Below are 52,814 nucleotides of genomic sequence, written 5' to 3'. Positions count from 1 at the left end.
ATGAACTCGAGATCGTGCCTGACGATATTGACCATAGCCGTAACCCCCAAAAGCGACGCGCGAAAACCCGGCCGCGGAGAGCACTCCCCGCAGCGATGACGTAGAGAAAACTGATAGAAAGGTACTGTATCGGTACCTTTGAGACGGCATATCGCCTTGCGTAACTAGGCCATCAAGACGATAGATATTCCCCGATTTAATCATTCGTTAAGCATCAGAGTGCCTGACGCATGCCACGAACGTTAGATGGAAAGGTCGAGGAAGAATCAGCGGCCAAAGACCGGGCCGCCTCACCGACCTTGGACGCATCCGAATACGGACCAAGGTCTGTAGTCTTTCTCGACGGCCTGCGACGGCGCTGGGCCGCGCAGAGCCTTGAACGGCGCTTCACCATCGCCGCATCGCTCGTCGTCGGCCTGTCGATGCTCACGCTGGGATACTGGGTCGAGCGCCGCATCCGCACGGGCTGGGAGCAGGGCATGGCCGAGATCGGCGCCCATTATCTCCAGGCCTTCCTCGCCCCCCATGTCCTCGAACTGGAGCACTCCGATGCGCTGTCGGAGGACAGCAAAGACGCGATCAGGGCTCAGGTCACCGACAGCCGCCTCGGGCAGCGCGTCACGATGATCAAGATCTGGAACCGAACGGGAAAGCTGATCTACAGCACCGGCAAGGCCCGGGAAGACGTGCAGCTTCAGCCGTTACGGCTCGAGCGGCTGCTGAGAGGACAGGTCGTCGTATCCCCGCATGGCGACAGCCATGGCGACGGAGACTCCGGTCCACGTTCTCTGGAAACCTATGCACCGATCTACAAGCCGGGCACGAACACGATCCTCGGCTTCGGCGAGTTTTACGAAATCAGCCATTCGCTCGATCGCGAAATCCAGCAGCTGCGCTACGCGACATGGTTCCTGATCCTGAACGTCGCGATCATCATCGGCTTCCTGCTCTACCTGACAATCCGCCGCGCCGGCCGCATCATCAACTCGCAGCAATCGGAGCTGGAGGCCAACCTTGCACGCGCGTCTGCCCTGGCCAGACGCAACAACATGCTCCGGCGCGCAGCGGATCGGGCGCGGCTCGACGCAGCCGTCTCGAACGAGATCTATCTCGCCCGCATCGGCGCGGACCTGCATGACGGCCCGATCCAGATGCTGAGCCTGCTGATGCTGCGCCTGCCCGACGAGCCGCCAGAGCTTCGGGCGCAGCTCGAACGATTGACCCAGCAGACATTGGCCGAACTGCGCAATCTTTCCGCCGGCCTGGTCCTGCCGGAGATCCGCGACCTTTCCCCCTCGGACACGATCGAGGCGGCGATCAAGCGGCACGAGCAGCAGACCGGCACCGATGTCGCGCGCGATCTGGCCAGCCTGCCGGACCAGATGCCCGAGGCGATCCGCTTCTGCGCCTTTCGCGTCATCCAGGAGGCGCTGATGAACGCCTACAAGCATGCGCAGGGCCGCGGCCAGCACGTCGCAACCCGCTTCGCTGCGGAAACGCTGGAGATCACCGTCTCGGATGACGGGCCGGAGGGGAGTGAGGCCGCGCGACCGGACGCGCCCCAGCAACGCCCGCGATTGGGACTACGGGGGTTGGAGACCCGCGTGAAAGCCTTGCGCGGCAGCCTGACGATCGCGCAGCAATCCCAGGGCGGATTGCGGCTCAAGATGACCCTGCCGGTGCGCCGCCGCTCCCTGAGAACGAAGGTATGATAAAGCCGTAGTCGCTGCCGGGCTGCCTCAGCGGCCGGCCGAGGAGAAATCCGTCGGCTTGAGCTTCTGCGCGGCGATGACGACTTCGAGCCGGTTGCGAGCCCGGAGCTTCGACATCAGGTTGGTCATGTAGCTCTTGACCGTCTTCTCGCTCAGATCGAGGCTGCGGGCGATCTCGCGGTTCTGCTTGCCGCAGAGCAGCAGGCGAACGATCTGCTCCTCGCGGACACTCAGCTTCGTGCTGACGACCGCTTTCTTCTCCATCGCCTTGCTGTTCAGGGCGCCGATGACCTTCGCGGCGAAGGAAGGCGTGATATAGACCTCGCCGCGCAAGGCGGCCTCGACCGCATCGACCAGTTCGCCGGCGCTGCTTCCCTTCAGCACATAGCCGGCCGCTCCGGCGCTCAGCGCCCTGACGGCATGTTCCGTCTCCGTCGAGGCAGTGAAGACCACCACCCGGCAGGCAGGCGCAATGTCGTGCAATTCGACGATGGCCGCGAAGACGTCGCCGGGCATGTTCAGATCGACGATCAGGATATCGCAGGCACGCCGGGCGGGAATGGCCATGACGTCCGAGGCGCTGACGCCCATCTCGACCACTTGATAATTGTCGTGGCGTGACAGAACGGAAGCTATGCCTTCCGCGAGAAGCGGATGGTCATCGACGATCGCGATTGCAATTCGGGAAGCCGGTTGCCCCTGCATCCCGTCATATTCTTACAGATTAGAAAAGCAGTAAAGAGATCAATCCGAGCAGAGTTAATCGGTGGCGCCCGAATTTCAGCCACGATGTCTCACGGTTCCGTGATGCCAGCTGCATTCGCCAGATGCCGGCTGACCGACCTCTATCCGACCAGGCCCGGCAAACGTTTCGCCAGCGGACCTCCGGGCAAATCTACCCTAACGTAAGATAGAGAAGATGGCTGCGACAAACGAGAAGCCCTCCGGCCCGGCGGCTTCCCAAGGCAACATCAGCGCCGTCGCCTTGCCGCAGCGTCAGACGGCTCGATCGGAAGCAAAAAACCTTGGGGCGAGGATCAAGTCGTATCGCGACAAGAGGACGGAACGGAGCGTCCGCCCCTACGCGTTTTCCCACGCGCAGCCACGAGGGGAGTAGCTGAGTTTCTTCGATGTCTTGAAGGATGGTGGTGGGGGAAGCAGGACTCGAACCTGCGAAGGCATAGCCAGCGGATTTACAGTCCGCCCCCTTTGCCGCTCGGGACATTCCCCCGCCTGCGCCCTTGATCGGCTCTGTGAGCCCAGGGCCACCGATATGTCACTTTCGCGACGACCGGTAGGCGCGGCCGGACTTATGGTGACCGGGCCGCGCCCTGTCAACGGCAAAAAGACCGATCATGTGAATTCGTTGTGAAGGCCCGGCGAGACGCCCGAAAAATCGGTCATTCCGGGGCGAGCAGATGGTCGAGCACGAAGCTCACGCGCGCCGCGACACTCACGCGGGGCAATGCGACAAGCGTGTAGCCATAGCGGGGATAGGCTGCGGCGATCGCCGCACAGGTCCGCTCCGCCTCGGCGAAATCCTGCTTTCGTTCGGCATCCTGCGTGAAGATCTCGCGCCAGGGCGGGGCGATGAAGACCGTCCGGCGGTAGAGCAGTTGCTGCGCAGCCCGCTCGACATGATCGGGAATCGGCAGGCCGCAGAGCGCCAGATACCCCGCGATGTCGGGAATGCCGCGATCGAAGAACACCTTGCCCTGGCCTGCACGCGCCTCGGCATGACCACGCAGGTCGGATGACAACATCAGCTCGGCGAACAGCGCCGGGTCGACCCAGGGCAAACCCCTGCCGCCGATCGCCTGCTGGTCGCGGATGATCGCCCGCCCGGCCTCGGGCCATACGGCATGGCCAAGGCCGGCCAAGGCCTCGATCAGGCTCGTCTTGCCCGCGCCCGGGCCACCGGTGATGACGATCAGCCGATCCGTGTCCTGTGGCATCTTAGCTCCTTTTCTCATGGGATATGTCGGCAAAGGATGGTTCGCGCTGGCCAAGCGCGCGATGTCGTGGCACGGCAATCCGGCAATCACTGGAGAGAGCGATGGCTCCGCCGTTCCGCCCGAAACATGCCAGGCCCGCCGGGGGCAGACAGGGCGCCCGCCGCAACGACGGGCCGCCGCCGCACCGGCCGGGCGATATCGACGAGGCCGTGCTCTACGGCGTGCATCCGGTCGTCGAGGCGCTGAAGAATCCGCAGCGGCGCCATCGGCGCCTGCTCGCGACGGAGAATGGCCTGCGCCGCCTGCAGGAGCAAATCGACCCGCTGCCGCTTGAGGCCGAGATCGTGCGCCCCTCCGAGATCGACCGCCTGCTCACCCCCGATTCGGTGCATCAGGGCCTTTATCTCGTCTGCGATCCCCTGCCCTCGCCCGATCTCGACAGCCTGCCGGACGACGCCGTCGTGCTGGCGCTCGATCAGGTCACCGATCCGCATAATGTCGGCGCCATCCTGCGCTCGGCCGCCGCCTTCGCCGCCGCGGCCGTGATCGTCACGATCCGGCACTCCCCGGCCGCAACCGGCGTGCTCGCCAAATCCGCCTCCGGCGCGCTGGAACATGTGCCGCTGATCTCCGTGCGCAATCTCGGCGATGCCCTGGAGACGCTGGGCAAGCGCGGCTTCCTGCGTGTCGGTTTCGATTCGGATGGCGACGTCTCGCTGGACGATGTCGCGTTGCGCCGCCCGCTCGTGATGGTGATGGGCGCCGAGGGCAAGGGCCTGCGCCAGCGCTCGCGCGAGCTCTGCGACCATGTTGCGCGGCTCGAAGTGCCCGGCACGATCACCAGCCTCAACGTCTCCAACGCGACCGCGATCGCGCTCTACGCGGCCAGCCGGCGCCGCTGAACGCCCGGTTCAAGGCGCCGGAAAAAGCAGCGTTTTCTGCGCTTTCCGGCCCGCGGAACCACACCCGCCGTTAGTCTCATAGACGAACGGTGCAAGACCAAGTGCCTGATTGCCCCTGCGACAATCCGCGCGCAATCCTCTGAAGCGAGCTGGAGTGACGGGACTCACCCGCCTTCCGGCCGCGCGGCCACCGTCACTGAGAACGTGAACCGCGCGAAACGAGTTGCCGGGCTCAAGCCCGGCTTCAGGGCTTCATCAGGGGAGACAAACGCCATGAGCATGGCATCGCAAGCATCGGGGACGAGGGCCGCGCCCCGCCCGATGACCAAGGAGGAAAAGAAGGTCATTCTGGCCTCGTCGCTCGGCACAGTGTTCGAGTGGTACGATTTTTATCTCTACGGCTCGCTCGCCGTCATGATCGGCGCGCATTTCTTCTCGGCCTTCGATGCCAACACCCGCGCGATCTTCGCGCTGCTGGCCTTCGCCGCAGGCTTCCTCGTCCGCCCCTTCGGCGCGCTGTTCTTCGGCCGCCTCGGTGACCTCATCGGCCGCAAGTACACCTTCCTCGTCACCATCGTGATCATGGGCGCCTCGACCTTCCTGGTCGGCCTGCTGCCCAGCTACAGCTCCATCGGCTGGATCGCCCCGGTCATCCTGATCGTGCTGCGCATGCTCCAGGGCCTCGCGCTCGGCGGCGAGTATGGCGGTGCGGCGGTCTATGTCGCCGAGCACGCGCCTGTCGGCCGTCGCGGCTTCTACACCTCGTGGATCCAGACCACGGCGACGCTCGGCCTGCTGCTGTCGCTGATCGTCATCCTGGTCATCCGCGTCAACATGGGCGAGGCCGAGTTCGCCGCCTGGGGCTGGCGCATTCCCTTCCTGCTCTCGATCTTCCTGCTCGGCATCTCGGTCTGGATTCGCCTCCAGATGCAGGAATCGCCGGCCTTCAAGAAGATGAAGGAAGAGGGCACCGGCTCGAAGGCGCCGCTCTCCGAGGCCTTCGGCCAGTGGAAGAACGCCAAGATCGCGCTGATCGCCCTGTTCGGCCTCACCATGGGCCAGGCGGTCGTCTGGTACACCGGACAGTTCTACGCACTGTTCTTCATCCAGAGCATCCTCAAGGTGGACCTCTACTCGGCGAACGTGCTGATCGCCTGGGCACTGATCATCGGCACCGGCGGCTTCATCTTCTTCGGCTCGCTTTCGGACAAGATCGGCCGCAAGCCGATCATCCTCGCCGGCTGCCTGATCGCCGCCCTGACCTACTTCCCGCTGTTCGGCGCGCTGACCAAGGCGGCCAACCCCGGCCTCGCCGCGGCCCATGAGAACGTCAAGGTCCAGGTCGTCGCCGATCCCGCCACCTGCGGCTCGGTCTTCGATCCGGTCGGCGTGCGCACCTTCACCCAGCCTTGCGACATCGCCCGCCGCACGCTTGCGACGCAGGCCATCGTCTATACCCAGACCCCGGCCCCGGCGGGTACTGCCGCCAAGGTCGTGGTCAACGGCAAGGACGTCGCCATCGACGCCTCGTTCGCTGCGAACATCGCCAAGGAAGCCATCGCCGCCGGCTACCCGGCCGCCGGCGACGCCCGCATCGTCAAGACCGGCTTCTTCGCCGCGCTCTTCGGTGGCCAGTCGCTGACGGTCATCGCGATCCTGACGGTACTGATAATCTACGTCACGATGGTCTACGGACCGATCGCGGCGGCGCTGGTCGAACTCTTCCCGACCCGCATCCGCTACACCGGCATGTCGCTGCCCTATCATATCGGCAACGGCTGGTTCGGTGGCCTGCTGCCCGCCACGTCCTTCGCCATGGTGGCCGGCACGGGCGACATCTTCTACGGTCTCTGGTACCCGATCGTCTTTGCCCTCGCGACCTTCGTGATCGGCTTGCTGCTGGTTCCCGAGACCAAGGATCGTGACATCATGACCTATGAGAACTGAGCTGCAGCAGCCAGTCTGACGAACGAGCCCCGGCCTCACGGCCGGGGCTTTTCGTTGAGCGGAACAGTTTGCCGCCGCGACGCCGAGATGCTTGCCCTCGCAGCCATCGGCTGGTAACCGCTACGCCCATCGTCGGAAGAATTTCCGCCCGGCGAAACCCGGCCCCAGGGCCGGATGCGATGGCGCCGGCGTAGCACAGCGGTAGTGCAGCGGTTTTGTAAACCGAAGGTCGGGAGTTCGATCCTCTCCGCCGGCACCACACTCCCTTCGCGGATTCAGCGATCCCCTACCCGCCGCGGGGGACTTCTCCTGCAAGCTATGGTGCAGGCTTCGGCGACGGCATCGAGATCACCTTGCCGTCCGGCATGATGATGTCGCCGGGCTTCTGCCCGGGCGCGCATTCGCCGAGGCGCGTCGCCTCGACGACGAGCTTGCGCTCCACCGGGCCGGACTGGCCGGGCATGCCGCTGATCTTCGTCGTGCCTTCGGTCCGGACGGATGTCTGGAAATCGCCGGTGATGACGCTGCTGCCGGAAGCCTTGATCTGGCCGACGGCGCATTCCGTCTCGACGGCATAGCCGGTGGCCGTCTTGGTCACCAGCATCTTGGAACAGGCGCCCGAGGCCAGCCCCCCGACGATCGACTGGTCGGTCCCGGCCCCCACGCATTGCTTGGCGATGGTCTCGCCCTCGCTGCCCTTCGATTTCGTTTCCCACAGGCCGGGCTTGCGCTGGGGCAGTTGCTGCGCCAAGGCGGGCATGGCGACGAGAGCGCCGAGTGCGGCGATCAACACGAATTTCATGGCGATGTCTTCCCATGTGAATCGGTGGGCCGAGACAAGACGGGCGCCAAGGCCAGAATGAGGCAGGAACGGCGCAGGCCGGACCAGCCGCCCGCCCCTTGACAGATCGGCCGCTCCGGGAACGTTTGGCGGGCCGGGCGGTTATCCGCCGGGTCAAGCTTCGGGAGGCTTCGATGAAAGCCCTTGTCCTTACGCTCGCCATTCTGTTCGGCGCCGGAACGGCGGATGCCCAGACGCGCCCCTCGACCGTCTCGCGCCCCTGCGCGGCGAGCCAGCGCGATGTACAGGCCAACGGTGCCATCGTGCTGGGAACCGGCGGCTATACCTTCGATCGCTTCGTGCGCGACCGCAGCTTCTGCCAGATCGACGAGGGGCTCGATCCAGCCTTCGTTGTCAGCCGGGACAGCCAGTCCTGCTTCATCGGCTATCGCTGCAAGACCCAGTCACGCTGGTTCGACGATTGAGCCTGCCGGCAGGCGGAACCCGCGACCACGCCACACGTTTTCTTCGGTGGGGCGAAACCCGGATTCTGCCACGGAGGTTCGCATGCGTCGCCTTCTCCTCATAGCGGCTTCGGCCGCGCCGCTGCTGCTCGCCGGCGTCTTGCCGGCAGCGGCCCAGCCGCATTTCGGTGGCCCCGGCTTTCGACATGGCGGCTTCCACCCGCACGGCATCGGCATGAGGCCGGTCGGAATACGGCCGGCCTTCCCCGGCTATCGGCCGGGCTTCCGGCCCGGCTGGCACGGCGGCTATTATCCGCACCGGCACTATTCCTATTGGGGGGCGGCCTCCGGCATCGCCGCCGCGGCGACGCTCGGAGCACTCGCGACCTATCCGGCCTATCCCGCCTATGAGACCTCCCCCGCTTATGAGGCCTATCCGGCCTATGAGGTCGTGCCCGCGGCCGAAGGCGGGATGTGCAGCACGCCAGTCAAGACCTGCAATCTCTACGAGCCCGCCCCGCTCGGGATCGGCTGTTCCTGCCGCGTGCCGGGCGGCCATGCCCGGGGCTTCGTCGTCGGGCCTTGAGGCCTCCCACCGGCCGGCAGCTGCATTCCATGGCTGGCCGGCAGGCGCGATCATGGGTTAGATGGGGCATCGCGGTGCCAGCTTGCGGCGCACCGCCCTGATGATCTTTGCACGGACCGGAATGGACGACCGGACACAACTTCTCGCGCTCGCAGCCCGGTGCGAGGCTTCCAGCAAGCCGAACCGCGAGCTCGATGCCGATATCTACGAGGCGCTCGGCTACGTCGTCAGGCGCAAGCCGGCGCAACTGGTCAACCGGCGCACGCCGGCCGGCGGCATCTACCAGCACGGCTCGTTCTGGAAGACGCTGGGCACCGTCAGCGCCGATATCGACATCGCCGTCTCGCTGCTGCGGCAGAAGGCCCCCGGTTGGAGCTGGAGCCTGCAATGCCTCGCGAGCGAGGAGACGCTCGCCTTCCAGGCGCTTGTCGCCGATTGCTCCGGCCAGGGCGTCATGGGCTCGCTCGCGCTCTGCGCCGCGATGCTGCGTGCATTGGCAAGGCGCGAGCCCGCCGCCGCCCCGGATTCGGGCCTCACGGAAACTTGACCTTCGGGCAAGTCCTTGCGGTTGAAAGCAGGGCCGCCGTCGCTAGTCTGCCTGCGACCCGAGGGGAGACCAGACCATGCAGGACACAGATTTCTCGCGCCGCGCTGCCCTAGTCGGCGCCGGCGCGCTCGTTGCCGCTGCGACACTCGATCTGCCCGGCATCGGCCCGGCCCAGGCACAAGGAGTTCCCGTGAATCAGGCTCCCGGTTTCTATCGCTACAAGATCGGCGACATCACGCTGACCGCGATCAATGACGGCTTCGGCAAGCGCCCGCTCGAAGGCTTCGTCCGCAATGCCGAGCTCGCCGACGTCAAGAAGGCGATGGCAGGGGCCTTCCTGCCGCAGGATGCGCTCAACATCACCTTCACCACGCTGGCGATCCAGCATGGCGGCAAGCTCACCCTGATCGATACCGGCAACGGCGATTCCGGCGCGCCGACCTCCGGCACCTGGATGGCGAATTTCAAGGCGGCGGGCTTCGATCCGAAAGACGTCTCCAGCGTCGTGTTCAGCCATTTCCACGGCGACCACATCAATGGCTTCCGCCTGAAGGACGGCACGGCCGTGTTCCCCAATGCCGAGGTCATGGTCCCGGCGGCCGAATGGGCCTTCTGGATGGACGACGCGAAGATGAACGCCGCGCCCGATGCCATGAAGGGCGCCTTCGCCGGCGTGCGCCGCGTCTTCGGTCCGGTCGCCAAGGATGTGAAGCAGTTCGAGCCCGGCAAGGAGCTTCTGCCCGGCCTGACCCCGGTCGCCGCCCCCGGCCATACGCCGGGCCATACGGTGTTCGCGCTGAGCTCCGGCAACGGCAAGCTGATGATCATGTCCGACACGACCAATCACCCCGCCCTCTTCGTGCGCAATCCCGACTGGTCGGCCGTGTTCGACATGGACGGCCCGCAGGCCGCCGCGACGCGGCGCAAGCTCCTCGACATGGTCTCGGCCGAGCGCATGCAGGTCGCCTTCTATCACGCGCCCTTCCCGGCGACCGGCTTCATCGCCAAGGACGGCAACGGCTTCGAGATGGTGCCCGTGCAGTGGAGCACCGCGATCTGAGCTCCGTCCCCATATCACTTCGCATCGAGGCCGGGCGAAAGCCCGGCCTTTTTCTTGGACGATCGGCCTCGCGGCCGGCGGCCCGGTCATGGTAAGCCTGCCCCGATACCGCAGGGCCTGCCGTTTCAGGACACGCTATGACCGAACGATTCGGCGCGATCTCCTTCGTCGCCAGCGATACCCCTGAGGCGCAGGCGGCGCTCGACAAGCTCGTCGAGCGCTATGGCAATGCCGATCCTGCGGAGGCCGATGTCGTGGTCGCGCTCGGCGGCGACGGCCTGATGCTGCAGACGCTCCATCGCTTCCTCGGCACCGGCAAGCCAATCTACGGCATGAATCGCGGCTCGGTCGGCTTCCTGATGAACGAGTTCAAGGAGCGCGGCTTGACCAAAAGGCTGGACGCCGCCCAACGCAGCATCGTGCATCCGCTCTCGATGCAGGCCACCGATCGCAACGGCGCTACCGTGCAGGCCAAGGCGATCAACGAGGTCTCGCTGCTGCGCCGCTCCTATCAGGCGGCGAAGCTGCGCATCTCGGTCGATGGCCAGGTGCGTCTGTCCGAGCTGATCGCCGACGGCCTCCTGCTGGCGACACCCGCCGGCTCCACCGCCTATAACCTCTCGGCCAACGGCCCGATCCTGCCGCTCGACGCGCCGCTGCTGGCCCTGACGCCGATCTCCGCCTTCCGGCCGCGGCGCTGGCGCGGTGCCCTGCTGCCGGACCATGCCAAGGTCTTCATCGAGGTACTGGAAGCCGAGAAGCGCCCCGTCAGTGCCGTCGCCGATCACACTCAGATCGACGAGGTCACCTCGGTTTCGATCGAGATCGACCGCAGCGTCGACCTCGTCATGATGCACGATCCCGGCCACAGCCTGGACGAGCGCATCCTGCGGGAGCAGTTCGGGTACTGAGCCTGTTCAGGCTGCGTCGCGGAGATCGCTCTCGGCGAGTTCGATCAGGAAGGACGGATCGGCCTCGACGAGCAGCGCGAGCGCCGCATCGTCCGCCAGCGAATCCGCGAGACCGCGCGCCTCTTCGCGGGCGGCCTCCGCATCGAGGCGGCGCAGCAGAGCCATCAGCGCATCGGCTTCCGGCCCCTCTGCCCCCTCGCAAGCGATCAGCACCGTGCGCAGCAGGCCGCGATCCATGCCGTGCCGAACCGGCGGCCGATCGAAACCACGCGCATTGAGCGCCATGATCGCCGCCGAGAAAGCCGGCTCCAGCGATGCCGGCAAGCCCGCCTTGCGGCAGAGCGCCTTGAGCCCGGCGCCGCGCCTGTCACGCAGCAGGGCAGCGACACGCTCCTCCGGCAGGCCGGACAGCACGACGAAGGCCGCTTCCGCCAGCGCCGGCTCGCCGCTGAGCAGCGAACGCAGCATCAGCCCGGGCGTCAGCCGCCCGGTGATCCTGAGCACCTCGACGATCGCCGGCGCATCGCTGGCCTCGCCGCCCGCCGCGAGCGCGACGGCGACCCGCTCGGTCGATTCACGCGCCAGGCGAGCGCTGCGCTCGGCCGTCAGCCAGCCGCAGCCAGTGACGAAGCTGGCCAGCGTGTCGGAAACCCGGGCCGCGATCGTCTGCCGCAGGCCACCCGGCAGGTCGACACGCTCGAGCAGCGCCTCGCGCAGCGCGCCGCTATCGCCATGGCGCTCGATCATGCGCTCCAGCGAGAAATCGGGGATCTCGGCGGTGCGGTTGCCCGCGAGCGTGACGAGTGCCTCTTCGCAGCCGACCTCGGCCAGCGCCGCGCAGACGCCGATGGGCAAGCAGCGGCGCATGGCGATGGCCTTCTGGGCGAGCGTATCGCCGACTGCAGCGGCATCGACGAGGTCGGCCTCGGTCAGCACCGGCGAATGCGCCAGGACGAGCGCCGCGACATCGCTCTGCTCGGCGATCAGGCCAAGGGCGAGATTGCGCGGCGTGCGCATCGAGGGCGCCATTTCCTCAGCAATGGCGCGCCGCACCAGAGGCGACGGATCGTCGATCAATGCGATCAGCGCCGTCTCGGCCTCATGACGGTCCTCGTCGGACATGCCGGAACGCAGATAGGCGCCCGCCAGTGCGGCGGCGCCGCTGGCGCGCGCCTCGGCCGGCGCCGTCCGGGCCCAGAGCAGGAAGCGCCGAACGATCATGTTCCGCTCCGGTGGATCATGAAGGAAGACAGGTCGAGCGGCCCGCTGCGACGCTTGCCGGCCGGCTGCGCGGCCGCGACATCGGGCTGGGACAGATCGCTCGGACGCGACGGCGGCAGTGGCGCGCTGACCGCCTTGGCCGGAGCAGCGACGGCCGATCCGCTCGCCACGGGGCTCGCATCGGTAAGCGTGCCTTCGCTCTGGCCGGGCCGCGGGAAATAGCGCTCGCCACCTTCGAGCGAGGCCATGCGCGTGCCGTTGCGAGGCGGCGTTGTCCAGAGATTGGCGACGGCCTTCGAAACCGGATCGCGCGAGCCGCCGGTCGAGAACAGGCCGACGAGCCCCTTGGCGCGCTCGGGCCGCAACGCCGCCGCGATCTCGGCGACCGGAATGTCATCGCCCTGCCCCGCTTGCGCATTCGGCGCCACCTTGGCAGCGACCTGCGTGCTGGCATGGCTGGCTGCCAGCACGCCATAGACCTCCTGCACGCTGCGCGCACGGCCGGCCTTGTCGTAGAAGATCGAGCGGTTTGCGGCGGCAGCCTCGGGGAAGTCCCGCGCCGCGACGCGGCTCGGGTCACCGGCCGCCGCACGGATCAGGTCGGAGGCGCCGCGCGCGCCCAGCACATGCGCCATGTAGAGCTCGCCGGCCTGTGGCTGGCGGCCGAGGCTGGAAGCGAGCTGGTCGCGATTCTTCTGGGTCAGCGCGCCGGCCATCACGGCCGCGACCTGCGGATCGTTGCGCAGCTGAAGAATCTTCTCGCGCGCCGCCGGATCGGAGACGCTGAGCCGCCCGCCGCTCTCGGTGATCGCATCGGCATATTGCGAAAGGCCCTGCTTCGGCCCCTCCTGCTTCACCATGGCGAGCCAGGTCTGCTCGATGAACTGGAAAAGTCCCGTAGCGCTCGATGTGCTCGCCTTGGCCGTCGGTTCCAGCGACGACTCCCGCTGCGCCGTCTTGAGCAGATAGTCGAACCCCGCCCCCGTCCGCTCCGCGCCCTGACGGATGGCGCTGACGACCGGGTTCGCAGGCTGCGTTTCGCGGCTCTGGCTCTGCGGCGTGGTGAAGAGGAACATCGAGACCTTCGGCGGCGGCCCGCGCGCATTGCGAGGGCACCTTCGAAAATTGCTCCATTATGGTAAGCGAACCGTTAAGATCGACCTCGCGCCGAGAGCCGCCAGCGCTTTCCGCTTCCCTCCCGGCGGAGGTCCCTCTACGACTTCTGGTTCCGGCTCAGCAGCCGGCTTGATGAAGACGGAGGCGTCTATGGCGGATGTGGTGCGTCACAAGCGTGGCGGGATCTATTTCGAGGATTTCCAGGTCGGCGCGGTCATCGAGCACGGCCTGACCCGCACCGTCACGCAGATGGACAACATGCTGTTCTCCAACATGACGCTGAACCCGCAACCCCTTCATATCGATGCGCATTTCTGCGCGACCGAGACCGAATGGGGCAAACCGCTGATGAACTCGCTGTTCACGCTCGGCCTGATGATCGGCATCTCCGTGAACGACACCACGGTCGGCACCACCATCGGCAATCTCGGCATGACCGATGTGCTCTTTCCCGCCCCGCTCTTCGAGGGCGACACGATCAACTGCACCACCGAGATCGCGGCCAAGCGCGAGTCGCGCTCGCGGCCCGATGCCGGCATCGTCGAGTTCGTGCACAAGGCCTACAAGCAGGACGGCACCTTGGTCGCCCAGTGCCGTCGTCAGGCCTTCATGCGCAGGCGCCCGGCCCCCGCCACGGTCGCGGTCTAACCGGCATGCGCTCGCTCCTGTTCGTGCCGGGCGACAGCCCGAAGAAGCAGCAGAAGGGTCTGGATTGCGGCACCGACGCGCTGATCCTCGACCTTGAGGATTCCGTCGCGTTCGACGGCAAGCCGCAGGCGCGCGAGATCACCCGCGCCTTCCTCGAAGCGACCCGCCCCCTGCCGAAGCGCCCGCTGCTGATCGTCCGCATCAATGCACTGGCGACCGGCATGAGCGATGCCGATCTCGACGCGATCATGCCGGGCGCGCCGGACGCGATCATGCTGCCGAAATCGGAGGGCGGCACCGATGTCGGCCATCTAGCCGCCAAGATCGCCGTGCGCGAGGCCGAATCCGACCTGCCGGACGGCACGACGCGCATCCTCCCGATCGGCACCGAGACCGGCAAGGCGATCTTCGGGCTCGGCAGCTACAGCCGCTCGTCGCATCGCCTGATGGCACTGACCTGGGGCGCGGAAGACCTCTCCGCCGATCTCGGCGCCGAGACCAACCGGCTGGAGGACGGCTCCTATGCCGATCCCTACCGCCTCGCCCGGTCGCTGACGCTGTTCGCGGCGACGGCAGCGCAGGTCGATGCGATCGACACCGTCTTCACCAATTTCCGCGACGATGCCGGCTTCCGCGCCGAATGCCTCGCCTCACGCCGCGACGGTTTCACCGGCAAGATGGCGATCCACCCGGCACAGGTCCCGGTCATCAACGAGATCTTCGCGCCCTCGCCAGCCGCACTCGCCAAGGCGGAGCAGATCATCGCCCTATTCGAGGCCAATCCCGGCGCCGGTGTCATCGGGCTCGATGGCGAAATGCTGGATCGTCCCCATCTGATCAAGGCACAGCGGCTCGTCGCGCGAGCTCGCAAACTGGCTGAATGAACCGCCGGAGGCGATTCGAATGACTCAGGTTTTCGAGGTTTCAGGCATGCATTGCGGCGGCTGCGCCTCGCGCGTCCAGCGCGCCGCGACGGCGCTCGCTCCGGGCGCCACGGTAACGCTCGATCCGCCGCGCCTCACCTTGCCGGAAGGCATCAAGCTCGATGCCGAGGCGCTCAACGAGGCGCTGGCGGAATTCGGCGACTATCGCGCCACCGGGCCCCTGCCTCAGGGTTGAGAGCCCCTACCCGCCGGCCGGGCGGGTGATCGAGAACAGGCTCGTCACCTCGGCATAATCGGCATAGCCGCAGCGCGCGATCGGGTTGGCGCCCGCCGTGTCGAAGCGCCCGTCCTTGACGAAGGCATCGTCGATGAAGATGCCGACGACCTGCCCCAGTACCATCCAGCGCGGCACGGCATTACCGTCGATATCCTGCAATTGCTGGACCGAGAGCAGCTTGCATTCGAGCGCGGCCGGCGTGCCGGCAACGCGCGGCGGCTTGACGAAGCGCGACGGCGCCATCTCAAGCCCGGCATGAGCATATTCGCTCTCGCCGCGCGGCAATGGCGCCGAGGTCAGGTTCATCGGATGCGCCAGCGCCTTGGTGACCAGCGAGCAGGTGAACTCGCCGGTCTCCTCGGCGAAGGCGACGGCGTCCTTCTTGTTCTCCGAGGAGAACATCACGATGTTCGGCCGCGACGAGATCGCGTTGAAGAAGCTGTAGGGCGAGAGATTGACCTCGCCCTTGGCGCTCAGCGCCGTGATCCAGCCGATCGGCCGCGGCGCGACGATCGCCTTGAACGGATCATGCGCGAAGCCGAGATCATCCTTCGTGGCCGAGTAGATCATCGGATCAAGTCCCGTAATAGCTGACGATATCGGCCATCACCGGCCTGTCGCGATCGGTGATCGGCGCCGTCGGGGTGCCCAGATGCACGAAGCCGGCCATCCGCTCGTCATCGGCCAGCCCGAATTCGCTCAGCACCTGCCGGTCGAAGGAGAACCAGTTGGTCAGCCAGGAGCCGGCATAGCCCATGGCATAGGCGGCGACGAGCATGTTCATGCAGACCGCGCCGGCCGAAAGCTCCTGCTCCCAGAGCGGGATCTTGGCATGTTCACGTGCCCGCGAGACCACGGCAACGATGACCGGCGCGTGCAGCAGACGCTTGCGCTCGAACGCGACCTGATCCTCGCTCGCCTGCGGGTTCTTCTCGCGGTAGATGCGCGCGACGATCTCCGCCGCTTCCTCGCGGGCCGCGCCCTTGAAGACGATGAAGCGCCAAGGCGCGAGCTTGCCATGATCGGGCACCCGCGCGGAGATGGCGAGCAATTCGTCGAGCTGGGCGCCGTCAGGGCCGGGCGCCGTAAGGAACTGCGGCGGCACGGAGCGGCGCAGCTTGAGCAGAGAGAGCGTATCGGTCATGAAACATCCTGACTATGGCTTGGGAATTGACCTATTCCTTCGCCATGATGAGGACAAGCGGAGCTGCTCATACAACGCCGCAGAGCCGCCGAGGACGAAAAGCATGTTTCAATTGGAGGGCTTTAAAGCTCGCCGCCTTGTCGGGGCCGTCTTCGCCACGGCCGTCCTGCTTGCGCCGAACTTCGCCGGTGCCCAGTCCGCCGATCCCGGCCCTGGCGCGGACACCCCGCCTCCCGCGCCCATGCAGGGCCAGCCTGTCGCGCCGAACGGATTGGCGCGCCTGTCCGTCTCCGCCCAGTTCGCCGCCGACCGCAAGCCGATCCGCTCCGGGCTGAACTGGCGCGTTCTCAGCGAGGGCAGCGACGGCACCTCGTCGCGGATCGTCGCGCGCTCCTCCGAGCCGGAGCCGGCCTTCTCGCTGCCGCCCGGCAACTACGTCATCCATGCCGGCTATGGCTTCGCCAGCGGCACGAGGCGCGTCAGCCTCGGCCAGCAAGGCCTGCGCGATCAGGTCCAGATCAGCGCCGGCGCGCTCTCGCTCGCCGGCTCGATCGGCGATGCCCCGATCCCCGCCCCCCTGCTCTCCTTCTCGGTCTTCGTACCCTTGCAGGGCAATTCCGAAGGCCGCCTGATCACCAGCGGCGCCAAGGCGGGCGAGGTCATCCGCTTGCCCGAGGGCACCTATCACGTCGTCTCGACCTACGGCGATTCCAACGCGATCCAGCGTGCCGACGTGAAGGTCGAGACCGGCAAGGTCACCGACGCGACGCTGCATCATCGCGCCGCCAAGGTGACGCTGAAGCTCGTAGCCAATACCGGCGGAGAGGCTTTCGCCGGCACCGCCTTCAGCGTGCTGACGCCGGGCGGCGACGTGATCCGCGAGGCGATCGGCGCCTTCCCACAGGTCATCCTGGCGGAAGGCGACTATGTCCTGATCGCCCGGCAGGAGGGACAGGTCTATTCGCGCGACTTCAAGGTCGAGTCGGGCAGCGACCGCGATATCGAGGTTCTGGCGAAATAGGCCACCTGTCGCTTCGCACGACCGTTGTCATTCCGGGGCGCGCCGCAGGCGCGAACCCGGAACCTACGACTGGGTAGGACAGTCGGCGTGCGGGTGTTGGCGGCTCATCCAGTCGTGGGTTCCGGGTTCTTCGCTACGCGAAGCCCCGGAATGACAAGGGTCGTCAGTTCGTCGGCTTCCCAGCCCCAGCCGCCTCGATCCGAACCGGCCCGATCCCCGCAACGATCCCGTCGGCCAGCCGCAATGCCAGGCAGCGATAGCCGGCATCGACCAGATGCAGGCCGTCCATGCCGACGAGTTCCTCAGGCGTGAACTGGCGCGAATTCGACCAGCCTTTCATCATCGCATAGCGCGGGAACAGCGAGATGCCCTGGTCCTGCGCCGTCTTCGTCAGCACGGCGCGGTAATCGTCGTAATGCGGATAACGGCCCTCGCGCGGCAGCCAGGGCAGGTCCATCAGGATCATCTCGATCCCGGCGCTGCGGGCCTTGCCGACCCCCTTGCGCAGGATCTTGCCGAGCTTGTCCTCGCCGATATCGCGGATCGCGTCGTTGATGACGGTCTGCCAGATCACGATCGCCGGCTTCTCGTCGATGACGTCGGCCTGCATGCGCAGCAGCATGTCATAGGCCGACTGGCCGCCGACGCCCTTGTTGACGACCCGAACCTCCGCACCCGGCAGGCGCCGGCGCAATTCGGCCTGCAGCACGGAAGGATAGCTCTTGTCGTCGGCGCTGGCGCCGGAGCCGGCTGTCGCCGAGGAACCCAGTGCCACGATGGTCAGGCGGCCGGTTTCCTGCAGCGCCTTGCGCGCTGCCGGCAAGCTTGGCTGGAAGGCGGCTTTCGCGGCCTCCGCACGGCAGCGCACATCGAGCGGCGGCGGCAGCGGCGCCGCGCCAGCTCCCGAATTCAGCGCGAGGAGAAGGAAGGCCGCGGCAGCTGTGCGCCACGGGCCGGGGCAGACTCGGCACTTGCGCCGCGTTTCGTGATCGAACGGTACCACGACAGGAAAATCCCTAACCCTGTCAGAATTGTAGCGCCACCAGCACATATCAGCAACTGAACGCCCAAATCGAAGGATGTTTCCGCCAGCACGATCTGCCCGATGATCGAGAGCACGACGCCCGCGCAGAAGACATGCAGCGAATTTTGCCCGGCACTCGCAAGCATGCGGCCGGGCACTGCCTTCGCCATCGCCATGCCGGCCGGCAACCAGCGGATCGCCAGCCAGGCCAGCGCGCCGATATGCAGGATGCGCGTCCAGGCGAGATTGGTCTTGTCCGAGCCGAGCTGAACGGAATCGAACCAGTCGTTCAGCGCCGCGATGCCGGTCGGGTTGCCGCTGGAGGTCTTCACCACCCAGGCGAAAACGATGAAGGCGACTGCCGCGACGTCGAGCCAGACCAGGCGCGGCGCGCGGATGCCGAGCTGCGCCGCCCGCCCGATGACGACGCCGAGCGTGAAGACGACCTGCCAGGCGAAGGGGTTGAAGAACCAGACGCCGGCACTGCCATTGGGCAGGTTGAGCTCGAAGGCGAGCGCCGCCTGCCAGATCGCCAGCGAGCAGGCGAGCGTCAGCAGCGGACTCAGGCGCGCCGCGTAGTAGATCACCGGGAACAGCGCCAGCAGCACGATGTAGAGCGGCAGGATATCGAGATAGGACGGCTGGTAGGTCAGCGTCAGCGCGCCGATCAGTGCCTCGACCGTGTCACGGAAGAAGGGCTGGATGTTGATCGCCTCGATATAGAGCGGGTTCTGCGTCCGCGTCACCGCCGTGGCGACGACGCCGCAGACGATGATGAACACCGCGAGATGGGCGATGTAGAGCGTCCAGAGCCGCGCGCCGAGCTTCAGCCCGGCGACCGCGAAGCCGCGCTGCTCGATCAGCCCGCCATAGGCCAGCGTCGCCGAGACGCCGGCCAGCAGCACGAAGATGTCGGCCGCGTCCGAGAAGCCGAAATTATGCGGCATATAGGCCGAGACCACGTTCCCCGGCATGTGGTTGATGAAGATGATCAGCAGGGCGAGCCCGCGGATCACGTCGATCCGCGCATCCCGCCCCGGCGCAGCCAGCACAGCGTCCACGGCCGGTCGGCCGAGAAGCAGGAAGCGCCTGAAGGAAGAATGGGAGGACACGGGACTGTAGTCCTTCAGCAGGCCGGAAAATCCAGGATCGAAACGCCGGCGGCCGATGCATGTTCCCGGCTCGCCACTCTCAAGATGAACGTTCGCTGTCGAAGCTGTTCATCTGCCGTTCATATAACTCCTGAGGATTCGCGTCACGCGGCGTGTTGTCACAAGCGCGTGTGGCGGATCATCAGCGGCTTTGCGGCAGGGTTGAGACGAAGCGGCGCCGACACGGCAATGTGATGCCGCGCCGGCCGGACCAGTGCTTGAAAGCGCAAGCCCTCATCCTGAGGAGCCATTCCAAGGGAATGGCGTCTCGAAGGATGTTTCAGGAGGTTCCGGAAATCACTGGAACATCCTTCGAGACGCCGCTCAGCGGCTCCTCAGGATGAGGGCTGGAAGACGTCAAATCGCCGTTCGAAGGCCCGGCCTCAGTATGGCGGTTCGGCGTAGACCGGCTTGCCGTCGATCAGCAGGCGCTTGATCGCGGCCTCGCCCGAGGACGAGACGGCGGCCACCACCTCGATCCGCGCCTTGTCGGTGGTCTCGATCGCCTTGCCCTCGCCTTGCGGCACGAAATAGCTCTCGAGCCCATAGGCGATGCTCAGGCGGTTGCGCCGGCCGCTGCAATCGAAGGAGCCGTCCGCCATGGTGGCACAGGCCGAGTTCGCCGTAACGCGCCCGGCGATCACGACGACACCGTCTCCGGTCTTGGGCCACTCCCGCGACACGCCGGTCGCCCGGGCAAAGCCCTGCTCGTCCCGGCCGAGGCTGACATAGACCTGCTCGCCGCGCTGGAAGCCCGCTTGATTGGCCGCACCGGTCTCGACCGTGCTGATCGGATAGGCGAGGATGACGTAATCCCCGCGGAAGAGGTCGCGCGGATCGACCGGCACGCTCCGCAGCCGGATCTCGGTGCCGCCGCGCAGGATGCGCGCCCTCTGCTCGACCAGCGCCAGCAGGACGAGCCCCAGCAGCAGCGCGGTTGCCAGCGCGCGCCAGACCAGCGGCACCTTGGCGACGAGGCTATCGGCCGAAAGCGCGCGCATCAGGCGGCTTCCTTCTCAGGCGGGTTGAGCCGGGCGAAGAGCCGCCGCGCGCCGGAGGCGATCGCCAGCAGCGCCGCGCCCGCGACGAGGAAGAACAGCGACTGGTCGAGCAGCGTACCGATGGTCTGCCAGAGCAGGATCAGGATCGCGACGCCGAACAGGACCGAGCCCGCCAGCACCAAACGCCGGATGCCGCCGACCGACCCGGCCACCACCAGCGCCGTAGCAGTCAGCAGAACGAGGCTCGCGACGATGATCTTGCCGGCCATGGCGGTGACGATGCCGGTCCAGAACACGACCGGCACCAGCAAGGCGAAGGCAAGCCCTGCCGCCAGGGGCCACGCGAAACGCCGCTCGCGGGCGAGCCCTGCCAGGGCTGCGACGACGGGAATTGCGATGGCATAGGCCATGAAGACGAAGCGGAAGGCATGGCCTGCCCGCGCCTCGTCCCGGTCGAGGATGCGGATCAGCTCCGTGTTCAGCACCAGCACCAGCCCGAGCAGCCCCCAGGGCAGGCAGGCGGTCAGCACCGAAGGCAAGCCCCGGTCGAGCGCCAGTGCGCCCAGCGCCACATAGAACACGGCAAGCGCCAGCCCATAAGCCAGAAGCCCGTAATCGAACCGGTCGAACAGTCCATAGCCCGGCGCCATGCCGAGCCAGGCAGCGGCTGCGAGCACAACGAGGTGATGCACCAGCCGGTTATCGCGCGACAGCGAAAGCCACAGGGCCGGCAGATAGAGGATGAAGAAGCCGAGATGCGCGCCGCTGCGCGCCTCTTCCCAGCGCCCGCCGCTCCAGGCGCAGATCGCGATCAGCGCGATCGCCAGCGCGCCGTTCGAGCGCATCAGGACAGCGGCAATCAAGCCGCCGAGCGCCACCAGCAAGGCACCGGCCGGCCAGTCGGCAGGCAGATGATACATCTGGCCGACCAGTGCCAAGCCTGCGCCGAAGATCAGCACGCCGCAGGTCACGGCGGCATCGGCGCCGCGCGGCGAGCCCTGACGCTCCAGCCGGAAAGCATAAGCGATACAGATCGCAATGGCCGCGAGGATCATGCCCAGCTTGACGAGGCGCGGGATGTCCTCCCAGCCGGCCGCGACGAAGGCGGCAACGCTCGCTGCGATCAGCAGGCCGCCGAGCAGGCCGAGCACGGCCGGCAGGCGGATGCCGCCCTGCTCGCGCGCGACCGAGCGCCGGATCGCGCCGGCATTCTCGGCACTGAGCCAGCCCTCGGCGACCCAACGGGGAAGATCGGCTTCGAGCCGCTTGCGGTAGGAGCCTGTCAGCATCGCCGGCAATCTGCCATGGCGAGGGCTGGATTCGCTAGGGGTGCGCAAACACCGTTGTCATTCCGGGGCTTCGCGCAGCGAAGAACCCGGAACCCACGACTGGGTGCGACATCTAACGCCCGTTTGCAGACGGTTCACCCAGTCGTGGGTTCCGGGTTCGCGCCCGCGGCGCGCCCCGGAATGACAAGCGTGTGGTGCCGCTGGTTACTCCGCCTTCACGGCTTTCCGACGCGCCAGATCAGGCGCCAGCGCCTCCTGGCCGAGCGCCGCAAGCGCCTCGTCGAGCGTCATCACCGTCTGCGCCTGGCTGCCGAGGCGGCGGACCGTCACGGTCTTCTCCTCGGCCTCGCGCTTGCCGACGGCGAGGATGACCGGGACCTTGGCCAGCGAGTGCTCGCGCACCTTGTACGAGATCTTCTCGTTGCGCAGATCGGCGCGTGCCCGGAGGCCGGCGCCCATCAGGGCCATCGTCACATCCTCGGCATAGGCGTCCGCTTCCGAGGTGATCGGGCAGACCACGATCTGCTCGGGCGCCAGCCAGAGCGGGAAATGCCCGGCATGGTGCTCGATCAGGATGCCGGTGAAGCGCTCCAGCGAGCCGCAGATGGCGCGGTGGACCATGACTGGCTGCTTCTTCTCGCCATCGGCGCCGATATAAAAAGCGCCGAACCGCTCCGGCAGGTTGAAGTCGACCTGCGTCGTGCCGCATTGCCAGTCGCGGCCGATGGCATCGCGCAGGACATACTCGAATTTCGGCCCGTAGAACGCGCCCTCGCCCGGATTGATCTCGGTCTTGATCCGGTTGCCGGACTGCTTCGCGATCCGTTCCAGCACGCCGGTCATCACCTGCTCGGCATGGTCCCAGACCGCGTCAGAACCGACACGCTTCTCGGGCCGTGTCGAGAGCTTGATCACCAGCTCCTCGGTGAAGCCGAAATCCTCGTAGACCGACAGGATCAGGTCGTTGATCTTCAGGCACTCGGCCGCGAGCTGCTCTTCCGTGCAGAAGATATGTGCATCGTCCTGCGTGAAGCCGCGCACGCGCATCAGCCCATGCAGCGCGCCCGAGGGCTCGTAGCGGTGCACATTGCCGAATTCGGCGAGCCGGATCGGCAGGTCGCGATAGCTCTTCAGACCGTGCTTGAAGATCTGGACATGGCCCGGGCAGTTCATCGGCTTCAGCGCGAAGACGCGATGGTCGCGCTCGGCATCGGCCGGGTTCTCGAAAGCCGAGGCCGATTTCACCGCGAACATGTTGTCCTGATACCAGCCCCAGTGGCCCGAGGTCTCCCAGAGCGACTTGTCGAGGATCTGCGGCGCGTTCACCTCCTCGTAGTCGGCGGCGAGGCGCCGGCGCATATAGGCGATGATCTCCTGGAACAGGCGCCAGCCCTTGGAGTGCCAGAACACGACGCCCGGCCCCTCCTCCTGGAAATGGAACAGGTCCATCTCCCGGCCGAGCTTGCGGTGGTCGCGCTTCTCCGCCTCCTCGAGCTGCTTGAGATAGGCGTCGAGTTCTTCCTGCTTGGCGAAGGCCGTGCCGTAGATGCGAGTCAGCATCGCGTTGTTCGAGTCGCCGCGCCAATAGGCGCCCGCCGTCTTCATCAGCTTGAAGGCGTTGCCGACCTTGCCGACCGAAGTCATGTGCGGGCCGCGGCAGAGGTCGATCCAGTCGCCCTGCGCGTACATCTTCAGCGTCTGGTCGGCGGGGATCGCATCGACCAGCTCGACCTTGTAGGCCTCGCCCTTGGCGGCAAAGAAATCCTTGGCCTTGTCGCGGCTCCAGACCTCCTTAGTGAAGGGTTTGTCGCGCGCGATGATCTCGCGCATCTTCTTCTCGATCGCCGGGAAGTCTTCGGGCGTGAAGGGCTCGTTGCGGGCGAAATCGTAGAAGAACCCGTTCTCGATCACCGGGCCGATCGTCACCTGCGTGCCGGGAAAGAGTTCCTGCACGGCCTCGGCGAGGACGTGAGCGGTGTCGTGCCGGATCAGTTCGAGCGAACGCGGGTCTTCCCGGTTCAAAAGCTCGATCTTCGCGTCAGTGGTGATCGGATCGGCAAGATCGACGACGGTGCCGTCGAGCGCCATCGCGACGGTGCGCTTCAGCAGGGAAGGAGAGATGCCCTTGGCGATCTCGACTCCGGTGATGCCGGAGGGGAATTCGCGCTTGGCGCCATCGGGAAATGTCAGGGAGATCGTCATGGATCGCTATCCTGCTCACTCGGGGATACAAGCCCCGTAAGACTAGGCCGGCTACGGATGTGAGGATTGCGTTCCGCCGCCCGTGGCCGGTTCGGCGTCGGAATCGAAAGCCGCCGGCACATTTGTCCCGCGCCAGCGGCCATAGGCCCACGGCCTATACCACCTCGCATCGGGCGGCAATGCCTCGCAGACGATGTCGACGCCGCTCGTGCCCCATGGATTGCAGCGGCAGATCCGGGCAAAACCGGCCCAACCGCCGCGCCACAGGCCGAAGCGCAGGATCGCCTCGTCGGTATAGGCCGAGCAGCTCGGCCAATGCCGGCAATGCCGCCCGACCAGCATGGAAAGGCTCAGTTGGTAGCCGCGAATGGCAAAATGTGCGGCCTTTCGCGGGAAAAGCGCGACGCTTCGCAGCAGCGAAAATCTTTGCTTAACAAAGAGACGCTGGAATAGATCGTCTGCTTCGTTTCGTTCAGCCACAATCAGAACCGCTTCCCTTGCTCGATACCGGAAACATGATGCGCGCCGCTCGCTTTCGCCAAGCCCTCGTTCGCAAGGCCTTTCTCGGAGCCGGCCTCGCGCTCGGCCTCGGTCTCGCCATGCCGGCCTCCGCCCAGCAGCGGCCTTACCTGCTCTGGCTCGACGGCGCCAAGCTCGACATCGCTCATATCATCGGCCTACCGCCGGCGCAGAACAGCCCCGAGGGCAAGGCCGAGTTCGAACAGGTCCAGCAGATCACCCTGAACCGCACGCCCGAGCGCGAGAAAGCCGCCATCGCCGACCAGCGCCTCGCGCTGGTCAATTTCCTGAACGGCATGGACACCGGCTATGTCGACAACACCCATCGCGAGGTCCGGCTGCTGTTCCGCGAGGCGCAGGTCGAACTCGGCATCCTCCTGAAAAGCGTCCACCGCCTGACCAGCCGCCAGCGCCCGTTCCAGCTCTGGTCGAAGGTCCGCGTCAAGCCCTGCCCCGGCGCCCGCCCGGAAGGCACCTCCTTCCCGTCAGGCCATGCGGCAACCGCCGCGCTCTATGCCGAACTGCTGAAGACCGCGGCGCCCGAATTGTCCGACAAGCTGGAAGAGCGGGTTAAGAGCTACGGCGAGAGCCGCCTGATCTGCGGCTTCCACTATCCGAGCGATCTGGTCGCCGGCGACAAGGTCGGCCGCGCCGTCGCCAAGGCCCTGCTCGCCGACCGCGCCTTCAAGGCCCGCTTCGACGAGACCGTGCCGGAAATCCGCGTCGCCTTCGGCGTGAAGTGATGTCTCGCTAGGCAGCGGCCTCGCGCCGCTTGGCCTCGATCTGGTCGATCGCATCGACCACCGCATCGAAGGTCAGCATCGTCGAGGCATGGCGCGCCTTGAAGTCGCGTACCGGCACGAGCACCGCGAGATCGGCCCATTTGCCCTCGGGCGGCGCGGCATTCTCCTTCAGGATGGCGCGGGCCTGCTCGCGCACCTCCCGCAACTCGCCAGCCGTCGAGCCGACGACATGGCTCGCCATGATGGAGGACGAGGCCTGGCCGAGCGCGCAGGCCTTCACGTCATGGCCGAAGCCGGTGACGACATCGCCCTCCATGGTGACATCGACTGTCACGGTCGAGCCGCATAGCTTCGAATGCGCGCGCGCCGTCGCATCGGGCGACGGCAGGCGCTGCAGCAGGGGGATGTTGGCGGCAAGCGAGAGGATGCGCTTGTTGTAGACGTCGTCCAGCATGACCAGTTCTCTCGCCGATCTGGAATGACCGGCACGCAGACCCAATATAAGGTTGATCGCCGCAAAACGGGAGGGCATGGGAACCTCTTCCGCCGCGAGGCATCAGACTTGTCGCACCGGCCCCGGGAGCCGCAGCCTGCAAGGGCAGCTCGCGAGGCCTTCATCGTCCCAACGGGAGGCACCACATGATCCCTGTGGTTAAGTCCTTGTCCGTCGAGGGGGCCGTCGGCCCCTCCGCTGACAAGTTTCTGGTCCGCAAGCCCACGCAGGAAGAGGCCGAGGCCGCTGTCCGCACGCTCCTGCTCTGGGCGGGCGACGACCCGTCGCGCGAGGGCCTGACGGACACGCCGCGCCGCGTCGCCAAGGCCTACAAGGAATTCTACAAGGGCTATGCCGAGGACCCGCACCATATCCTCGACCGCGTCTTCGAGGAGGTCGAGGGCTACAGCGACATGGTCCTCGTCCGCGACATCCCGTTCTATTCGCATTGCGAGCACCACATGGTGCCCTTCGTCGGCAAGGCCCATATCGGCTATTACCCCGCGAAGGGCGTGGTCGGCCTCTCGAAGCTCGCCCGCATCGTCGATGTCTATGCCCGCCGCCTGCAGACGCAGGAGACCATGACCGCCCAGATCGCCGACGTGATCGAGGAGGTGCTGGAGCCGCGTGGCGTCGCCATCCTCGTCGAGGCCGAGCATATGTGCATGTCGATGCGCGGCGTGCAGAAGCAGGGCTCGTCCACGATGACCACGCAATATCGCGGCATCTTCAGGGACGACCCGGCCGAGCAGGTCCGCTTCTTCACGATGGTGAAGTCGCCGGGGCTGTAGGTGCGTTCGACATTGGGCAGCTGTGATTTCGCTCCGCTCTTGTCATTCCGGGGCGCGCTGCAGGCGCGAACCCGGAACCCACGACTGGGTGAGACACTTTATGCCGGGTTGTAAGCCGCTCGCCCGGTCGTGGGTTCCGGGTTCTTCGCTAAGCGAAGCCCCGGAATGACAACGGTGGCTCCAACCGCGCGTTTCCAGTAGCTGTCTGCATGACTTGGCGGCTCCGTGGCCGCTCCCGGCATTTCCTTACAAGGCGCGGCGTGACCGCCTTTCCTCGGAGCCTTAATGTCCCTCTTCCCCACCGCGCCCGACAAGCACGCCCTCGAGGAGGGCACGGTGCTCACCCCCCGCTTCGACGCGAACGGCCTCGTGACCGTCGTCGCGACGGAGGCCGATAGCGGCGCGGTGCTGATGGTCGCCCATATGAATGCCGAGGCGCTCAAGCGCTCGATCGAGACCGGCGAGGCCTGGTACTGGTCGCGCTCGCGCCAGGAACTCTGGCACAAAGGCGCGACCTCCGGCCAGATCCAGACCATCGTCGAGATGCGGGTCGACTGCGACCAGGACGCGCTCTGGATCAGGGTGAAGGTCGCCGGCGACGGCGGCTGCTGCCATACCGGGCGCTGCTCCTGCTTCTACCGGGCCCAGCCGTTGCGCGGCGAAGCCGGGAAGCCGCTGATCATCTGCGAGTGACACCACTGAACCCGGCGCGCATCCGCGATGCGGCCGAGCCGCCTTCACGGATCCGTCAAATACAGGCGATAATCGCCGAAGGCCGCCCGTTCATCTTTCGCTCATCGGCTTCTGAGACCCTCTTATTCCACGGAGGGACAAGTCCATGCGGTGGGATGGTGTCGCGCGGCGAGCCTTTGGTCTCGGCGGAGGTGGTGCCGCAATGAACGATATGCGCCCGGTCGAGGGACAGCCGGCCTTGGTCAGGCCGAAGATCGGCCTCGCGCTTGGCGGCGGCGCGGCGCGCGGATGGGCCCATATCGGCGCGCTCGAAGTGCTGATCGAGGCCGGTTTCGCCCCCGATGTCATCGCCGGAACCTCGATCGGCGCCGTGGTCGGCGGATGTCTCGCCGCCGGCAAGCTGCCCGAACTCTCCGAATTCGCCACCAGCATGACCAAGCGCCGCATCGTCGGCCTGATGGATTTCCATATCGGCGGCGCCGGCCTGATCTCCGGCGGACGCCTGAAGCGCCTGCTCGAACAGCACCTCAACGGCATCCGGATCGAGGACCTGAACCACCGCTTCGTCGCCGTCGCGACCGAACTCGGCTTCGGCCATGAGATCTGGCTGACCCATGGCCCGCTGGTCGAGGCGCTGACCGCCTCCTACGCGCTGCCGGGCATTTTCGACCCCGTGAAGCTCGGCGGGCGCTGGCTGATGGACGGCGCGCTGGTCAATCCCGTCCCGGTGACGGCGGCCCGCGCGCTCGGCGCCGATGTCGTGATCTGCGTCAACCTCAACAGCGACCTCACCGGCCGCGGCACGACCATCCAGGACCAGAGTTCGGACCCCGATCCGCTCGTGCCCGAATTGCAGATCCAGCCGGAGCCGCGCTGGTATGACGGGATCAGCGGCGCCGCCAAGCGCGTCCGCAACATTGTCGGCCGCCCGGCGGAGAACCGCCCGGGGCTGGCCGGCGTGATGATCGATGCCTTCAACATCACGCAGGATCGCATCTCGCGCTCGCGGCTGGCTGGCGATCCGCCAGACGTGATGATCGGCCCCAAGCTCGGCCGCATCGGCCTGTTCGACTTCCACCGCGCCGGCGAGACGATCGAACTCGGCCGACAGGCGGCGCGGCGGGCTCTGGACGATATCGCCGCCCTCGTCGCGGCGAACCATATCGCACCGGAGAGCTGACGCTCCCCGGCCTTTCGCGCTCCCTTCAGGCCATCGCGATATAGTCGCGCATCGCCTGGCTCTCGGCCTCGATCGCGGCGACCCGGTGCTTGACCACGTCGCCGATCGAGACGAGGCCGGTGACGCGCCCGTTCTCGACCACCGGCACATGGCGGAAGCGGCCGGTCGTCATGATCTCCATGAGCTCGTCGACGCTGGTCTGCGGCCGGCAGGTCACGACCTTGGAGGTCATCGAGCGCGAGACCGCGCTCTCCAGCGCGCCGGCGCCCAGTTCGCCGAGTGCCCGGATGATGTCGCGCTCGGACAGGATGCCTACCAGCGCTCCGTCCGCCCCCATGACGACGACGGCGCCGATCCGCTTCTCGCTCAGCGTGCGGATCGCCTCGGACAGCGTCCGATGCGGCTGCACCGAGATCACATCGTGCCCCTTGCCGCTCAGCAACTGCTCGACATTCATGGCCAGTCCCTCCTCGCAGGCGCGCCGTTGCCGGCGCGCGGTTTCGCTGGAACTTCGCGAGGGCCGGCAAGTCTCTCGATGCCGGGCCGGCTCGGGAAGTGCTTCGCAATGAGGCGAGTGTGGGCGAAGACCTTGGCACAGGCAAGGTTTCCGAAACGGTTCTAAAGAACCTTGCGAACCGGGACTGCCGGCCGCGTCAGCGCCGCTGCTGCCCCCGGTCGAGCAGCGGGAACAGCAGGAGCCCGACGACGAAGCCGCCGATATGGGCCTCCCAGGCGATGCTGGTCTCCTCGCCGAAGATCGGCACCAGTCCGGCTCCGAACAGGATGTTCGTCACGAACCAGATCGCGATGAACAACAGGGCGCGCGAATTGCGCCAGAGCTGCCCCAGCGGCTCGGCCGGAATCGCGCGGACGACGGCATCGTCGCCGAGTTCCCCGAAGCGCAGGCCCGGCGCGAAGACGAAGCGGATCGCAGCCGCCGTCGCGCCCGAGATGCCGGCGGATGCACCGACCAGCGGCAGCACGTCGAGGTCGCGCGACCACCAGTGCAGCAATGCGCCACCGATCGTCGCCAGCGCCATCAGATTGAGGAAGCGCCCCGACCCGAGCCGCCGCGCGACCGGGCTGCCGAAAGCCGCCAGCCAGACCGCGTTGGAGACAAGGTGCAGCCAGGAGCCGTGCAGCAGACCATAGGTCAGGATCGTCCAGAGCCTGACCCCGCCATCCGCCAGCAGCAACCGGACGAGCTGGAGCCGCTCGGCGACGTCCTGCCCTGCCGTGACCTGCGCCATTGCGCCGACGACATCGTCGATCCGCGCCGGCGAGAGCCAGAGCGTCAGCCGCGCCGGCACGAAGGCGAGCCAGGACATCAGCACGTAGTCGTCATAGTCCGACAGCAGCCCGCGCCCGGCCTGGATCAGGACCAGGACCGCGAGCAGCCAGACCACGGCGGACGGCAGATTGAAGACGGGCTCGCGCCCCGGTGGAGGAGAATATTGGGAAGCCATGCGGCCGTCACACTTGCCGAAGCGATAGCGCGGCGCAAGCCGCTGGCGCCGCGAGGAATACGAAAAAGGGGATCGGCTTGCGCCGTCCCCTTTTTCGCCGGCTGTGAGGCCGCCCGGTCATGCCGGACGGCTGGCTCACGCCCCCCTCCACCTCGTTTGCGCACGCTCTCGGCATCCGCGAATTCCGAGGGCGATTCATGCGCATTTTAACGATCATCCACAATCGTAAGACTTGATTAACCCTAACGTCCCTGCCGCCTCCCCCGACTCAAACGACGGTGGCAAGACGGCACGACGAATGCGTCAGCGCTCTTCCGAGAGATTGATTCGTCCTCCTTTCGAACGGTTCCGCGTCATCATCGGACGCTGACCCGCTCCAGGGAGAGACAGACGGCGAATATGGGCACAGGATGAAGAACGCGAGCACAAAGCTGGTTTTCGACTATTGGGACACGCTGCGCGGCGATCGCGCCGCGCCCGAGCGCGGCGAGATCGAGCCCGGCGCCCTGCGGCATGCCCTGGCCGATACCTTCGTGCTGGAGAACGAGCCGATCGGCCCGGTCTTCCGGCTAGCGGGCACGCGGCTCTGCGCCCTGATCGGCCAGGAGTTGCGCGGGCGCGCCTTCACGGCGCTCTGGGCCGATGTCGAGGCGCAGGGCGACATGCGCCGCCTCGTCCAGACCGTGATGGACGAGAGCGCCGGCGCCGTCGCCGGCCTCTCCGGCAAGTCGGTGACCGGCACGCCGATCTATCTCGAATTGCTGCTGCTGCCGCTGCGCTATCGCGGCCGCACCCATGCCCGCGTGCTGGGCGCCCTCTCGCCTGCCCTGTCGCCGGACTGGCTGGGTCTCGACACCATCGAATCGATGCGGATGATCTCGCTCAGGATGCTCTGGCCCGCAGCAGCCGCGCGCCCCCCTGTCACCCCGCGCCGTGCCGAACCGCCCCGTCTCGTGGTATTACCCGGCGGGCGGGCCTGATCGGAACGATGCGTTAACCGAAACCCGCCTAGGATTATCGGGGAATCTAGGTCGGTTATTGATGTTGAGCGCCCTCAAAACGCCCCGTGCGGCTGCCTTTCCTGCCGAGCGCAGGCGGCATTTCCGTATGAAGGTCGTGCTGCTGGGCCGCTACATGCTGCCGAACCGCATGGAATACCCCTGCCAGACGATCGACATCTCGCCCGGCGGCGTCCATCTCGCGGCGCCCGCCAAGGCCAAGCCCGGCGAACGCGTCATCGTCTATCTCGAGCATCTCGGCCGCATCGAGGGCAGCTGCGTCCGCACCACGGCCGAAGGTTTCGCGATGACCATCACCGCGACCAGCCGCAAGCGCGAGAAATTCACGGCGCAGCTGACCTGGCTCGCCAACCGCGAAGAGCTCGGCCTGCCCGAGGATCGTCGCCACGAGCGCATCGTGCCGCGCAACCCGCGTTCGACGCTGGTGATGGAGGACGGCACCGAGCATATCGTGCGCGTCATCGACATCTCGCTCTCGGGCGCCGCCTTCTCCAGCGATCTCGACCTGCCGCTCAACACGCCGGTTCGGCTCGGCACCACGCCGGCTCGCGTCGTGCGCCGCTTCGACGGCGGCTACGCCGCCGAATTCCGCTTCCCGCTCTCGGCCGACCTGCTCGACGAGAATCTGGAGCTCTGAAGCCCGCCTCGCCGGTTTTCTAGCCTGCTCATTGCACTCGGAACCACGCCGTCATCCCGGGCTCGACCCGGGATCCATCATAGGGCGCCGAGATCTACGATGGATCCCGGATCGGCGCCGCTGACGCGGCTTGTCCGGGATGACGACCCGGATCCGCGAAAGCAAGGCAGCCTTCTAAGCCTCACTCCGCAGCGCGCCGTCTGGCGTCCGCCGCCTCGAAGAGCGCGACCTGATCGGCCTGCGCCTTCCTGAAGGCAGGGCGACCCGTGATGCGGGCGACATAGGCCTCGCTCGCCGGCCGGTCACCGAACGCACGAACCTTCTCGACCCGCAGCACATCCGCCATCAGCAGGTCCGCGACGGTGAAGCGGCCGGCGGCGAGCCATTCCCGCTCGCTCAGGACCTGTTCGAGCTGGCCGAGACGCAGGCGCATCCAGTCCGTGAGCTGATTATCTGCGGCGCCCGTCACGGTCAGGAACCACCAGGGCACGGAGACCATCTCGATCGAGTTGAGCGCAGCCAACGTCCATTGCAACGTTTCAGCCGCTCCCACCGGATCGACCGGCATCAGCGCCTCGCTCTTCCGCGCCAGATACAGCAGCCCTGCCCCGCTCTCGAACAGTTTCACCTCGCCATCGTCCAGAAACGGAATCTGGCCGAAAGGCTGGCGCGCGAGATGGTTGGTCTCGCGCCCGTCGAAGGGAATCGTGCGGACGCCATAGGCGAGGCCCGCCTCCTCGCAGGCCCAGCGGAGCCTGAGATCGCGCACGAAACCACGGGGACCTTCAGGTACCCAGTCATAGCTCCAGATGGTCAGTTCGCTCATCGCAGCAGGCCTTTCCGAGCAGCGCATATCCCCAACAATCCCTGATCGCGGGCTGGCGTTCCACATCACGGCGGCCATCCGAGCGGCAGAACGGCATCGGAAAGGCGGGAAAGCCGCGTCCGGCTCCATGCTTGGCCGGACGCTCGCGCGTTAACGACTGCGTAGGTTAATCGACCCTTGCAGCACTACAAAGAATTAATGGTTACCAATTTGTTTTACGATCGAAGCAAATCGTTACTTCCGGTTTTGAACAAGGTTGATCCTGATTTTTACTTGGCCACCACGAAGCCCGAATACATAAATTTGTACGTTTCCATTTCAGCTCGAATCCATTCGCCGCCGCGCATCGTCTCCCCGGGACAGAAAGGGGACGACATGCTCTCACTCCATCGCAATCTGATTGGTACCGCTCTCGCCGCCATGGTCATGATGACCGGGGCAGGCACGGCTCAGGCTCAGGGCTCGGCCGGCATTCCTGTCGCGAGCCTCCCGGCCGAAGCCTCCGGCGACGCCCGCGCACCCTATGCCTGGGTCGATTTCTGCAAGCGCATGCCATCCGAATGCCGCGTCGACACCCGCGAGGCCGAGCGAATCGAGCTGAACGCCAAGACCTGGAAGACGATCGTCGGCGTCAACAACAACACCAACCGCGAGATCGAGGCGATCACCGACCAGGACCACTGGGGCGTCGTCGATCGCTGGGACATCCCGACGGACGGCAAGGGCGACTGCGAAGACTACGTCCTGCTGAAGCGCAAGCGCCTGGCCGAAGCCGGCCTGCCGCGCCGCGCCATGCTCGTCACCGTCGTGATCGACGAGGAGAATGCCGGCCATGCCGTGCTGATGATCCGCACCGATCGCGGCGACTTCGTTCTCGACAACAAGCGCAACGCGATCCTGCCCTGGAGCCAGACCGGCTACGTCTACGTCAAGCGCGAGTCGCAGTACCGCACGGGCTGGACCTCGCTCGGCGGCGCGCAGACCCCGACGGTTGCTTCGGTGCAGCGTTGATGAAGACCGCCGCAGCCACAGGCCGGCTGCGGGCATAAGGACGGCGAGGCTCGGTCACGTCCCCACCCACCCGTCCCCAAGGATCGGGTTTCGCCAAGGGCCGGCTTTCCCCAACGGGAGGCCGGCCCACTTCTTTTTGAGCTTCAATCCAGCCGCTCGAGCCCGGCCGCGAATTGCCGCCAGCGCTGGACATAGGCCTTCGCCGAAGCCGTGATCCCCGCCGCAGCCTTGTCGTCGAGGGTCCGGATCGCGCGGGCCGGAGAGCCGACGATCAGCGAATTGTCGGGGAATTCCTTGCCTTCCGTCACCAGCGCATTCGCGCCGACGAGGCTGTTGCGGCCGATCTTCGCGCCGTTCAGCACGGTCGCGCCCATGCCGACCAAGCTGTTCTCGCCGATCGTGCAGCCGTGCAGGATGGCGCGATGGCCGATCGTGCAATTGGCGCCGACCGTCAGCGGATAGCCCATGTCGGTATGGAGCACGCAGCCTTCCTGGAGATTGCTGCCCTCGCCGATGGTGATCCACTCGTTGTCGCCGCGCAGCACGGCGCCGAACCAGATCCCCACCCCGGCCGCCAGCCTGACGCGGCCGATGACATGCGCGTCGGGCGCGAGCCACCACTCTCCGGCCTTCGCGGTTTCGGGCCTTGTTCCATCGAGCGCATAGAGGGGCATCGGCTTGTCCTGACGGTTCGAGCCTTCAGGATTGCAGGCCGGCAGCGCCTTCCGTCAAGCGCCGAGGAGGTGCAGCAGGTCGAGCACGACCCGGCCCGAGACCAGGCTCCAGATGCCGGCCGTCAGGCCCGCGAGCATCAGGAACGAGAATGGCCGCCCGTCGCTCTGCCGGCCCTGCATCATGTTGCGCAGGATCAGGAAAGGCGCGCTGAATACGACCACCGGCACGCTGGCGACGGCGGTGAGACCACCGGCCTGAAGCAGCTTGAAATCGGCGCGCCGCTCCGTGAACAGCTCGAACGCGCTGGCCAGAAGCCCGGCAAAGGCGAAGCCGAGGAACAGGGATTGCAGTGCCTCGACGGCGAAGGGCTGGATGGTCACGGACGCAAACTCTCGACCAGAGCGACGCCCGAACCTGCCGCATGGCCCGCGGCCTGTGAAGCGCAGAGTTTACCGATGGTTAACCCTACCGGCGCGGTTATGGTTTACGCGGCATTAAGCCGGCGGTGATTCAGTGGTTGTCACTTGAGTACAAGGCACCGGAATGACCGCATCGCTGCCCTATCACCGGCCCGGCCAGCAGGCCGCCCATCTGACCTCGATGGTGCGCATGCGCCTGCAGCAGAAGGCCGCGCCGCTCCCGCGTGCGGACGGGGCGCTCCTGAAGGCGATGCTGCTGATCCTGACGGCCGGGATTCTCGCGACGGCGCTGGCCGTCTACCTGACCCATCGCCGCGACGAACTGGTGACGGCCCCGCAACCGGCCCGCGTCGGCGATGTCGCGCTGATGATCCCGAAGGACCTCACCGGCATCGAGGATGAGGGCGAAACGAGCCGACTCGTCGGCATGGTGCGGCTGCGCCTGGATTGGCCGAGCCTTGGCCCAGCTCAGCCGGACAGTCGCAGGCGGCTGCTGATCACGCTGAGCCCGCCCGACCGGGTCAACGAGCCCGCCCGCCAGCTCGCGACCTATGCCCGCTTCCTGACGCCGACCGTCTGGTCGAATCCGGGCGGCCTCGTGGTGCGCGGCTTCCGCAAGGGCTCGCCTTTCGAGAATGACGAGTTCTACGTCTCCGTCCCCGACGGCAAGGGCTTCGCCGCGCGCTGCCCGATCGACACCGGTTCCGGCATCGAAGAGCCCTGCCGCATCACCTTCCAGCACCGCGGCATGGATGTGAACATCCGCTTCCCCCGCGCCGTCATCGCCGATTGGGCGGTGATGCTCGGCGGCGTCAGGCGGACGCTCGACGGGCTGATCCGCTAGGAAGCGGGTCTACAGAGCCAGCAAGAAATACCTGCAGCCCTCATCCTGAGGAGCCATTCCCGAGGGAATGGCGTCTCGAAGGATGCTTCAGAAGTCTCTGGAGCTTACTGGATCATCCTTCGAGACGCCGCGTTCCGCGGCTCCTCAGGATGAGGGCTCCAGTCTTCGGCTCTGGCGCCTCAATCCTCGAGATCGACGTCGAGGATCGCCATGGTGAAGTTGAAGGAGCGGTCGCCGTCCTCGTCGTCGACATGGATGATGCCGATGAACTCCTCGCCCAGATAGACCTCGGCCGAGTCGGTCTTCTTCATCCGGGCGCGCACGCTGATCGCGTGGTTGTTGAAGGTGCGGCGCAGATAGGTTTCGAGCTTGGCGAGTTCTGTCTTGTCCACGGTCCTGGGTCCTTTCGAATTGGCCGGGAGCGATGCCACGGCAGGCCACGAAGGGCAAGCGAAAGCAGCCACTCCCGACATGGCGGCCCCCACCCATCCGCTGGTTGCGGATGCCATACGGAATCGTGCCATGTTCGAGAACCTCCGGAACCTTGACGGACCTTGAGACCATGAAGCCGTGGCTTGCTCCCGCCCTCGATTATGTCGCGACCTGGCTCGATTTCCAGCGCAGCCACCATGAGCAGCCGGGCTGCGCGGTCGCGATCGCCGATGGCGACGAGGTCGTGCTGGAAGCCGCCTTCGGCAGCGCCGACCTCGCAACCGGCGAGGCGCTGACGCCGCGCCACGGCTTCCGCATCGCCTCGCATTCCAAGAGCTTCACCTCGGCGGGCATCCTGCGCCTCGTCGACGAGGGCCGCCTGCGTCTCGACGACGAGGTCGGCAGCCTGATCGACGGCCTGCACCCGGAGGTCGCCAAAGTCACCGTCGGCCAGGTTCTCTCCAACAGCGCCGGCCTCACCCGCGACGGTCCCGATGCCGGCCAGTTCCTCGACCGCAAACCCTTCTGCAGCAAGGCGGAACTGCTCGCCGATCTCGCGAATCCGCCGGTTCTCCCCAGCTCGCAGCGCTTCAAATACTCGAACCATGGCTTCGCCCTGCTCGGCCTCGTCATCGAGGCCGTGACCGGCCAGAGCTACAATGAATGGATCACCGACGAGGTCGTCGCCAAGGTCGGCCTCACCGAGACCAAGCCCGATATCGGGCTCTGGGGCCCGCGGCCGATGGCAAAGGGCCATACCGGCCGGCAATTGCTCGGCCGGCGCATGGTCATTCCGGCCGACAATCACTGCCATGCCATGGCTTCCGCCACCGGCTTCGTCGGAACCGCCGCCGATGTCGCGCGCTATTTCGCGCAGCTCTCGCCCCATGCCGAGCACAGCATCCTCTCGGCCAGGAGCCGCCGCGAGATGGTCCGCCGGCTCTGGCCCGACGATGAATCCAGCCTCGGCCGCCATTACGGGCTCGGCACGATTTCCGGCGGCGAGGGCGACTGGCGCTGGGTCGGCCATTCCGGCGGCTTTCAGGGCTTCATCACCCGCACCGCGATCATCCCGAAGCAGGGCCTGACGATCTCCGTCCTGACCAACGCCATCGACGGCCTCGCCCATCCCTGGCTCGATGGCGTCGCCCATATCCTGAAGGTCTTTGCCGAGCGCGGCGGCCCATCGGCCCAGACGCGGGACTGGACCGGACGCTGGTGGACGCTCTGGAGCGCGACCGATCTCGTCCCCGTCGCCGATCGCGTGCTCTGCGCCGCGCCTGCCCTGCTGACTCCCTTCCTCGACGCCGCCGAGATCGCGGTCGAAGCGCCCGACAGCGGCCGCATCGTCCGCGCCTCCGGCTTCCACAGCCCCGGCGAGACCGTCGCGCTGGAGCGCGAAGGCGGGAAGGTGCGCTCGGTCAGGATGGCCGGCTCGCGCCTGCTCGATGCCGGCGCGATGCGCGCCGAGATGGAAGAGCGCTACGGCGGCAAGGCCAACAGCTAAGGCGAACCACTTTTTTCAGGAAACACGGGTCATCCCGGGCGACCGCAGGGAGACCCGGGATGACAGCGTAGATATCCGCCACGCATTCGCCGCCTTCCGGTCGCAGCCTTCGCTGCGAGGGCTGGCCATGCGTGTTCTTGCCTCGATGATCGCCGCTGTCCTGATCGCGGGAGCGACGGTCGCGCGCGCTCATCAGGCCCCGCGAGGCTGGGACTACCCGTTCTACTGCTGCCTCGATTCCGACTGCGCCCAGATCGAACCGGAAGCCGTCCGGGAAGTCACGGGCGGCTTCGTTGTGACGATCGCGCCTGGCAAGCACCCGATGTGGTCGAGCGAGCGCCGTAAGCCGCTGACGCTCGAAATCCCGCAGGACAAGGCCAAACAGTCGCCGGACGGCCACTGGCATCTCTGCATCGACGACTCCGGCGAACTGCTCTGCTTCTTCGCGCCGGGCAACGATTCCTGACGCCAGCCGCGGCGCTCACCGCATGAAATGCAGCTCCCGGAACCGGCCGCGGAAGGCCGTGACGTCCTTCGCGACCGCCTCGGCCGGGCGCGAGCCGTTCAGCCCCTCGGCGATATAGCCGGCCAGTTCCGGCATATCCGCAGCCGTCATGCCGAAGCGGACGATTTCCGGCGTGCCCAGACGCAGGCCGTTCACATCGCCCTCGACAGCCGGCAGCGGCAGGCCGATGCCGCAGGAGAGAATGTTCACCGCACGCAGCTTCTTCGCGGCCGCCTGCCCGCCGCCATAGGTCGCGGCCTCGATCGCGAACTGGTGCGAGGTCGTCATGCCCCGGTCGCGGGCGAAGACCGGCACCTGCCGCTCACTGAGTGCTTCGGCCAGCGCCTTCGCCGTCTTCGCCATCTCCTGCGCATAGGCGCGGCCATGCGCCTTCCAGTCCAGCAGCGAGACGGCGAGCGAGGCCGATTTCGCCGCGTCGAAATTGGCGGTGAGGCCGGGATAGGTGATGGCGTCGAGCTTCCGGGCGATCTCGGCATCGTTGGTCACGATCAGACCCGAAGGCGGCCCGCCGAGGCTCTTATAGGTGCTCATCGTCATCAGATGGGCGCCCTCCTCCAGCGGCTGCTGCCAGCCATGGCCGGCGATCATGCCGGACATATGCGCCGCATCGAACAGCACGATCGCCCCGACCTCGTCGGCGATGGCCCGAATCTCGCGGATCGGGTGTGAGAAGAGATTGAGGCTGCCGCCGATCGAGATCAGCTTCGGCTTCAGGCGCAGCGCATCCGCCCGCAGCTTCTCGACATCGACCGTATAGCGCAGCGGATCGATCGGCGCCGGATGGGTCACGATGCCGTAGAGCCCGGCCGCACCGGCGCCGTGATGGGTGACATGGCCGCCGATCTCGCCGGGCGGCGCGATGATGCAGTCGCCCGCCTTGGCCGCGATCATGAAGGCGTAGAGATTGGCGATGGCGCCGGACGGCACGCGGATCTCGGCATATTTTGCGCCGAACACTTCGGCCGCGAGCTCAGCGGCGATGATCTCGATCTGCTCGATCGCCTCCAGCCCCATCTCGTATTTGTCGCCGGGATAGCCGAGCGAAGGCCGCGCGCCGATCCCCGCCGAGAGCAGCGCCTCGGCCTTCGGGTTCATGACATTGGTCGCGGGGTTGAGATTGACGCAGTCGCGCTCATGGATCGTCCGGTTCTCGGCGGCAAGCGCATCGATCCGCGCCGCGATCGCATCGAGCGGCTGGTTCGCCGTCTCGGCCGCGACCTTAAGCACATAATCCTCGCTCGCTTGGGGAACCCAATCGCGCCTGCCCAGTGCCGTCATCTCGCTCGTCTCCCGAACCGACCCGTCCCTCGTTGCCGTCATAACAGCGGTTTGCCGGCCTGCGTGCAAACGAGTATTCATCGCTTGCAGGCTGAGGAATTCTCAGCCTGCAAGCTGGAGTTTTGCCTTGCCGGTCAAACCGCCGCGCCCGCGCCTGCCTTCGCTCAATGCGCTGCGTGCCTTCGAGGCTGCTGCGCGCCTGGAAAGCTTCGCCAAGGCGGCCGACGAGATCGGCGTCACGGCCGGCGCCATCACCCAACAGATCAGGCAACTCGAAGCGACCTTGGGCTTCGCGGTCTTCCGCCGCCTGCCGCAGGGCGTCGCCCTGACCGAGGCGGCACGCGAGGCCCTGCCACGCCTGACGCGCGGCTTCGACATGCTGGGACAGGCGGTGCAGGCCTTGCGCGAGGCACAGCCGCATCGCCCGCTCGCCATCGCCGCCCTGCCCTGCATCGCCCAGCTCTGGCTCTCGCCGCGCCTGCCGGCACTGCAGGCGGCGTCCCCGGACTTGCAGATCTCGATTGCGGCGATGGAGGAGCCGCCCGATCCGCAGCGCGATCCGTATGACCTGTCGCTGTTCTACCGGGAGGCCGCACCACAAGGCGGTGGGGTTCAACTGGCGGACGATGCGATCCTGCCGGTCTGCGCGCCTGCTCTCGCCGCGAAGCTCGCGACACCCGCCGATCTGGCCGCGCAGACGCTGTTACATGACGCGGTCTGGCGCAGCGACTGGGCGCGTTGGCTCGCCTTCGCCGCGCCCGGCGCCAAGGTCGATCCAGGCCGCGGCCCGGCCTTCTCACTTTACAGCCTGGCACTCGATGCCTGCCTGTCGGGTTCAGGCATCCTGATGGGGCGCATGAGTCTCGTCGGCCCGTATCTCGCGGCGGGCAGGCTCGTCGCGCCCTTCCCGCAGGCCATGCCGACGCCGGACCGCCTGACGCTCGCGACCGCCACGGCAACCGGCGCACACCCGCGCCGAGCCGAGATCATGCACTGGCTCGCCGACGCGGCCAGTTGAGCCCGTCAGATATAGGCGCCGCAATCGCCGGCGAGCGTCTGGTCCATCGAGCGCGAGGGCTCGGCACAGCCCGCTTCCCCGACCACCTTGGCCGGCACGCCCGCCACGGTCTTGTTGCGCGGAACGGGCTGGAGCACGACCGAGCCGGCCGCGATGCGGCTGCACTGGCCGACCTCGATATTGCCGAGAATCTTGGCGCCGGCACCGATCAGCACGCCCTTGCGGATCTTCGGATGGCGATCGCCGCCCTGCTTGCCGGTGCCGCCCAGCGTGACGCTGTGCAGCATCGAGACGTCGTCCTCGATGACGGCCGTTTCGCCGACGACCAAGCCCGTCGCATGGTCGAGGAAGATGCCCTTGCCGATCCGCGCCGCCGGGTTGATGTCGGTCTGGAACACCTCGGACGAGCGCGCCTGCAGGTAGAGCGCGAAATCGCGCCGGTCCTGCTTCCAGAGCCAATGCGCGAGACGGTGGCATTGCAGGGCATGGAAGCCCTTGAAGAACAGCACCGGCTCCAGCACGCGATAGCAGGCGGGGTCGCGGTCGAGCACCGCCATCACGTCGGCGCGCATGCCGGCACCGATCGTTTCGTCATGGGCCATCGCCTCGGCAAAGCCCTGCTCGATCAGGTCGGCGGTCACGGCGGGGTGCCCGAGCCGGGCCGCAACACGATGCGCAACGGCGCCTTCGAAGCTCGGCTGGTTCAAGACGGAAGCGACGATCAGCGTGCCGAGCGCCGGCTCGGCGGCGACGGCAGCCTCGGCCTCGGTCCGCAGGCGGGACCAGACGGGATCGAGCCGGTCGAGCCCGGTTGCGAAGTCGCGTGCTTCCACGACGGAGCGCCCTGACGGCATGGTCATTCTCCCGAAAGACGGGTTCGGCAGAAGGACAGCCTAGCGCAAGGCAGGTGTCCGCATCAAAAGCTCAGGCCGAACCGAAGTTGAATCGAAAAGCGAGGCAGCGGAATCAGATTTTCAGGGAAGATCGACAACACATTGGCGTCGCCCGCTTTTCCGGATTGCCTCTCGTCATCGCGGAGGTTCTCACAAACGCGCGAGGAAGTCGAGGACGGCCTGCTTGTGGCTCTTGTCGCCGACCGCGAGGTTGTGGTCGCGCCCGACGATGTCGAAGGCCACGGCGCCCGGGATGAGCTCGGCCAGTTCCGGCCCGGAGCCCGACACATCGTCCTTGGTGCCGACGCTGATCAGGGTCGGAACTGTGATCTGCCCGACCTGCTCGGCGGTCAAGGTCTGGCGCGAGCCGCGGATGCAGGCGGCCAGCGCCTCGAGGTCGCTCTTGGTCTGCTCGGCGAAGGCGCGGAACATGCGCTGCATCGGATCGGTCAGCACGTCGAGCGACGGCGCCTCCATCGCATCGGCGATGCCGAGCGGCAGCCCGACGCCCTCGACGAGATGAATGCCGAGCCCGCCAAGGAGCAAGGCCTCGAGCCGGCGCGGATGTGCCAGCGCCAGATGGGCCGAGATGCGCGCGCCCATCGAATAGCCCATCACCGCGGCGCGCGGGATATCGAGATGATCCATCAACCGGCGCACGTCCTCGGCCATGACCTGCGAGGAATAGGCGGCGGGATCGTAGAGCTTCTCGCTCTGGCCATGGCCGCGATCGTCGAGCGCGACGACGCGATAGCCGGCATGGGTCAGCGTCTTCGTCCACTGGGTGTTGACCCAGTTGATCATGTGCGAGGAGGCGAAACCGTGGACCAGCACGATGGTGCGGTGCTTCGGCTCGTCATTGATCGGCGCCATGTCGATGAAGGCGATCTTCACGCCGTCGGAAGAAAAGCTCTGCATGCAGGTCTCGGATCGTAAGATCGGAACGGTCACCCTTCCCTGCCATGACCGGGCGGCTTTGGGTACCCGCCATGGCGCGGCTTGCTTATGAGCGCCCGCCATGATGAACGATGGCCCATGACCCAGCCCGCTCCTCGCGAATCGTCACGCCTCGCCATCGTCGACATCGCCCGCGGCGTCGCGCTGCTGGCCATGTTCGTCTACCATTTCGCCTACGACCTCTCGATGTTCCGGCTGATCGAGACCGATATCGTCACCGAGCCGGGCTGGCGCCTGTTCGCGCGCGGCATCGCCGGCACCTTCCTGACCATCGTCGGCTTCAGCCTCGTGCTTGCGACGCGCAAGGGCCTGGATCTCAAGGCCTATCTCAAGCGCCTCACCATGGTCGCGGGCGCGGCAGCCCTGGTCACGCTCGGCACCTGGCGGTTCATGCCGGGCGATTTCATCTTCTTCGGCATCCTGCACCATGTCGCGGCCGCGAGCGTGCTCGCCCTGCCCTTCCTGCGCCTACCGGTCATCGCCGTCGCCTTGGCGGCGGTCCTCGCCTTTGCACTGCCCTCCTTCGTCGCCCATCCGCTATTCGACCAGCCCTGGGCGGCCTGGCTCGGCTTTTCGCGGGCGCCGTTCCACACCGCCGATTTCGTGCCGGTCTTCCCCTGGTTCGGCTGCGTGCTGAGCGGCATCGCGCTGGCCCGCCTCGTCCTGCCGCGCCTCGCCGGTTCGACGCTCGCCGGCTGGCGGCCCGGCAACAAGGCAACCCGAATCGTCGCCTGGGGCGGGCGCCACAGCCTGCTTGTCTATCTCGTCCACCAGCCGCTCTTCATCGGCGCGCTGATGCTGTCGATGCAGGTCGTCGCTCCGACCTCGCCGGAGGAACGCGCCTTCCGGAACGAATGCCAGCGCAGCTGCTCCGGCCCCAATGTGCCGCAGGAGATCTGCCGCATGGTCTGCGCCTGCACGGTCGATGGCCTCAAGCGTGAGCAGCTCTGGCAGAAGGCGCTCGACAACCTGCTCTCGCCGCAGGAAAGCGCCCGGATGACCGAGCTTGCGCGCGGCTGCCTGCGCGACGGGCGCTGATACAAATCGCGCACTGGAGCATTTTCGAGCGAAGTGGATACCCGTTCGCGTCAAGAAAATGCGACAAAACAAAAGGCTAGAGCCTTTTCGCGTTTCGGGGAAATGTGGAAAGGCTCTGGCGTCGGGCCGCCTCACGCGATAGGTTGCGGCCGAATTTCAGACCTTCGAAGAGCGACGACCATGGCCGCCACCGGCATCCCGCATTTCCACAATGACCTCGGCGTTCCCGTCATCAAGGTCGGCGCCCACGAGTTCATGTGCATCGGCGCCAAGCCGCCCTTCGACCATCCGCATGTCTTCCTCGACATGGGCGCGGACCACGAGATCATCTGCCCCTATTGCTCGACGCTGTTCAAATACGAGCCGTCGCTGAAGGGCGCCGCCTGCATCCCGCCGGAATGCGCCTATACCGATCCGGCCAAGGCGGCCTGAGGCTCGCCCATTGCATCCGGCGCGCGGGTTCTGAGGGGCACCCGCGCCTCGTCTTCCAGCACCATCATCGAAGGCGTCCGATCCCGTGTCCGCTCCTCATTTCGTCATCGCCGGCGCCGGCATCGGCGGCCTGACCATGGCCCTGTCGCTGGCGCGGCGCGGCATCGCTGCGACCGTCGTCGAGAAGCGCACCGGCTTCGGCGAGACCGGAGCCGGCCTGCAGGTCACCTCCAATTCCGGCCGCGTGCTCGATGCGCTCGACCTCGCCTTGCCGCTGAAGCGCATCAGCGTGACCTCGCACGGGCTGATGATCCGGCGCTGGGCCGATGGCTCGCAGGTGCTGGAGATGCCCTCCAGCCCCGAGCGCATGCCGACGCCGTTCCGCATGATGAAGCGCAACGACCTGCATACCGTGCTGCTCGACGCCGCCCGCGCCATGCCGAATATCCGCCTGATGGTCGGCCGCAGCGTGGACGAGGTCACCCAGAATTCCGATGGCGTCACGATCGGGCTCACCGCGCGCGACGGCGTCGGCGGGACGCTCTCCGCCCTCGGCCTGATCGGCGCAGACGGCCTGTGGTCGCGCGTGCGCGATCTCACCGGTGACGCCTCCCCACCGGTCTTCACCGGTTACGAGGCCTGGCGCGCCGTGGTGCCGGCCCGCGCCGGCGACAAGCCGCACGTGACGCTGCATATGGGCTCCGGCCGCCATGCGGTGCATTACCCCGTCGCGGGCGGCAAGGAGATCAACATCGTCGTCGTTCGTCAGGCCAAGGAAGCCCGCGAGGGCTGGTCCCGCGATGGCGACCTCAATGTCGTCACCGAGCATCTCGCCGGCGCCTCCCCGGCCTTGCGCGAGCTCACCGGCGCGGCCCAAGGCTGGCAGGTCTGGTCGCTGTTCGATCGCAAGCCCGCCGCCATGGCCAAGGGCCGGGTCGCGCTGCTCGGCGATGCCGCCCACCCGATCCTGCCCTTCCTGGCGCAGGGAGCCTCGCTCGCCATCGAGGATGCCGCGGTGCTCGCCCGCCTGCTGGCCGAGACGCTCGGCCGCGAGGGCGCTGCCGGCGTACCCATGGCGTTCGCTGCTTATGCCGCGGCCCGCGCCCAGCGTGTCGCTCGCGTGCAGGAGGAAAGCCGGGGCAACGGCCGCAACTACCATATGGGCTGGCCGCTCAGCATCGCCCGCGATTTCGCGCTGAAGCGGCTGGGGCCGGAGGGCCTGCGCAATCGCTATGGCTGGCTCTACGACTGGCAGGATGCGGCCTGATCTCGTCAAAGCCGCAATCGGTTCCTATCTTTGTGCCGGAGGAAGGGACCAACACCAGATGATCCGCGTCAATCTCTACGAGCAGCTCAACGGCCGCACCCGCGCCATGCCGCGCTGGCAGGCCTGGCTCGCCATGGCGGCGAGCCTCACCGTCGGCGTCGCGCTTTTCGTGCTGGCCGCGAGCCTCGCGCTCATCCTGATCCCGGTCGTGCTGGTCGTCGGTGCGATCGCGGTCTGGCGCCTCAAGGCGAAGCTGAAGGCGGCGGGCATCGACCCCGCCAATCCCTTCGCCAACCAGCCGCGCCAGCCGGATCGGGTCGAGGTCATCGACGCCGAATACCGCATCATCGAGCCGGACGAGCCGCGCCGCTGAGGCTCAAAACCCGCCTTTGAGCAGGATGCCGGCGACCGCGCAGGCGGCCAGAACCGGCACCATGCCGAGCTTGAAGCGCAGCAGCGCGATGGCGGCACCGGCCGCCAGCAGAGCCGCGCGCCAGTCCAGCGAGGTCAGGACAGGCACCTCCGGCTTCATCCCGAGGACAGGCACGCTGGAAACCTCGCGGAAGAGGACGTGCAGCCCGAACCAGAGCGCCAGGTTGGCGATGACGCCGACCACGGCGGCGGTGATCGCGCCGAGCGCGGCCGCAAGCCCCTTGTTTCCCTTAAGCGCCTCGACATAGGGCGCACCGAGAAAGATCCAGAGGAAGCAGGGTGCGAAGGTTACCCAGACCGTGAGCAGCGCCCCGAGCCCACCCGCCAGGAGCGGTGGCAGGCTGCCCGGCGCCCGGAAGGCAGCGAGGAAACCGACGAACTCAAGCACGAGGATCAGCGGCCCCGGCGTCGTCTCGGCCAGCCCCAGCCCGTCGAGCATCTCGCCGGGCGCAAGCCAGCCGAAGCCGTCGACTGCCGCCTGCGCAACATAGGCCAGCACCGCATAGGCACCACCGAAGGTCACCATCGCCATCAGGCTGAAGAAGCTGCCGATCTGCGTCCAGACGCTGGCCGGGCCGGTAACGAGCCAGAGCAGGGCAACAGGCGCCAGCCAGAGCGGTAGCCAGAGCGCGAGCACCCGTGCGGCCTTGCCGGCCGAGGGGCGGACATGCGCGAGCACTCCTTCCGACAGCAACCGATCGACCAGCCCCACGACCGGGGGCCCGGCCGCGCCATGCCGGCCGCCTCCGCCAAACCAGTCCGGCCGGATGCGACTGCCGAGCCAGCCGATGAGCCCGGCGGCCAGGATGATCGCCGGAAACGGCGCCTTGAACAGGAAGATCGCGGCGAAGGCCGCCACCGCGACGCTGACCATCGCCCCGTTCTTGAGCGCCCGGCGGCTGATCCTGAGCCCTGCCTCGATCACGACGGCGAGCACCGCCGCCTTCACGCCAAAGAAGATGCCGTCGACCAAAGGCACATGGCGCCAGGTGACATAGAGGATGCTGAGCCCCAGCATCACCAGCGCGCCGGGCAGGATGAACAACAGCCCCGCGATCAGGCCGCCGACCGTCCGGTGCATCAGCCAGCCGATATAGACGGCGAGCTGCTGGGCCTCCGGCCCGGGCAGGAGCATGCAGTAGTTGAGCGCGTGCAGGAAGCGCTCCTCGCCGATCCAGCGGCGCTCCTCGACCAGCTCCTTGTGCATCAGCGCGATCTGGCCGGCCGGCCCGCCGAAGGACAGGAAGCCGATCCGCGCCCAGACGCGCGTCGCCTCGCCAAGCGTCGGGAGCCGCGCCGATGGCTCCGGCTCCCGCGCCAAATCCGGCATCACTCGATCCGGGTGACCAGGATCTTGTCGATGCGGCGGCCGTCGAGATCGACGACCTCGAAGCGCCAATGCCCCTTGTCGAAGCTCTCGCCGACATTCGGCAGATGGTTCAGCTCGGCCAGGATGAAGCCGGCGACCGTCTGGAAATCGGCATCGCGCGGGATCGGAATGCCGAGCTCATGCGAGAACTCGTCCACCTGCATCCAGCCGGCGACGAGATAGGAGCCGTCCGCGCGGGTGACGATCGCCGGCTCATCCTCTTCCTCTTCCTGGAAGGCGCCGATGATCGCCTCCAGCACGTCGCCGGGCGTGATGATGCCCTCGAAATGGCCGTATTCGTCGAAGACCAGCGCCATATGCACGCGGCTGGAGCGGATCTCGCGCAGGACATGCAGCGAGTCGGCCGTATCCATCACGATCGGCGTCTCCTGCACCAGCGCGCGCAGGTCCTGCGTGTCGCCGGCCTGGAGGAACTCGATCAGATCCTTGACGACGATCACGCCGACGATCGAATCCGCCTCGCCATCCTGCACGGGCAGGCGCGAGCGGCGCGTCGCGCGCAGTTGCTGGCGGATTTCCTCGGCGCTGTCCTCGAGATCGATGACCTCGACCTCGCGGCGCGGCGTCATCAGGGCCCGGGCCGAGCGGTCGGCGAGGCGCATCACGCCCGCGATCATCTCACGCTCGTCGCGCTCCAGCACGCCGGCCGTCTCGGCTTCCGCGATGATGGTGCGAACCTCTTCCTCGGTGACCTTCTCCTCGGACTCGCCCTTCTGGCCGAGCAGGCGCAGCACCGCCTTGCCGGAGACATCGAGCAGGAACACGATGGGCGCGCCGATCTTGGACAGGAGCCACATCGCCGGCGCGACCCGCGCCGCCACCCGCTCGGGGTCGCGCAATGCGATCTGCTTCGGCACGAGTTCGCCAAGGATCAGCGAGAGATAGGTGATCGCGACGACGACGATGCCGACGCCGAGCGTATCCGACACCGAAGGCGAGAAACCATGCGTGCCCAGCCATTCGGAGAGGCGCGCGCCGAGCGTGGCGCCGGAGAAGGCGCCCGAGAGCACGCCGACGAGCGTGATACCGATCTGGACGGTGGAGAGAAAGCGACCGGGATCTTCGGCCAGGCGCATCGCGGTTGCGGCGCCCTTGCTGCCCTGATCGCTGAGAACCTTGAGGCGCGCCGTGCGTGACGAAACCACGGCGAGTTCCGACATGGCGAGGAGTCCATTGACGATCGTCAGCGCCACGACGACCAGGATTTCGGTTAACAAAACCAGCCTGCTTGCTGCGAAGCCGCGACATCTGGCGGCTCGCTTCCAAGCCCCTTATAGCGGATCGCGGCTCCAACGCGATGGGCCGGACGAAAGATTCGTGAGCGGATAATGAGCAAGCCCCAATTCTGGCAGCCGACCGCCGATCCCCAGGCCGCCTCCGATCCCCGCCTGCGTGCGCCCTCGGCCCAGCGCAACCGCGATGCGATCCTGGCCGTGCTGAGCGATATCCTGCCTTCTTCCGGGCTCGTGCTGGAGGTCGCCTCCGGCTCCGGCGAGCATGCCGTGCATTTCGCCGGCGCCCTGCCCGGCCTGATTGTCCAGCCGAGCGATCCCTCGCCTGATGCAGTCGCGAGCATCGCGGCCTGGACCACCGAATCCGGCCTCGGCAATATCCGCGCGCCGCTCGTCGTCGATGCGACCGCGCCGGACTGGCCGATCGAGGCGGCCGACGCGATCCTCTGCATCAACATGATCCATATCGCGCCCTGGGTCGCCGCGGAGGGGTTGTTCCGGCAGGCGGGGCGCCTGCAGAAGCCCGGCCAGCCGCTCTATCTCTACGGCCCCTATCGCCGTCCGGGCCGGCCGCTCGAACCGGGCAATGCCGCGTTCGACGAAAGCCTGCGCAGCCGCGACCCCGCCTGGGGGCTGCGCGAGCTGGACGCGGTCGCAGGGCTCGGCGCGGCCAACGGCTTCGGTGCCCCCGCGATCATCGAGATGCCTGCGAATAACCTGAGCCTGATTTTCAGGAAGATCTGACTGCCGGGCTGCGCATGCTGACGCGAGGCAGAATCAGCTTGGTGCGGACGGCGGGACTCGAACCCGCAAGCCTTTGAAGGCGCAAGATTTTAAGTCTCTTTTTGTGACACGGGGCAGTGGTGCGGACGAGGGGACTCGAACCCCTAAGTCATTGAAGACGCAGCATTTTAAGTGCCGTGCGGTTACCAATTTCGCCACGTCCGCCCTGCTATGACATGGCCCGTGTCACGCCATGCCACCATTCTGTGCCCCGTGCCAAAATCGGAGGACACGAGGGGATAAAAGTCCCTTTTTGTGTCACCCGAAGACGGCTTTGGCGAGACCTGAGAGGATGAACCCGCAGCCCTTGCCGACGAACCATAGGACCGTGGCAATGCAGACTAGCAGGAGCCCCGTCAAGGGGATGTTCGCGAGCCGGGCGATCATGCCGCCTTCTCCGTGAGAAGCTTCATGAGGAGGTAGGCCCACACAGGCTCCAGCGTGGTTGACAGAGTGCCCATCTCCACGCGCCAAAGGAGCCGCTGCCGGAAGTCCTGCAACGGAACGAAGCGAACTCCCTTAATTTCACGAGGTCGGTAAACGCTCATGCCGCCTCCTTCGCCAGATCAGGGCCGCCGTTGTGCCCAATCCCGTGCTCCGGCTCCAGCGCGGACACCGCAGCCATGAGGTTCGTCGGCGCGAGGACCGCATAGCGCATGGTCATGGTGATCGTCTTGTGCCCGAGCCACTCCTTGATGACCGGGATCGGGACGCCACGCTGAACCATACGGGAAGCGCAGGTATGCCGGCAGACATACGGGACGAAGTTCGGGTCGTGCGTCAGGTTCATCATCGCCCGGACACGATCCCAAACCAGCCGCATCCACGTATTGTCATACGGGAAGAGCCGTTCGGTTTGTGAAGTCACTCCAGCTTTCCGGCGAGTCACAGTCCGGTAAACGCGATCCGTCATGTAGACCGTTCGCGGCAGGTCCGTCTTGTTCTTCCAGATGGTGATGGACTTGCGCTTCAGGTCGAAGTCGCTCGCCGGGATCGAATAGAGTTCGCCCGGCCTCATGCCGGTGTCGATCAGGCACTCGATGGCTTCCCGATGGTCGTCCTTCCCGAGCTGCGTCACGAGGCCCAAGAGGGTCTTCTCCTCGGCCTCCGTGAAGAACCGGAAGCGGCCGACCATCGCCTTCTTACGCTCGATGGTAGGGAGCCGGTTCAGGTGTCCGCGCGAGTGTGCGAAGCGGACGATCCGGGAGACCACGGCCAGCTTCTTGTTGATGGTCGAGTTGCTGTTCCCCTTCAGGATGAAGCTCTCGACCAGCCGGTCCAGCATCTCCGCGTCGATCCGGTCGAGCGTGATGTCCTCCACGAAGAACCGCTTCAGCTCCTCGATAATCAGCATGTTCTTCCCGTCGCTGGGCTTCCCCTTCCAGTACATGGTGTGGGTCCGCGAAGCGAAGGTGGAGAACCGTGCACCCTTGCCCGCAGGGGCCGAGCTGTCCGCTTCCGGATGTCCGGTATTGGATAACTCAGGGCGTGGAATAGGCTTCTCGCTGGCAATTGCGAGCTTCGCCGACGCCATCCAGAGGTCCGCCGCTTCCTTCGTCTTGAAGGTATGGCGGAGCCTCTCCTGTCCAGGCGGCTTTATGTCAGCCTGCCAAGACTTTCCTCGCTGCTTAACTGCCATCTTCAGGCTCTCCAGTTGGGCCGAGAGTGTCGAACAAGGATTGTGCGAACCGCTCTCCGGCCGTGGTGATGGTGACGACTGATCCACTAGGGCTTGAAGCAATGTGGATCAGCTTTTCCCCCTCAAGGAGCTTCAGGTTCCTATAGGCGGAGGCGGTCGGCATGTTCAGGAGCGTCTCAAGCTGCGGCTTTGAGATTTCCTTTTTCTGCGCGATCAGCATGAACATGAGGGCCGTCTGAAGCTCCATGCGCGGGTGTATCATCCGCAGCCGGGTTATCAGATTTGTTGCCCTCTCCAGCGGCGAGAGACCAGAGTTCATCGTTGAACTTCCATTCAAAGTAGCGGCTCACACAGAGGTGGAACGGGCCTATCCAAACCTCCAGAGACCAAGCGTCCCTGTTTAGGCTGGAGCCCCATTGCCAACAAGTGGAGTCGAACGACGCAATCAGCTCTGTGTTCCGGAGCTGGTGGTAGGTGTGGAACTGCATTGTCGTAACCGTTTCGAACAGGGGTCCACCCGCTCAGCCTGAAGGCTGTCCCTCGCGGCCCGGAGCGCCTGTCATCGCTTCCGGGTGGTAGGCATATACACGCATTCATTCCTAATGGGGATAGCAATAGGAACATATCCCCATATTAGTTAACGCGCACTCCGGCCACAGCTCTGCCGTGACGCCCCCGTGGCTAGTCTCCCTACCAACGGCTTCCCCTGTACCGGACTGCCGATGGCTATAAGGGAGGCAAACTCAACTCAATGTAGCCAAAAAGACTCACCGTTGAGGCAACCTGTTGATGTGTTCTTAATTGTTCTGATTAGGCGCCAAGAATGCACCGTGCGAGGCCCGCTATTACAGGCCCCGAGGCGCTGCATTACCAGCTTAGCGACACTTCGTCGCAGAGTTTTCTAAGTTCAGGCGGCAGACGACTACCTGTCATACTAAAGTTGGATACAAGGTAGTCCCGCAGGAGGTCCGCGACGACTGCAAGAGCCTCCGTAACCTTACCGGCCTCTTCATCGGCCTGCTTGTTCGCCTCCTTCAGCTCCTCCACGAGCCCCTCGTTCTCCTTTACGAGGTCTTGGATTTCCCGCTCGGCGTCGAGCCGCATTTGATCTGCATCAATTGCCTTTGCTCTCTCCGCGACCAGCTCCTCTTCAACCTCCTCCAGCGCCTCTTCGATGCTGTCGGTGTACTTGTTGTTGAAGCGGTCGATCCTGTCGCCCTCGGCGAGCTCATCTTCCAGCTCCGCGATCCTTGCCAGAGCTGCGGCAAGGTCCGGGTTGACCGTCATGTTCATGTGAAGTCACTCCACGTTTCGCTATGGGCTTACGCGAAGGCCCTGCCGTCTCCGGCAAGGCCCTCTGGAAAGCTCACTTCAGGTTGCAGGCGGCCACGAAGGCGTCGAAGGCCATACCGACCTTTTCGGCCATCTCCTCCAAGCGGGACTTGGCGGCAGCCTTTTCGCCGTCCGTCGCGCCCTTGGTGTAGAGTCCCCAAACCTTGGCCGCACGGAGCTTGGTCGCTCCCGAGATGAAGCCGGGCGGGTTCTCTTCAGGCTTGCTGCCGGAGGGCTTGGAGCTGCCCTTGCCGCCCTTCAGGCTGGCATTCTCGGCCTCAAGCTCAGCAACGCGGGCAAGAGCCTCGGCCAACTCCCTGCGGAGCTTCTCGGCCTCTGTCTCCCGCTTTTTCTTCTCCGGCTTGGCTTCTCCGCCTTCGCCCTCACCTTCGCCGCCCCCGCCTTCGCTGGAGCCTGCCGAGGCTTTCTTCGCGGCCGACCAGATGGCCATGACGCCATCGACCGACCATTTCTGCTTGTCCTCCGGCAGGGCCTCAACGGCAGCCATGATGTCCGCCCAATTCGCGGCGAGTTTCATCAGGCGGGCACGCCAGCTAGGATCGAACGGGAAGCGCTGTTCCTCGCACCACTTCCCGAAGGCGCCCTTTCCGGTCCCTGCCAGCGTCTCTTTGACCTCGTTAAGGGTCTCGCCGATCAGCCGGAGGTCCTCCAAGGTTGCCTTGCTGGCCCCCTTAGCGGCGTCGTAACGCTCCCGGATGGTAGCGGCAGCCGCCATCAGGAAGTTGTGGTTAGGGGCTTGGCCGTGCTCCGGGGCTTCCGTGCCAGCTTCATTCATGCGAGCGTCTTCGCCCGCCGCCTTGTCGGCAGTCGTCATAGTCATTCTCCAGATGTTGAGAGGAGCCCGGCGATGACACCGGAAGAGGCCCTGAAGCACATCGGGTCGCTGGTCGAAGGCGTTGACGAGCACACGAAGCCCGCGATCCTGCTACCGACGATCAAGAACATTCAGGAGTTGTTGCGGAAAGCTGACGAAGCCGAGCGGGAAGCCCGTAAGAGCGTCCGCAGCATCATCAAGGAAGCTACCGCGACCAAGGGGCGTTAGGCCCCGTGGGTTTCGGCCTTACTCAAGGGCCTCATCAGGCGGAATTGACGGCGACCCTCAACAACCGTGAAGAGGGCCGACAGGATCAGCGCGGGAAGCGCGAGGATCAGGCAGGCAAGCTGTGCGTCGCTCATTGCGAGACACCGTAAGCGGAGCGCCAAGTGCTCCAGCGGAACTCTTTGTTCACATGGGCGCAGACCGTGCCGACCTCTTCACAGAGGCGCTTGCGTTCGGCCATGTCCTCAGTCCGGGCGATAATCGCGGCGAGCTGGATGAAGTGCTTTTTGCTCATCATCAGGCCCTCGCCAGAGAGCGGCGGAAGCAACTGTCAAACGGCGCGCAATGTTGCCCCCCGATCGGCGTCCAATATTGACCCCTTGATGAGCTGTGGCGGTCAGGAGGCGGCGCGGCGGAGCTGGTTTGGGTTGCACAGCCG

Annotated in this window: 63 protein-coding genes and 3 tRNA genes (1 of these 66 running past the window's edge); 30 read left to right on the top strand and 36 right to left on the bottom strand. The window is 66.3% G+C overall.

The genetic code is table 11. The features are described 5' to 3' along the window. Positions 1 to 35, bottom strand: the 5' end (the start) of a protein-coding gene (locus WFK61_RS22260) for a peroxidase family protein (protein ID WP_336814251.1). The gene continues 9,493 nt to the left of window position 1, outside the view; only the first 35 of its 9,528 coding nucleotides appear in the window; it begins with the start codon at positions 33 to 35; the stop codon falls past the left edge of the window. 264 nt (positions 36 to 299) lie between these two features. Between WFK61_RS22260 and WFK61_RS22255 the strand changes: the two genes are divergently transcribed. Further along, positions 300 to 1,712: a sensor histidine kinase gene (locus WFK61_RS22255; RefSeq protein ID WP_336814250.1), complete on the top strand. Its 1,413-nt coding sequence runs from the start codon at positions 300 to 302 to the stop codon at positions 1,710 to 1,712. Between the two features lie 27 nt (positions 1,713 to 1,739). Here WFK61_RS22255 and WFK61_RS22250 read toward each other — a convergent pair whose 3' ends face one another. From WFK61_RS22250 to WFK61_RS22240, 3 genes are all read right to left on the bottom strand, one after another. Beyond that, a complete protein-coding gene (locus tag WFK61_RS22250) occupies positions 1,740 to 2,417 on the bottom strand; it encodes a response regulator transcription factor (protein ID WP_336814249.1) in 678 nt (225 codons plus the stop codon). 441 nt (positions 2,418 to 2,858) lie between these two features. After that, positions 2,859 to 2,943: transfer RNA gene (locus tag WFK61_RS22245), tRNA-Tyr, on the bottom strand. A 169-nt stretch (positions 2,944 to 3,112) separates the two neighbouring features. Then, entirely contained in the window at positions 3,113 to 3,667 is a 555-nt protein-coding gene (locus WFK61_RS22240; protein WP_336814248.1) for an AAA family ATPase, read from the bottom strand. Between the two features lie 101 nt (positions 3,668 to 3,768). Here WFK61_RS22240 and rlmB point away from each other — a divergent pair, with 101 nt between their 5' ends. Next, complete coding sequence (gene rlmB, locus WFK61_RS22235; RefSeq protein WP_336814247.1) at positions 3,769 to 4,569, top strand: 23S rRNA (guanosine(2251)-2'-O)-methyltransferase RlmB; 801 nt, start codon at positions 3,769 to 3,771, stop codon at positions 4,567 to 4,569. Positions 4,570 to 4,733: 164 nt separating this feature from the next. Here the strand turns inward: rlmB and WFK61_RS22230 are convergent, their stop codons facing one another. Further along, positions 4,734 to 4,916 carry a hypothetical protein gene (locus WFK61_RS22230; protein ID WP_336814246.1) on the bottom strand — a complete coding sequence of 61 codons (183 nt, stop codon included), beginning with the start codon at positions 4,914 to 4,916 and terminating at the stop codon, positions 4,734 to 4,736. On the opposite strand from WFK61_RS22230, the gene WFK61_RS22225 reads away from it, so the two are divergent. Both WFK61_RS22225 and WFK61_RS22220 read left to right on the top strand, forming a co-directional pair. Then, on the top strand, positions 4,891 to 6,516 hold the full coding sequence (locus WFK61_RS22225; protein WP_336814245.1) for an MFS transporter: 1,626 nt from the start codon (positions 4,891 to 4,893) through the stop codon (positions 6,514 to 6,516). The genes WFK61_RS22230 and WFK61_RS22225 overlap by 26 nt on opposite strands. 184 nt (positions 6,517 to 6,700) lie before the next feature. Beyond that, positions 6,701 to 6,775 (top strand) — tRNA-Thr (locus tag WFK61_RS22220). A gap of 57 nt (positions 6,776 to 6,832) precedes the next feature. Here WFK61_RS22220 and WFK61_RS22215 read toward each other — a convergent pair. Then, positions 6,833 to 7,318, bottom strand: a complete 486-nt coding sequence (locus WFK61_RS22215; RefSeq protein WP_336814244.1) for a DUF3617 domain-containing protein — start codon at positions 7,316 to 7,318, stop codon at positions 6,833 to 6,835. 173 nt (positions 7,319 to 7,491) lie between these two features. Here WFK61_RS22215 and WFK61_RS22210 point away from each other — a divergent pair, with 173 nt between their 5' ends. From WFK61_RS22210 to WFK61_RS22190, 5 genes are all read left to right on the top strand, one after another. Continuing rightward, positions 7,492 to 7,782, top strand: coding sequence for a hypothetical protein (locus tag WFK61_RS22210; protein WP_336814243.1), 291 nt, complete (start codon positions 7,492 to 7,494; stop codon positions 7,780 to 7,782). 82 nt (positions 7,783 to 7,864) lie between these two features. Beyond that, positions 7,865 to 8,347 carry a hypothetical protein gene (locus tag WFK61_RS22205; protein ID WP_336814242.1) on the top strand — a complete coding sequence of 161 codons (483 nt, stop codon included), beginning with the start codon at positions 7,865 to 7,867 and terminating at the stop codon, positions 8,345 to 8,347. A gap of 100 nt (positions 8,348 to 8,447) precedes the next feature. Continuing rightward, positions 8,448 to 8,894: a hypothetical protein gene (locus tag WFK61_RS22200; protein ID WP_336814241.1), complete on the top strand. Its 447-nt coding sequence runs from the start codon at positions 8,448 to 8,450 to the stop codon at positions 8,892 to 8,894. 76 nt (positions 8,895 to 8,970) lie between these two features. Next, on the top strand, positions 8,971 to 9,954 hold the full coding sequence (locus tag WFK61_RS22195) for an MBL fold metallo-hydrolase (RefSeq protein ID WP_336814240.1): 984 nt from the start codon (positions 8,971 to 8,973) through the stop codon (positions 9,952 to 9,954). 137 nt (positions 9,955 to 10,091) lie between these two features. Further along, positions 10,092 to 10,865, top strand: coding sequence for an NAD kinase (locus WFK61_RS22190; protein WP_336814239.1), 774 nt, complete (start codon positions 10,092 to 10,094; stop codon positions 10,863 to 10,865). Positions 10,866 to 10,871: 6 nt separating this feature from the next. Here WFK61_RS22190 and WFK61_RS22185 read toward each other — a convergent pair whose 3' ends face one another. Both WFK61_RS22185 and WFK61_RS22180 read right to left on the bottom strand, forming a co-directional pair. Continuing rightward, positions 10,872 to 12,086 carry a DUF2336 domain-containing protein gene (locus tag WFK61_RS22185; protein WP_336814238.1) on the bottom strand — a complete coding sequence of 405 codons (1,215 nt, stop codon included), beginning with the start codon at positions 12,084 to 12,086 and terminating at the stop codon, positions 10,872 to 10,874. After that, positions 12,083 to 13,162, bottom strand: a complete 1,080-nt coding sequence (locus WFK61_RS22180; protein WP_336814237.1) for a lytic transglycosylase domain-containing protein — start codon at positions 13,160 to 13,162, stop codon at positions 12,083 to 12,085. Before WFK61_RS22180 ends, WFK61_RS22185 begins: the two co-directional genes overlap by 4 nt. Positions 13,163 to 13,352: 190 nt before the next feature. On the opposite strand from WFK61_RS22180, the gene WFK61_RS22175 reads away from it, so the two are divergent. Genes WFK61_RS22175 through WFK61_RS22165 form a run of 3 tightly spaced genes read left to right on the top strand, consistent with a single transcriptional unit; the run spans position 13,353 to position 14,969 of the window. Next, positions 13,353 to 13,850 (top strand): MaoC family dehydratase, encoded by a 498-nt coding sequence (locus WFK61_RS22175; protein WP_336814236.1) that lies wholly within the window; start codon positions 13,353 to 13,355, stop codon positions 13,848 to 13,850. A gap of 5 nt (positions 13,851 to 13,855) precedes the next feature. Further along, positions 13,856 to 14,734 carry an HpcH/HpaI aldolase/citrate lyase family protein gene (locus tag WFK61_RS22170; protein WP_336814235.1) on the top strand — a complete coding sequence of 293 codons (879 nt, stop codon included), beginning with the start codon at positions 13,856 to 13,858 and terminating at the stop codon, positions 14,732 to 14,734. Between the two features lie 19 nt (positions 14,735 to 14,753). Further along, positions 14,754 to 14,969 carry a heavy-metal-associated domain-containing protein gene (locus WFK61_RS22165; protein ID WP_336814234.1) on the top strand — a complete coding sequence of 72 codons (216 nt, stop codon included), beginning with the start codon at positions 14,754 to 14,756 and terminating at the stop codon, positions 14,967 to 14,969. Positions 14,970 to 14,975: 6 nt separating this feature from the next. On the opposite strand, the gene WFK61_RS22160 is transcribed toward WFK61_RS22165, so the two are convergent. Then, a complete protein-coding gene (locus WFK61_RS22160) occupies positions 14,976 to 15,581 on the bottom strand; it encodes a flavin reductase family protein (RefSeq protein WP_336814233.1) in 606 nt (201 codons plus the stop codon). A 4-nt stretch (positions 15,582 to 15,585) separates the two neighbouring features. Then, positions 15,586 to 16,155: a nitroreductase family protein gene (locus tag WFK61_RS22155; protein ID WP_336814232.1), complete on the bottom strand. Its 570-nt coding sequence runs from the start codon at positions 16,153 to 16,155 to the stop codon at positions 15,586 to 15,588. A gap of 103 nt (positions 16,156 to 16,258) precedes the next feature. Here WFK61_RS22155 and WFK61_RS22150 point away from each other — a divergent pair, with 103 nt between their 5' ends. Further along, positions 16,259 to 17,176, top strand: a complete 918-nt coding sequence (locus WFK61_RS22150) for a collagen binding domain-containing protein (RefSeq protein ID WP_336814231.1) — start codon at positions 16,259 to 16,261, stop codon at positions 17,174 to 17,176. A gap of 163 nt (positions 17,177 to 17,339) precedes the next feature. On the opposite strand, the gene WFK61_RS22145 is transcribed toward WFK61_RS22150, so the two are convergent. The 6 genes from WFK61_RS22145 to yidD form a co-directional block, all read right to left on the bottom strand. Beyond that, entirely contained in the window at positions 17,340 to 18,044 is a 705-nt protein-coding gene (locus WFK61_RS22145; RefSeq protein WP_442896354.1) for an SGNH/GDSL hydrolase family protein, read from the bottom strand. Positions 18,045 to 18,085: 41 nt separating this feature from the next. Then, complete coding sequence (locus tag WFK61_RS22140; RefSeq protein WP_336814229.1) at positions 18,086 to 19,312, bottom strand: OpgC family protein; 1,227 nt, start codon at positions 19,310 to 19,312, stop codon at positions 18,086 to 18,088. A 422-nt stretch (positions 19,313 to 19,734) separates the two neighbouring features. After that, positions 19,735 to 20,352, bottom strand: coding sequence for a GDYXXLXY domain-containing protein (locus WFK61_RS22135; RefSeq protein WP_336814228.1), 618 nt, complete (start codon positions 20,350 to 20,352; stop codon positions 19,735 to 19,737). Next, on the bottom strand, positions 20,352 to 21,641 hold the full coding sequence (locus tag WFK61_RS22130) for a DUF2157 domain-containing protein (protein WP_336814227.1): 1,290 nt from the start codon (positions 21,639 to 21,641) through the stop codon (positions 20,352 to 20,354). The genes WFK61_RS22135 and WFK61_RS22130 overlap by 1 nt, the downstream gene beginning before the upstream one ends. 204 nt (positions 21,642 to 21,845) lie before the next feature. Beyond that, positions 21,846 to 23,843 carry a threonine--tRNA ligase gene (gene thrS, locus WFK61_RS22125; protein WP_336814226.1) on the bottom strand — a complete coding sequence of 666 codons (1,998 nt, stop codon included), beginning with the start codon at positions 23,841 to 23,843 and terminating at the stop codon, positions 21,846 to 21,848. Positions 23,844 to 23,894: 51 nt separating this feature from the next. Beyond that, a complete protein-coding gene (yidD, locus tag WFK61_RS22120) occupies positions 23,895 to 24,257 on the bottom strand; it encodes a membrane protein insertion efficiency factor YidD (RefSeq protein ID WP_336814292.1) in 363 nt (120 codons plus the stop codon). A gap of 101 nt (positions 24,258 to 24,358) precedes the next feature. Here yidD and WFK61_RS22115 point away from each other — a divergent pair, with 101 nt between their 5' ends. Next, positions 24,359 to 25,105 (top strand): phosphatase PAP2 family protein, encoded by a 747-nt coding sequence (locus WFK61_RS22115; protein WP_336814225.1) that lies wholly within the window; start codon positions 24,359 to 24,361, stop codon positions 25,103 to 25,105. Between the two features lie 7 nt (positions 25,106 to 25,112). Here WFK61_RS22115 and WFK61_RS22110 read toward each other — a convergent pair whose 3' ends face one another. Continuing rightward, the gene (locus tag WFK61_RS22110) at positions 25,113 to 25,559 is read right to left on the bottom strand and encodes an iron-sulfur cluster assembly scaffold protein (protein WP_336814224.1); all 447 of its coding nucleotides are present in this window, start codon (positions 25,557 to 25,559) and stop codon (positions 25,113 to 25,115) included. 185 nt (positions 25,560 to 25,744) lie between these two features. Between WFK61_RS22110 and folE the strand changes: the two genes are divergently transcribed. From folE to WFK61_RS22095, 3 genes are all read left to right on the top strand, one after another. Beyond that, complete coding sequence (gene folE, locus WFK61_RS22105; protein WP_336814223.1) at positions 25,745 to 26,389, top strand: GTP cyclohydrolase I FolE; 645 nt, start codon at positions 25,745 to 25,747, stop codon at positions 26,387 to 26,389. Between the two features lie 285 nt (positions 26,390 to 26,674). Next, entirely contained in the window at positions 26,675 to 27,082 is a 408-nt protein-coding gene (gene hisI, locus WFK61_RS22100; RefSeq protein ID WP_336814222.1) for a phosphoribosyl-AMP cyclohydrolase, read from the top strand. 202 nt (positions 27,083 to 27,284) lie between these two features. Next, positions 27,285 to 28,262: a patatin-like phospholipase family protein gene (locus WFK61_RS22095; RefSeq protein WP_336814221.1), complete on the top strand. Its 978-nt coding sequence runs from the start codon at positions 27,285 to 27,287 to the stop codon at positions 28,260 to 28,262. A 25-nt stretch (positions 28,263 to 28,287) separates the two neighbouring features. Here the strand turns inward: WFK61_RS22095 and WFK61_RS22090 are convergent, their stop codons facing one another. After that, positions 28,288 to 28,719, bottom strand: a complete 432-nt coding sequence (locus tag WFK61_RS22090; RefSeq protein WP_257732156.1) for a CBS domain-containing protein — start codon at positions 28,717 to 28,719, stop codon at positions 28,288 to 28,290. Between the two features lie 196 nt (positions 28,720 to 28,915). Next, positions 28,916 to 29,728 (bottom strand): rhomboid family intramembrane serine protease, encoded by an 813-nt coding sequence (locus WFK61_RS22085; RefSeq protein ID WP_336814220.1) that lies wholly within the window; start codon positions 29,726 to 29,728, stop codon positions 28,916 to 28,918. Positions 29,729 to 30,138: 410 nt separating this feature from the next. On the opposite strand from WFK61_RS22085, the gene WFK61_RS22080 reads away from it, so the two are divergent. Then, entirely contained in the window at positions 30,139 to 30,708 is a 570-nt protein-coding gene (locus tag WFK61_RS22080) for a PAS domain-containing protein (protein ID WP_336814219.1), read from the top strand. Positions 30,709 to 30,769: 61 nt separating this feature from the next. Next, positions 30,770 to 31,384, top strand: coding sequence for a PilZ domain-containing protein (locus WFK61_RS22075; protein ID WP_336814218.1), 615 nt, complete (start codon positions 30,770 to 30,772; stop codon positions 31,382 to 31,384). A gap of 181 nt (positions 31,385 to 31,565) precedes the next feature. On the opposite strand, the gene WFK61_RS22070 is transcribed toward WFK61_RS22075, so the two are convergent. Next, positions 31,566 to 32,210: a glutathione S-transferase family protein gene (locus WFK61_RS22070; RefSeq protein ID WP_336814217.1), complete on the bottom strand. Its 645-nt coding sequence runs from the start codon at positions 32,208 to 32,210 to the stop codon at positions 31,566 to 31,568. Positions 32,211 to 32,585: 375 nt separating this feature from the next. On the opposite strand from WFK61_RS22070, the gene WFK61_RS22065 reads away from it, so the two are divergent. Then, positions 32,586 to 33,221, top strand: coding sequence for a transglutaminase-like cysteine peptidase (locus tag WFK61_RS22065; protein ID WP_336814216.1), 636 nt, complete (start codon positions 32,586 to 32,588; stop codon positions 33,219 to 33,221). A 143-nt stretch (positions 33,222 to 33,364) separates the two neighbouring features. Here WFK61_RS22065 and WFK61_RS22060 read toward each other — a convergent pair whose 3' ends face one another. Together WFK61_RS22060 and WFK61_RS22055 are read right to left on the bottom strand one after the other, a co-directional pair. Further along, positions 33,365 to 33,895, bottom strand: coding sequence for a gamma carbonic anhydrase family protein (locus WFK61_RS22060; RefSeq protein ID WP_257732162.1), 531 nt, complete (start codon positions 33,893 to 33,895; stop codon positions 33,365 to 33,367). A 54-nt stretch (positions 33,896 to 33,949) separates the two neighbouring features. After that, on the bottom strand, positions 33,950 to 34,276 hold the full coding sequence (locus WFK61_RS22055) for a DUF6949 family protein (RefSeq protein WP_336814215.1): 327 nt from the start codon (positions 34,274 to 34,276) through the stop codon (positions 33,950 to 33,952). Positions 34,277 to 34,439: 163 nt separating this feature from the next. On the opposite strand from WFK61_RS22055, the gene WFK61_RS22050 reads away from it, so the two are divergent. Next, positions 34,440 to 35,159 carry a hypothetical protein gene (locus tag WFK61_RS22050; protein ID WP_336814214.1) on the top strand — a complete coding sequence of 240 codons (720 nt, stop codon included), beginning with the start codon at positions 34,440 to 34,442 and terminating at the stop codon, positions 35,157 to 35,159. Positions 35,160 to 35,338: 179 nt separating this feature from the next. Here the strand turns inward: WFK61_RS22050 and WFK61_RS22045 are convergent, their stop codons facing one another. After that, entirely contained in the window at positions 35,339 to 35,551 is a 213-nt protein-coding gene (locus WFK61_RS22045) for a DUF3126 family protein (protein WP_199092659.1), read from the bottom strand. 170 nt (positions 35,552 to 35,721) lie between these two features. Between WFK61_RS22045 and WFK61_RS22040 the strand changes: the two genes are divergently transcribed. Next, positions 35,722 to 37,098, top strand: a complete 1,377-nt coding sequence (locus WFK61_RS22040; RefSeq protein WP_336814213.1) for a serine hydrolase domain-containing protein — start codon at positions 35,722 to 35,724, stop codon at positions 37,096 to 37,098. Positions 37,099 to 37,225: 127 nt separating this feature from the next. After that, positions 37,226 to 37,564, top strand: coding sequence for a hypothetical protein (locus WFK61_RS22035; RefSeq protein WP_336814212.1), 339 nt, complete (start codon positions 37,226 to 37,228; stop codon positions 37,562 to 37,564). Positions 37,565 to 37,579: 15 nt separating this feature from the next. Here WFK61_RS22035 and WFK61_RS22030 read toward each other — a convergent pair whose 3' ends face one another. Next, on the bottom strand, positions 37,580 to 38,902 hold the full coding sequence (locus WFK61_RS22030) for a serine hydroxymethyltransferase (RefSeq protein ID WP_336814211.1): 1,323 nt from the start codon (positions 38,900 to 38,902) through the stop codon (positions 37,580 to 37,582). A 127-nt stretch (positions 38,903 to 39,029) separates the two neighbouring features. On the opposite strand from WFK61_RS22030, the gene WFK61_RS22025 reads away from it, so the two are divergent. Continuing rightward, positions 39,030 to 39,920, top strand: coding sequence for a LysR substrate-binding domain-containing protein (locus tag WFK61_RS22025; protein ID WP_336814210.1), 891 nt, complete (start codon positions 39,030 to 39,032; stop codon positions 39,918 to 39,920). Between the two features lie 5 nt (positions 39,921 to 39,925). Here the strand turns inward: WFK61_RS22025 and cysE are convergent, their stop codons facing one another. Together cysE and WFK61_RS22015 are read right to left on the bottom strand one after the other, a co-directional pair. Further along, a complete protein-coding gene (gene cysE, locus WFK61_RS22020) occupies positions 39,926 to 40,774 on the bottom strand; it encodes a serine O-acetyltransferase (RefSeq protein ID WP_336814209.1) in 849 nt (282 codons plus the stop codon). Positions 40,775 to 40,963: 189 nt separating this feature from the next. After that, complete coding sequence (locus WFK61_RS22015; RefSeq protein ID WP_336814208.1) at positions 40,964 to 41,731, bottom strand: alpha/beta fold hydrolase; 768 nt, start codon at positions 41,729 to 41,731, stop codon at positions 40,964 to 40,966. 117 nt (positions 41,732 to 41,848) lie between these two features. Between WFK61_RS22015 and WFK61_RS22010 the strand changes: the two genes are divergently transcribed. From WFK61_RS22010 to WFK61_RS21995, 4 genes are all read left to right on the top strand, one after another. Then, complete coding sequence (locus WFK61_RS22010) at positions 41,849 to 42,808, top strand: heparan-alpha-glucosaminide N-acetyltransferase (RefSeq protein ID WP_336814207.1); 960 nt, start codon at positions 41,849 to 41,851, stop codon at positions 42,806 to 42,808. Positions 42,809 to 42,988: 180 nt separating this feature from the next. Then, positions 42,989 to 43,240 carry a zinc-finger domain-containing protein gene (locus WFK61_RS22005; RefSeq protein ID WP_336814206.1) on the top strand — a complete coding sequence of 84 codons (252 nt, stop codon included), beginning with the start codon at positions 42,989 to 42,991 and terminating at the stop codon, positions 43,238 to 43,240. Positions 43,241 to 43,325: 85 nt separating this feature from the next. After that, on the top strand, positions 43,326 to 44,507 hold the full coding sequence (locus WFK61_RS22000) for an FAD-dependent monooxygenase (protein ID WP_336814205.1): 1,182 nt from the start codon (positions 43,326 to 43,328) through the stop codon (positions 44,505 to 44,507). 58 nt (positions 44,508 to 44,565) lie between these two features. After that, on the top strand, positions 44,566 to 44,880 hold the full coding sequence (locus WFK61_RS21995; RefSeq protein WP_336814204.1) for a hypothetical protein: 315 nt from the start codon (positions 44,566 to 44,568) through the stop codon (positions 44,878 to 44,880). A gap of 3 nt (positions 44,881 to 44,883) precedes the next feature. On the opposite strand, the gene chrA is transcribed toward WFK61_RS21995, so the two are convergent. Together chrA and WFK61_RS21985 are read right to left on the bottom strand one after the other, a co-directional pair. Further along, positions 44,884 to 46,269: a chromate efflux transporter gene (gene chrA / locus WFK61_RS21990; RefSeq protein ID WP_336814203.1), complete on the bottom strand. Its 1,386-nt coding sequence runs from the start codon at positions 46,267 to 46,269 to the stop codon at positions 44,884 to 44,886. Next, positions 46,269 to 47,546, bottom strand: coding sequence for a hemolysin family protein (locus WFK61_RS21985; RefSeq protein ID WP_336814202.1), 1,278 nt, complete (start codon positions 47,544 to 47,546; stop codon positions 46,269 to 46,271). The genes chrA and WFK61_RS21985 overlap by 1 nt, the downstream gene beginning before the upstream one ends. 111 nt (positions 47,547 to 47,657) lie before the next feature. On the opposite strand from WFK61_RS21985, the gene WFK61_RS21980 reads away from it, so the two are divergent. Beyond that, positions 47,658 to 48,305, top strand: a complete 648-nt coding sequence (locus tag WFK61_RS21980; protein WP_336814201.1) for a DUF938 domain-containing protein — start codon at positions 47,658 to 47,660, stop codon at positions 48,303 to 48,305. 117 nt (positions 48,306 to 48,422) lie between these two features. Here WFK61_RS21980 and WFK61_RS21975 read toward each other — a convergent pair. The 6 genes from WFK61_RS21975 to WFK61_RS21950 all read right to left on the bottom strand — a co-directional run bounded on the left by WFK61_RS21975 (position 48,423) and on the right by WFK61_RS21950 (position 52,150). Then, positions 48,423 to 48,509: transfer RNA gene (locus WFK61_RS21975), tRNA-Leu, on the bottom strand. Between the two features lie 93 nt (positions 48,510 to 48,602). Then, positions 48,603 to 48,731 (bottom strand): hypothetical protein, encoded by a 129-nt coding sequence (locus WFK61_RS21970; RefSeq protein WP_336814200.1) that lies wholly within the window; start codon positions 48,729 to 48,731, stop codon positions 48,603 to 48,605. Between the two features lie 157 nt (positions 48,732 to 48,888). Then, positions 48,889 to 49,983 carry a tyrosine-type recombinase/integrase gene (locus tag WFK61_RS21965; RefSeq protein ID WP_336814199.1) on the bottom strand — a complete coding sequence of 365 codons (1,095 nt, stop codon included), beginning with the start codon at positions 49,981 to 49,983 and terminating at the stop codon, positions 48,889 to 48,891. After that, positions 49,973 to 50,302, bottom strand: coding sequence for a hypothetical protein (locus WFK61_RS21960; protein ID WP_336814198.1), 330 nt, complete (start codon positions 50,300 to 50,302; stop codon positions 49,973 to 49,975). Before WFK61_RS21960 ends, WFK61_RS21965 begins: the two co-directional genes overlap by 11 nt. 548 nt (positions 50,303 to 50,850) lie before the next feature. Continuing rightward, a complete protein-coding gene (locus WFK61_RS21955; RefSeq protein ID WP_336814197.1) occupies positions 50,851 to 51,276 on the bottom strand; it encodes a hypothetical protein in 426 nt (141 codons plus the stop codon). A gap of 73 nt (positions 51,277 to 51,349) precedes the next feature. Then, entirely contained in the window at positions 51,350 to 52,150 is an 801-nt protein-coding gene (locus tag WFK61_RS21950; protein WP_336814196.1) for a hypothetical protein, read from the bottom strand. 33 nt (positions 52,151 to 52,183) lie between these two features. Between WFK61_RS21950 and WFK61_RS21945 the strand changes: the two genes are divergently transcribed. Then, positions 52,184 to 52,378 carry a hypothetical protein gene (locus WFK61_RS21945; RefSeq protein ID WP_336814195.1) on the top strand — a complete coding sequence of 65 codons (195 nt, stop codon included), beginning with the start codon at positions 52,184 to 52,186 and terminating at the stop codon, positions 52,376 to 52,378. Here WFK61_RS21945 and WFK61_RS21940 read toward each other — a convergent pair. Together WFK61_RS21940 and WFK61_RS21935 are read right to left on the bottom strand one after the other, a co-directional pair. Then, positions 52,375 to 52,512, bottom strand: a complete 138-nt coding sequence (locus tag WFK61_RS21940) for a hypothetical protein (RefSeq protein ID WP_336814194.1) — start codon at positions 52,510 to 52,512, stop codon at positions 52,375 to 52,377. The genes WFK61_RS21945 and WFK61_RS21940 overlap by 4 nt on opposite strands. Further along, positions 52,509 to 52,673, bottom strand: coding sequence for a hypothetical protein (locus WFK61_RS21935; RefSeq protein ID WP_336814193.1), 165 nt, complete (start codon positions 52,671 to 52,673; stop codon positions 52,509 to 52,511). The genes WFK61_RS21940 and WFK61_RS21935 overlap by 4 nt, the downstream gene beginning before the upstream one ends. Positions 52,674 to 52,814 lie beyond the last annotated feature (141 nt).

Source organism: Allobosea sp. MMO-172, assembly GCF_037147855.1.
GTDB lineage: Bacteria > Pseudomonadota > Alphaproteobacteria > Rhizobiales > Beijerinckiaceae > Allobosea.
The sequence above is the reverse complement of the archived record's forward strand: the minus strand, read 5'-3'. Positions and strand labels throughout refer to the sequence as shown.

Bases quoted from the DNA above. Each gene is read 5' to 3' on its own strand.
- WFK61_RS21960 (WP_336814198.1), bottom strand. From the start codon at position 50,302: ATGAACTCTGGTCTCTCGCCGCTGGAGAGGGCAACAAATCTGATAACC.
- WFK61_RS22060 (WP_257732162.1), bottom strand. From the start codon at position 33,895: ATGCCCCTCTATGCGCTCGATGGAACAAGGCCCGAAACCGCGAAGGCC.
- WFK61_RS22155 (WP_336814232.1), bottom strand. From the start codon at position 16,155: ATGACCGATACGCTCTCTCTGCTCAAGCTGCGCCGCTCCGTGCCGCCG.
- WFK61_RS21950 (WP_336814196.1), bottom strand. From the start codon at position 52,150: ATGACGACTGCCGACAAGGCGGCGGGCGAAGACGCTCGCATGAATGAA.
- WFK61_RS22250 (WP_336814249.1), bottom strand. From the start codon at position 2,417: ATGCAGGGGCAACCGGCTTCCCGAATTGCAATCGCGATCGTCGATGAC.
- WFK61_RS22050 (WP_336814214.1), top strand. From the start codon at position 34,440: ATGACCGCATCGCTGCCCTATCACCGGCCCGGCCAGCAGGCCGCCCAT.
- WFK61_RS22010 (WP_336814207.1), top strand. From the start codon at position 41,849: ATGACCCAGCCCGCTCCTCGCGAATCGTCACGCCTCGCCATCGTCGAC.
- WFK61_RS21980 (WP_336814201.1), top strand. From the start codon at position 47,658: ATGAGCAAGCCCCAATTCTGGCAGCCGACCGCCGATCCCCAGGCCGCC.
- WFK61_RS22005 (WP_336814206.1), top strand. From the start codon at position 42,989: ATGGCCGCCACCGGCATCCCGCATTTCCACAATGACCTCGGCGTTCCC.
- WFK61_RS21970 (WP_336814200.1), bottom strand. From the start codon at position 48,731: ATGATCGCCCGGCTCGCGAACATCCCCTTGACGGGGCTCCTGCTAGTC.
- WFK61_RS22030 (WP_336814211.1), bottom strand. From the start codon at position 38,902: ATGACGGCACTGGGCAGGCGCGATTGGGTTCCCCAAGCGAGCGAGGAT.
- folE (WP_336814223.1), top strand. From the start codon at position 25,745: ATGATCCCTGTGGTTAAGTCCTTGTCCGTCGAGGGGGCCGTCGGCCCC.
- WFK61_RS21955 (WP_336814197.1), bottom strand. From the start codon at position 51,276: ATGAACATGACGGTCAACCCGGACCTTGCCGCAGCTCTGGCAAGGATC.
- WFK61_RS21965 (WP_336814199.1), bottom strand. From the start codon at position 49,983: ATGGCAGTTAAGCAGCGAGGAAAGTCTTGGCAGGCTGACATAAAGCCG.
- WFK61_RS21995 (WP_336814204.1), top strand. From the start codon at position 44,566: ATGATCCGCGTCAATCTCTACGAGCAGCTCAACGGCCGCACCCGCGCC.
- WFK61_RS22085 (WP_336814220.1), bottom strand. From the start codon at position 29,728: ATGGCTTCCCAATATTCTCCTCCACCGGGGCGCGAGCCCGTCTTCAAT.
- WFK61_RS22115 (WP_336814225.1), top strand. From the start codon at position 24,359: ATGATGCGCGCCGCTCGCTTTCGCCAAGCCCTCGTTCGCAAGGCCTTT.
- WFK61_RS22015 (WP_336814208.1), bottom strand. From the start codon at position 41,731: ATGCAGAGCTTTTCTTCCGACGGCGTGAAGATCGCCTTCATCGACATG.
- WFK61_RS22110 (WP_336814224.1), bottom strand. From the start codon at position 25,559: ATGCTGGACGACGTCTACAACAAGCGCATCCTCTCGCTTGCCGCCAAC.
- thrS (WP_336814226.1), bottom strand. From the start codon at position 23,843: ATGACGATCTCCCTGACATTTCCCGATGGCGCCAAGCGCGAATTCCCC.
- WFK61_RS22080 (WP_336814219.1), top strand. From the start codon at position 30,139: ATGAAGAACGCGAGCACAAAGCTGGTTTTCGACTATTGGGACACGCTG.
- WFK61_RS22040 (WP_336814213.1), top strand. From the start codon at position 35,722: ATGAAGCCGTGGCTTGCTCCCGCCCTCGATTATGTCGCGACCTGGCTC.
- rlmB (WP_336814247.1), top strand. From the start codon at position 3,769: ATGGCTCCGCCGTTCCGCCCGAAACATGCCAGGCCCGCCGGGGGCAGA.
- cysE (WP_336814209.1), bottom strand. From the start codon at position 40,774: ATGCCGTCAGGGCGCTCCGTCGTGGAAGCACGCGACTTCGCAACCGGG.
- WFK61_RS22240 (WP_336814248.1), bottom strand. From the start codon at position 3,667: ATGCCACAGGACACGGATCGGCTGATCGTCATCACCGGTGGCCCGGGC.
- WFK61_RS22205 (WP_336814242.1), top strand. From the start codon at position 7,865: ATGCGTCGCCTTCTCCTCATAGCGGCTTCGGCCGCGCCGCTGCTGCTC.
- WFK61_RS21935 (WP_336814193.1), bottom strand. From the start codon at position 52,673: ATGATGAGCAAAAAGCACTTCATCCAGCTCGCCGCGATTATCGCCCGG.
- WFK61_RS22095 (WP_336814221.1), top strand. From the start codon at position 27,285: ATGAACGATATGCGCCCGGTCGAGGGACAGCCGGCCTTGGTCAGGCCG.
- WFK61_RS22170 (WP_336814235.1), top strand. From the start codon at position 13,856: ATGCGCTCGCTCCTGTTCGTGCCGGGCGACAGCCCGAAGAAGCAGCAG.
- WFK61_RS21945 (WP_336814195.1), top strand. From the start codon at position 52,184: ATGACACCGGAAGAGGCCCTGAAGCACATCGGGTCGCTGGTCGAAGGC.
- WFK61_RS22180 (WP_336814237.1), bottom strand. From the start codon at position 13,162: ATGTTCCTCTTCACCACGCCGCAGAGCCAGAGCCGCGAAACGCAGCCT.
- WFK61_RS22210 (WP_336814243.1), top strand. From the start codon at position 7,492: ATGAAAGCCCTTGTCCTTACGCTCGCCATTCTGTTCGGCGCCGGAACG.
- WFK61_RS22065 (WP_336814216.1), top strand. From the start codon at position 32,586: ATGCTCTCACTCCATCGCAATCTGATTGGTACCGCTCTCGCCGCCATG.
- WFK61_RS22225 (WP_336814245.1), top strand. From the start codon at position 4,891: ATGACCAAGGAGGAAAAGAAGGTCATTCTGGCCTCGTCGCTCGGCACA.
- WFK61_RS22150 (WP_336814231.1), top strand. From the start codon at position 16,259: ATGTTTCAATTGGAGGGCTTTAAAGCTCGCCGCCTTGTCGGGGCCGTC.
- WFK61_RS22130 (WP_336814227.1), bottom strand. From the start codon at position 21,641: ATGCTGACAGGCTCCTACCGCAAGCGGCTCGAAGCCGATCTTCCCCGT.
- WFK61_RS22135 (WP_336814228.1), bottom strand. From the start codon at position 20,352: ATGCGCGCGCTTTCGGCCGATAGCCTCGTCGCCAAGGTGCCGCTGGTC.
- chrA (WP_336814203.1), bottom strand. From the start codon at position 46,269: ATGCCGGATTTGGCGCGGGAGCCGGAGCCATCGGCGCGGCTCCCGACG.
- WFK61_RS22190 (WP_336814239.1), top strand. From the start codon at position 10,092: ATGACCGAACGATTCGGCGCGATCTCCTTCGTCGCCAGCGATACCCCT.
- WFK61_RS22075 (WP_336814218.1), top strand. From the start codon at position 30,770: ATGTTGAGCGCCCTCAAAACGCCCCGTGCGGCTGCCTTTCCTGCCGAG.
- WFK61_RS22035 (WP_336814212.1), top strand. From the start codon at position 37,226: ATGCGTGTTCTTGCCTCGATGATCGCCGCTGTCCTGATCGCGGGAGCG.
- WFK61_RS22195 (WP_336814240.1), top strand. From the start codon at position 8,971: ATGCAGGACACAGATTTCTCGCGCCGCGCTGCCCTAGTCGGCGCCGGC.
- WFK61_RS22070 (WP_336814217.1), bottom strand. From the start codon at position 32,210: ATGAGCGAACTGACCATCTGGAGCTATGACTGGGTACCTGAAGGTCCC.
- WFK61_RS22090 (WP_257732156.1), bottom strand. From the start codon at position 28,719: ATGAATGTCGAGCAGTTGCTGAGCGGCAAGGGGCACGATGTGATCTCG.
- WFK61_RS22160 (WP_336814233.1), bottom strand. From the start codon at position 15,581: ATGATCTACTCGGCCACGAAGGATGATCTCGGCTTCGCGCATGATCCG.
- WFK61_RS21940 (WP_336814194.1), bottom strand. From the start codon at position 52,512: ATGAGCGACGCACAGCTTGCCTGCCTGATCCTCGCGCTTCCCGCGCTG.
- WFK61_RS22175 (WP_336814236.1), top strand. From the start codon at position 13,353: ATGGCGGATGTGGTGCGTCACAAGCGTGGCGGGATCTATTTCGAGGAT.
- WFK61_RS22215 (WP_336814244.1), bottom strand. From the start codon at position 7,318: ATGAAATTCGTGTTGATCGCCGCACTCGGCGCTCTCGTCGCCATGCCC.
- WFK61_RS22200 (WP_336814241.1), top strand. From the start codon at position 8,448: ATGATCTTTGCACGGACCGGAATGGACGACCGGACACAACTTCTCGCG.
- WFK61_RS22165 (WP_336814234.1), top strand. From the start codon at position 14,754: ATGACTCAGGTTTTCGAGGTTTCAGGCATGCATTGCGGCGGCTGCGCC.
- WFK61_RS22230 (WP_336814246.1), bottom strand. From the start codon at position 4,916: ATGACCTTCTTTTCCTCCTTGGTCATCGGGCGGGGCGCGGCCCTCGTC.
- hisI (WP_336814222.1), top strand. From the start codon at position 26,675: ATGTCCCTCTTCCCCACCGCGCCCGACAAGCACGCCCTCGAGGAGGGC.
- WFK61_RS22185 (WP_336814238.1), bottom strand. From the start codon at position 12,086: ATGATCGTTCGGCGCTTCCTGCTCTGGGCCCGGACGGCGCCGGCCGAG.